Annotated in this window: 53 protein-coding genes, 1 other RNA gene and 1 pseudogene (2 of these 55 cut by a window edge); 22 read left to right on the plus strand and 33 right to left on the minus strand. The window is 37.8% G+C overall.

Annotated elements, in window-relative coordinates:
* The 3 genes in view from B2906_RS15870 to B2906_RS15880 are tightly spaced (at most 6 nt apart) and all read right to left on the minus strand, a layout consistent with a single transcriptional unit that may run on beyond the window.
* A protein-coding gene (locus tag B2906_RS15870) for a PP2C family protein-serine/threonine phosphatase (RefSeq protein ID WP_286941636.1) crosses the window boundary here: on the minus strand, window positions 1–150 show its 5' portion. Its footprint begins 1074 nt before the window's first position; only the first 150 of its 1224 coding nucleotides appear in the window; the start codon lies at window positions 148–150; its stop codon lies off the left edge, out of view.
* The gene (locus tag B2906_RS15875) at window positions 140–391 is read right to left on the minus strand and encodes a hypothetical protein (protein ID WP_286941638.1); all 252 of its coding nucleotides are present in this window, start codon (window positions 389–391) and stop codon (window positions 140–142) included. The genes B2906_RS15870 and B2906_RS15875 overlap by 11 nt, the downstream gene beginning before the upstream one ends.
* A 6-nt stretch (window positions 392–397) precedes the next feature.
* Window positions 398–1519, minus strand: coding sequence for a glycosyltransferase (locus B2906_RS15880; RefSeq protein ID WP_286941639.1), 1122 nt, complete (start codon window positions 1517–1519; stop codon window positions 398–400).
* A gap of 21 nt (window positions 1520–1540) precedes the next feature.
* Between B2906_RS15880 and ruvC the strand changes: the two genes are divergently transcribed.
* Window positions 1541–2116 (plus strand): crossover junction endodeoxyribonuclease RuvC, encoded by a 576-nt coding sequence (ruvC, locus tag B2906_RS15885; protein WP_091648771.1) that lies wholly within the window; start codon window positions 1541–1543, stop codon window positions 2114–2116.
* A gap of 16 nt (window positions 2117–2132) precedes the next feature.
* Here the strand turns inward: ruvC and B2906_RS15890 are convergent, their stop codons facing one another.
* Window positions 2133–2693, minus strand: coding sequence for a porin family protein (locus B2906_RS15890; RefSeq protein WP_219956776.1), 561 nt, complete (start codon window positions 2691–2693; stop codon window positions 2133–2135).
* A gap of 84 nt (window positions 2694–2777) precedes the next feature.
* Between B2906_RS15890 and B2906_RS15895 the strand changes: the two genes are divergently transcribed.
* The 3 genes from B2906_RS15895 (at window position 2778) to B2906_RS15905 (ending at window position 5800) form a co-directional block, all read left to right on the plus strand.
* Entirely contained in the window at window positions 2778–3341 is a 564-nt protein-coding gene (locus B2906_RS15895) for a Crp/Fnr family transcriptional regulator (RefSeq protein ID WP_091648766.1), read from the plus strand.
* A 72-nt stretch (window positions 3342–3413) separates the two neighbouring features.
* Complete coding sequence (locus B2906_RS15900) at window positions 3414–4709, plus strand: parallel beta-helix domain-containing protein (protein WP_286941642.1); 1296 nt, start codon at window positions 3414–3416, stop codon at window positions 4707–4709.
* Window positions 4710–4711: 2 nt separating this feature from the next.
* The gene (locus B2906_RS15905) at window positions 4712–5800 is read left to right on the plus strand and encodes an SO2930 family diheme c-type cytochrome (protein ID WP_286941643.1); all 1089 of its coding nucleotides are present in this window, start codon (window positions 4712–4714) and stop codon (window positions 5798–5800) included.
* Between the two features lie 48 nt (window positions 5801–5848).
* Here the strand turns inward: B2906_RS15905 and B2906_RS15910 are convergent, their stop codons facing one another.
* The 7 genes from B2906_RS15910 to B2906_RS15940 all read right to left on the minus strand — a co-directional run bounded on the left by B2906_RS15910 (window position 5849) and on the right by B2906_RS15940 (window position 13041).
* Window positions 5849–6427, minus strand: coding sequence for a porin family protein (locus B2906_RS15910; RefSeq protein WP_091648755.1), 579 nt, complete (start codon window positions 6425–6427; stop codon window positions 5849–5851).
* A 70-nt stretch (window positions 6428–6497) separates the two neighbouring features.
* Entirely contained in the window at window positions 6498–7568 is a 1071-nt protein-coding gene (locus tag B2906_RS15915) for an alanine racemase (RefSeq protein ID WP_219956779.1), read from the minus strand.
* A 1-nt stretch (window position 7569) separates the two neighbouring features.
* Window positions 7570–8010: a GNAT family N-acetyltransferase gene (locus B2906_RS15920; RefSeq protein ID WP_144603797.1), complete on the minus strand. Its 441-nt coding sequence runs from the start codon at window positions 8008–8010 to the stop codon at window positions 7570–7572.
* Between the two features lies 1 nt (window position 8011).
* The gene (locus B2906_RS15925) at window positions 8012–9442 is read right to left on the minus strand and encodes a sodium:solute symporter family protein (RefSeq protein WP_091648748.1); all 1431 of its coding nucleotides are present in this window, start codon (window positions 9440–9442) and stop codon (window positions 8012–8014) included.
* Between the two features lie 196 nt (window positions 9443–9638).
* Window positions 9639–10388, minus strand: coding sequence for a succinate dehydrogenase/fumarate reductase iron-sulfur subunit (locus B2906_RS15930; RefSeq protein ID WP_091648745.1), 750 nt, complete (start codon window positions 10386–10388; stop codon window positions 9639–9641).
* A 23-nt stretch (window positions 10389–10411) separates the two neighbouring features.
* Window positions 10412–12346: a fumarate reductase/succinate dehydrogenase flavoprotein subunit gene (locus tag B2906_RS15935; protein WP_091648743.1), complete on the minus strand. Its 1935-nt coding sequence runs from the start codon at window positions 12344–12346 to the stop codon at window positions 10412–10414.
* 14 nt (window positions 12347–12360) lie between these two features.
* On the minus strand, window positions 12361–13041 hold the full coding sequence (locus B2906_RS15940; RefSeq protein WP_219956781.1) for a succinate dehydrogenase cytochrome b subunit: 681 nt from the start codon (window positions 13039–13041) through the stop codon (window positions 12361–12363).
* Between the two features lie 320 nt (window positions 13042–13361).
* Between B2906_RS15940 and B2906_RS15945 the strand changes: the two genes are divergently transcribed.
* Window positions 13362–16136, plus strand: a complete 2775-nt coding sequence (locus tag B2906_RS15945; RefSeq protein WP_219956782.1) for a gliding motility-associated C-terminal domain-containing protein — start codon at window positions 13362–13364, stop codon at window positions 16134–16136.
* Window positions 16133–16555, plus strand: a complete 423-nt coding sequence (locus B2906_RS15950; RefSeq protein ID WP_219956783.1) for a thiol-disulfide oxidoreductase DCC family protein — start codon at window positions 16133–16135, stop codon at window positions 16553–16555. Before B2906_RS15945 ends, B2906_RS15950 begins: the two co-directional genes overlap by 4 nt.
* On the opposite strand, the gene B2906_RS15955 is transcribed toward B2906_RS15950, so the two are convergent.
* Window positions 16552–17511, minus strand: coding sequence for a sodium-dependent bicarbonate transport family permease (locus tag B2906_RS15955; protein ID WP_091648734.1), 960 nt, complete (start codon window positions 17509–17511; stop codon window positions 16552–16554). The genes B2906_RS15950 and B2906_RS15955 overlap by 4 nt on opposite strands.
* Window positions 17512–17597: 86 nt before the next feature.
* Between B2906_RS15955 and B2906_RS15960 the strand changes: the two genes are divergently transcribed.
* A complete protein-coding gene (locus B2906_RS15960) occupies window positions 17598–18527 on the plus strand; it encodes a LysR family transcriptional regulator (protein ID WP_286941661.1) in 930 nt (309 codons plus the stop codon).
* Window positions 18528–18580: 53 nt separating this feature from the next.
* Complete coding sequence (gene fabD, locus B2906_RS15965; protein ID WP_286941664.1) at window positions 18581–19456, plus strand: ACP S-malonyltransferase; 876 nt, start codon at window positions 18581–18583, stop codon at window positions 19454–19456.
* Window positions 19457–19492: 36 nt separating this feature from the next.
* Here the strand turns inward: fabD and folK are convergent, their stop codons facing one another.
* Window positions 19493–19978 carry a 2-amino-4-hydroxy-6-hydroxymethyldihydropteridine diphosphokinase gene (gene folK, locus B2906_RS15970; RefSeq protein WP_286941666.1) on the minus strand — a complete coding sequence of 162 codons (486 nt, stop codon included), beginning with the start codon at window positions 19976–19978 and terminating at the stop codon, window positions 19493–19495.
* 69 nt (window positions 19979–20047) lie between these two features.
* Between folK and sppA the strand changes: the two genes are divergently transcribed.
* Window positions 20048–21814: a signal peptide peptidase SppA gene (gene sppA, locus B2906_RS15975; RefSeq protein ID WP_286941668.1), complete on the plus strand. Its 1767-nt coding sequence runs from the start codon at window positions 20048–20050 to the stop codon at window positions 21812–21814.
* Window positions 21815–22316: 502 nt separating this feature from the next.
* Here sppA and B2906_RS15980 read toward each other — a convergent pair.
* On the minus strand, window positions 22317–23210 hold the full coding sequence (locus tag B2906_RS15980; RefSeq protein ID WP_286941671.1) for a flavin reductase family protein: 894 nt from the start codon (window positions 23208–23210) through the stop codon (window positions 22317–22319).
* A 62-nt stretch (window positions 23211–23272) separates the two neighbouring features.
* Here B2906_RS15980 and B2906_RS15985 point away from each other — a divergent pair, with 62 nt between their 5' ends.
* A complete protein-coding gene (locus tag B2906_RS15985; RefSeq protein ID WP_286941673.1) occupies window positions 23273–24121 on the plus strand; it encodes an endonuclease/exonuclease/phosphatase family protein in 849 nt (282 codons plus the stop codon).
* Window positions 24122–24185: 64 nt separating this feature from the next.
* On the opposite strand, the gene B2906_RS15990 is transcribed toward B2906_RS15985, so the two are convergent.
* Complete coding sequence (locus B2906_RS15990) at window positions 24186–25475, minus strand: aminopeptidase P family protein (protein ID WP_286941676.1); 1290 nt, start codon at window positions 25473–25475, stop codon at window positions 24186–24188.
* 151 nt (window positions 25476–25626) lie between these two features.
* Between B2906_RS15990 and B2906_RS15995 the strand changes: the two genes are divergently transcribed.
* Genes B2906_RS15995 through B2906_RS16010 form a run of 4 tightly spaced genes read left to right on the plus strand, consistent with a single transcriptional unit; the run spans window position 25627 to window position 30176 of the window.
* Window positions 25627–26853 carry a M16 family metallopeptidase gene (locus tag B2906_RS15995; RefSeq protein ID WP_286941678.1) on the plus strand — a complete coding sequence of 409 codons (1227 nt, stop codon included), beginning with the start codon at window positions 25627–25629 and terminating at the stop codon, window positions 26851–26853.
* A gap of 1 nt (window position 26854) precedes the next feature.
* Window positions 26855–27499, plus strand: a complete 645-nt coding sequence (locus B2906_RS16000) for an O-methyltransferase (RefSeq protein ID WP_286941680.1) — start codon at window positions 26855–26857, stop codon at window positions 27497–27499.
* Window positions 27500–27558: 59 nt separating this feature from the next.
* Window positions 27559–29169, plus strand: coding sequence for a LysM peptidoglycan-binding domain-containing protein (locus B2906_RS16005; protein WP_286941683.1), 1611 nt, complete (start codon window positions 27559–27561; stop codon window positions 29167–29169).
* A 14-nt stretch (window positions 29170–29183) separates the two neighbouring features.
* Window positions 29184–30176, plus strand: a complete 993-nt coding sequence (locus tag B2906_RS16010) for a DUF3078 domain-containing protein (protein ID WP_286941685.1) — start codon at window positions 29184–29186, stop codon at window positions 30174–30176.
* On the opposite strand, the gene B2906_RS16015 is transcribed toward B2906_RS16010, so the two are convergent.
* Both B2906_RS16015 and B2906_RS16020 read right to left on the minus strand, forming a co-directional pair.
* Complete coding sequence (locus B2906_RS16015) at window positions 30173–30574, minus strand: hypothetical protein (RefSeq protein ID WP_286941688.1); 402 nt, start codon at window positions 30572–30574, stop codon at window positions 30173–30175. The two genes, B2906_RS16010 and B2906_RS16015, sit on opposite strands and share 4 nt — an antisense overlap.
* A 179-nt stretch (window positions 30575–30753) precedes the next feature.
* A complete protein-coding gene (locus tag B2906_RS16020) occupies window positions 30754–31899 on the minus strand; it encodes a DNA polymerase III subunit gamma/tau (RefSeq protein WP_286941691.1) in 1146 nt (381 codons plus the stop codon).
* 314 nt (window positions 31900–32213) lie between these two features.
* Between B2906_RS16020 and ssrA the strand changes: the two genes are divergently transcribed.
* Window positions 32214–32616, plus strand: a transfer-messenger RNA (tmRNA) gene (ssrA, locus tag B2906_RS16025).
* 297 nt (window positions 32617–32913) lie between these two features.
* Here ssrA and B2906_RS16030 read toward each other — a convergent pair.
* The 5 genes from B2906_RS16030 to B2906_RS16050 all read right to left on the minus strand — a co-directional run bounded on the left by B2906_RS16030 (window position 32914) and on the right by B2906_RS16050 (window position 37097).
* On the minus strand, window positions 32914–33537 hold the full coding sequence (locus tag B2906_RS16030; protein WP_286941694.1) for a hypothetical protein: 624 nt from the start codon (window positions 33535–33537) through the stop codon (window positions 32914–32916).
* Between the two features lie 243 nt (window positions 33538–33780).
* The gene (locus tag B2906_RS16035) at window positions 33781–33933 is read right to left on the minus strand and encodes a hypothetical protein (RefSeq protein ID WP_286941696.1); all 153 of its coding nucleotides are present in this window, start codon (window positions 33931–33933) and stop codon (window positions 33781–33783) included.
* A 116-nt stretch (window positions 33934–34049) separates the two neighbouring features.
* Window positions 34050–34232: a hypothetical protein gene (locus B2906_RS16040; RefSeq protein ID WP_286941698.1), complete on the minus strand. Its 183-nt coding sequence runs from the start codon at window positions 34230–34232 to the stop codon at window positions 34050–34052.
* Between the two features lie 3 nt (window positions 34233–34235).
* Window positions 34236–35891, minus strand: a complete 1656-nt coding sequence (locus B2906_RS16045) for a hypothetical protein (protein ID WP_286941700.1) — start codon at window positions 35889–35891, stop codon at window positions 34236–34238.
* A 603-nt stretch (window positions 35892–36494) separates the two neighbouring features.
* Window positions 36495–37097 carry a recombinase family protein gene (locus B2906_RS16050; RefSeq protein WP_286941702.1) on the minus strand — a complete coding sequence of 201 codons (603 nt, stop codon included), beginning with the start codon at window positions 37095–37097 and terminating at the stop codon, window positions 36495–36497.
* 862 nt (window positions 37098–37959) lie between these two features.
* Here B2906_RS16050 and B2906_RS16055 point away from each other — a divergent pair.
* Window positions 37960–39333 (plus strand): hypothetical protein, encoded by a 1374-nt coding sequence (locus tag B2906_RS16055; RefSeq protein ID WP_286941703.1) that lies wholly within the window; start codon window positions 37960–37962, stop codon window positions 39331–39333.
* A gap of 42 nt (window positions 39334–39375) precedes the next feature.
* Here the strand turns inward: B2906_RS16055 and B2906_RS16060 are convergent, their stop codons facing one another.
* Both B2906_RS16060 and B2906_RS16065 read right to left on the minus strand, forming a co-directional pair.
* Window positions 39376–39729, minus strand: a complete 354-nt coding sequence (locus B2906_RS16060) for a hypothetical protein (protein WP_286941704.1) — start codon at window positions 39727–39729, stop codon at window positions 39376–39378.
* Window positions 39730–39885: 156 nt separating this feature from the next.
* A complete protein-coding gene (locus tag B2906_RS16065; protein ID WP_286941705.1) occupies window positions 39886–40164 on the minus strand; it encodes a DEAD/DEAH box helicase family protein in 279 nt (92 codons plus the stop codon).
* Between the two features lie 356 nt (window positions 40165–40520).
* On the opposite strand from B2906_RS16065, the gene B2906_RS16070 reads away from it, so the two are divergent.
* Genes B2906_RS16070 through B2906_RS16090 form a run of 5 tightly spaced genes read left to right on the plus strand, consistent with a single transcriptional unit; the run spans window position 40521 to window position 47962 of the window.
* The gene (locus B2906_RS16070) at window positions 40521–43487 is read left to right on the plus strand and encodes a type I restriction endonuclease subunit R (protein WP_286941706.1); all 2967 of its coding nucleotides are present in this window, start codon (window positions 40521–40523) and stop codon (window positions 43485–43487) included.
* On the plus strand, window positions 43480–44679 hold the full coding sequence (locus B2906_RS16075) for a restriction endonuclease subunit S (RefSeq protein ID WP_286941707.1): 1200 nt from the start codon (window positions 43480–43482) through the stop codon (window positions 44677–44679). The genes B2906_RS16070 and B2906_RS16075 overlap by 8 nt, the downstream gene beginning before the upstream one ends.
* Window positions 44680–44682: 3 nt before the next feature.
* Entirely contained in the window at window positions 44683–45306 is a 624-nt protein-coding gene (gene darT, locus B2906_RS16080) for a type II toxin-antitoxin system toxin DNA ADP-ribosyl transferase DarT (RefSeq protein ID WP_286941708.1), read from the plus strand.
* 3 nt (window positions 45307–45309) lie between these two features.
* The gene (gene darG / locus B2906_RS16085) at window positions 45310–46344 is read left to right on the plus strand and encodes a type II toxin-antitoxin system antitoxin DNA ADP-ribosyl glycohydrolase DarG (RefSeq protein WP_286941709.1); all 1035 of its coding nucleotides are present in this window, start codon (window positions 45310–45312) and stop codon (window positions 46342–46344) included.
* Window positions 46345–46348: 4 nt separating this feature from the next.
* Window positions 46349–47962 carry a type I restriction-modification system subunit M gene (locus tag B2906_RS16090; RefSeq protein ID WP_286941710.1) on the plus strand — a complete coding sequence of 538 codons (1614 nt, stop codon included), beginning with the start codon at window positions 46349–46351 and terminating at the stop codon, window positions 47960–47962.
* A 32-nt stretch (window positions 47963–47994) separates the two neighbouring features.
* Here B2906_RS16090 and B2906_RS18985 read toward each other — a convergent pair.
* The 8 genes and pseudogenes from B2906_RS18985 to B2906_RS16125 all read right to left on the minus strand — a co-directional run.
* A pseudogene (locus B2906_RS18985) lies at window positions 47995–48207 on the minus strand (phage integrase SAM-like domain-containing protein); the annotation flags it as partial.
* Between the two features lie 18 nt (window positions 48208–48225).
* Window positions 48226–48525 (minus strand): hypothetical protein, encoded by a 300-nt coding sequence (locus B2906_RS16095; protein WP_286941711.1) that lies wholly within the window; start codon window positions 48523–48525, stop codon window positions 48226–48228.
* A 640-nt stretch (window positions 48526–49165) separates the two neighbouring features.
* Window positions 49166–50551, minus strand: a complete 1386-nt coding sequence (locus tag B2906_RS16100; protein WP_286941712.1) for a hypothetical protein — start codon at window positions 50549–50551, stop codon at window positions 49166–49168.
* 5 nt (window positions 50552–50556) lie between these two features.
* The gene (locus B2906_RS16105) at window positions 50557–50880 is read right to left on the minus strand and encodes a hypothetical protein (RefSeq protein WP_286941713.1); all 324 of its coding nucleotides are present in this window, start codon (window positions 50878–50880) and stop codon (window positions 50557–50559) included.
* 223 nt (window positions 50881–51103) lie between these two features.
* The gene (locus B2906_RS16110; RefSeq protein WP_286941714.1) at window positions 51104–51697 is read right to left on the minus strand and encodes a hypothetical protein; all 594 of its coding nucleotides are present in this window, start codon (window positions 51695–51697) and stop codon (window positions 51104–51106) included.
* A 168-nt stretch (window positions 51698–51865) separates the two neighbouring features.
* Window positions 51866–53080 (minus strand): tyrosine-type recombinase/integrase, encoded by a 1215-nt coding sequence (locus B2906_RS16115; protein ID WP_286941715.1) that lies wholly within the window; start codon window positions 53078–53080, stop codon window positions 51866–51868.
* Window positions 53081–53444: 364 nt separating this feature from the next.
* Window positions 53445–55970: an ABC transporter permease gene (locus tag B2906_RS16120; protein WP_286941716.1), complete on the minus strand. Its 2526-nt coding sequence runs from the start codon at window positions 55968–55970 to the stop codon at window positions 53445–53447.
* The gene (locus B2906_RS16125; protein WP_286941717.1) at window positions 55963–56640 is read right to left on the minus strand and encodes an ABC transporter ATP-binding protein; all 678 of its coding nucleotides are present in this window, start codon (window positions 56638–56640) and stop codon (window positions 55963–55965) included. The genes B2906_RS16120 and B2906_RS16125 overlap by 8 nt, the downstream gene beginning before the upstream one ends.
* Window positions 56641–56894: 254 nt before the next feature.
* Here B2906_RS16125 and B2906_RS16130 point away from each other — a divergent pair, with 254 nt between their 5' ends.
* Window positions 56895–57581 (plus strand): arylesterase, encoded by a 687-nt coding sequence (locus B2906_RS16130; RefSeq protein ID WP_286941719.1) that lies wholly within the window; start codon window positions 56895–56897, stop codon window positions 57579–57581.
* Between the two features lie 27 nt (window positions 57582–57608).
* On the opposite strand, the gene B2906_RS16135 is transcribed toward B2906_RS16130, so the two are convergent.
* Window positions 57609–57671 carry the 3' end of a hypothetical protein gene (locus tag B2906_RS16135; RefSeq protein ID WP_286941721.1) on the minus strand. It continues 597 nt past the right edge of the window, so the window shows 63 of its 660 coding nt (coding positions 598–660); its start codon lies off the right edge, out of view; the stop codon is at window positions 57609–57611.

The raw sequence follows: 57671 nt of genomic DNA on the forward strand, positions 1-57671 counted from the left end.
CAAGTGAACCAAGCAGGTAAACTTAAATATATCCCCTAAAACCGCCTCAGGCTGATTTTCATTGATCGCTTGAGTGATTTCTAAGAGCGCTTTAAGCTCCAGTTCTTTACGCTGATATTTATGATTTTCTGATATCAATTTATAATGCATTATGAGCCATTAAGCCCTCTTTGGTAGCCAAGTACAGCAATTCCGATCCTTCTTTCATTACATCTACTTTATCAAATCTTTCCTCATCCGGAGCGGATAAGCACTTAATGTAGCCCTTTTGATATAAGGATTGAAGGGTTTTTAGGATCAATTCATCCTCCCAACTGGTAGATTCTTGTAAATAACTGAATGGCTGTACAAAGTACAGCTCATCCAATAAATCAAATTCCTCTTCGCTCATGATTATTCAAGACAAACTTTTCTTTATGATCTTTCTCCCTTTCCAGTATCCATTTCCCGATAAACTTTTCATTCCAACTAATAAGACATAAAAAGGATGTGCAAAAGTGGTGAAAAGTATTCCTCTATTTGAAATTGGGAATTTAAAACTACTCAGGACTTTTCCCAAAGTCATCCATTCCGTGAAAAATTTGATAGTCCAAATTCCAAGAAATAACAAAATCCCTGTCCAGCCCTCACCAAATAAAATCAAAGAGCTTAGCCATACCAACTGAATAATAAAAGGAATTAAACTGGCTACACTGTGAGAAAAAGACTGATGTTTATCCCATTTAGAGGCCCATCTGGCTCTTTGATTAAATAATTTTTCCCAGCTTTTCTCAGCTTTAGTCGAAACCAAGCTTTCAGGATTTTTCAAATAGATACAGGAGTCTGGCCCAAACTTACCATGTATCTTTTTCAACAAAAACTCATCATCGCCGGAAAGGTAATTTTCATTCCCCACATACCCATCCACTGCTAAAAAGGCGGATTTTCTAAAAGCTAAGTTTGCAGCACTGCACATCAAGGGGTTTTGAGTCTCAAAAGAATAATGAGTCAGCAAAGCGATACTTGCCCAATCCAACTTCTGAAATTCATTCAAAAAACTATTTCCACCAAGCACCTGAACGGGTCCTGCTACGAGTTGGGTTTGGAGACTTGAAAAAGCGGAAGTGATGATTTCCACCCAATTTTCAGGAAAAACACAATCCGCATCTGTAGTAAGAATCAATTCACCCTGGGCCAAGTGAATTCCGGTACTTAGTGCCGCTTTTTTACCTTCTCCTATTGAAGTTATCACTTGAACTCGATGATCTTCTCTGAAAGCCTCAAGCAGAATTTCAAAGGAATTATCCTCACTATGATCATTAATCATTAGAATTTCCAGATCGGGATAACTTAATTTTTTGAGTTGCGATATCAGAGAAGGCAGATTTTCTGCTTCATTTCGGAAGGGAATTAAGAGGCTTACTAAAAAGCTTTTTGTATGAAGTCCGGCATAGTTCTGAGCTTGTCGCTCCCAATAGAACTTTAATCCCAGCAGCGTCAGGAAATAGAAACAAGCAAAAAGCAGATAAAAACTTAGCATCTTTTGGGCTAACTTGCGGATGTGAGTAAAGCAAGCAAAAAAGAATCAAAGGAAAAAATCATTTTGGGGATTGACCCTGGTACCAATGTCATGGGGTATGGGTTGATACTCACAGAAGGAAAGCAATATAAACTCCTGCAGTATGGCGTGATCCATCTTAAAAAGTACGAAACGCATGAGTTGAAACTTAAAAAGATTTTTGAAAGAATCACAGGGATCATTGATGAGTTTTTACCCGACACTGTCGCCCTAGAGGCCCCCTTTTACGGAGCAAACGTTCAATCCATGCTCAAATTAGGCAGAGCGCAAGGAGTGGCGATGGCGGCAGCTTTGGCTAGAGAAATTCCCATTACAGAATATTCTCCGAAAAAAGTCAAGCAATCGGTTACAGGAAATGGTAATGCCTCCAAAGAACAAGTAGCAGCTATGCTACAGACCCTTTTTAAATTGGAAGAATTACCGAAAATGTTGGATGCCACAGATGCTTTGGCCGTGGCTTTATGCCATCATTTTCATGAAGGACGGGTTCAGACAAGAGGCAGAAGTGCCGGTTGGAAGTCCTTTATTGAAGAAAATCCTGACAGGATTAAAAAATAGACAGCAGGGAAATTAATCAGTAGGTACTGTAAAGGTCAAATGAAACAGAAAGCTTCAGAACCTGATTTTTAACGTTTCTCCCGTAATAATTCAAATTAGAAAACCCCATATCGTAACTGATTTGTAAATTCAACTTGGGCACTGGCGATGCGCTGATTCCTACTACTCCCGCAAAGTCATTTTGTTCCAAAACATTCATGTCAGTTTGCACATCTCCCGGCTCTTCTCTTTTTCTTGAGATTAATTTGCTGTACTGTGGCCCCGCAAAGACGTTCAAAACAGGGAATATGTAAAGCCTTACCAACAAAGGGAAATCTACATAATCCAAACTTTCAGTAACAACAGCTCCGGAGGGAATGGCATTAGTTTCAAAGCCTCTTTGGGAAAATTGCACTCCTGGCTCAATTGCTAAAGACTCGGTTCCTAAAGTGTAATACACCCCTCCATGAAAGCCTGGATTTGCTTTATAATTAGTATCTGAAAAATTGGAAGATGAAAAACCAGCTCTCAATCCAAATTGAGCATGGGAGGCTGAAATCAATCCAACCACAAAGAATAGCGTTAAAATCTTTCTCATATGTTCATTATGTTTTAAATTTCCATAAAACTAACTGAAGCACATTATTTAAAAGTATTTCGGTTGATTTTTTTAATTTGTGCTATGAAACAATCAACGGGCCTTTTTGAAAATATTACTACTGTCAGTGAAGCGACTAGAGTAGGTTTTATTTCAAAATTAGAAGAAATCAAAGCTGAAAAAGGTTTTAAGCTGGAACAAGAAGGTCATGTTAGTGGCTATTTATATTATATTTCTGAAGGCTCTGCAAGAAGCTATTATACCCGTGAAAACAGAGATATCACGGTTTCTTTCTCTTTGGAGGGAGAGTTTGTTACTGCTATGCACTCGTTTATCACGAGAAGTCCCAGCTACGAAACCATTGAAACTTTGGAAAAATCATTGCTGTACCGGATTTCACATCAAAATTTACAACAATGTTTTGTTGAATTTCCGGAAATGGAAAGGGCTTACAGGATCATATTAGAGAAATATTACATCGCGCTTGAGGAGCAATTAATCTTCTCCAAATTTAAATCTGCGAAGGATCGATATCTGGAATTGATGGATAAAAAGCCTAAGATTATACAGAAGGCTTCAGTGGGGCAAATCGCCTCTTTTCTGGATATGACTATTGAAACACTCAGTAGAATACGAGCCAGAATTTGAAATTTTGACTTTTATCAAGGTCTAAAAATCAGGGATAGGTTAATTTTGATATAACCCAGAATTAGCCTACACATGAGAAAAATTGCCTTTCCCCCAGCTCTATTAGTTTTTTTTCTATTACTGATTGGATGCTCGGATTCCAACCATGAGCAACTTTTTGATTCTTCCAAACTTCCCAAAAAAAGTATAGAAGAAGTAGAGCATATTATTGAAGCTTTTATTATGGCTGAGGATAGTTCTGTGATTGAGATCCCAGAAGGTTTTTATGAGTTGAATACCCAGCTAATCTTGGATAATAAATCCAATGTCACCATTAAGGGAGCCGGAATGATGAAAACAGTCCTTTCTTTTAGAGGCCTTAAAACCGGTGGAGAGGGTGTAAAAATTGTTGGGAATAATATCAAAATAGAGGATTTAACTATAGAAGATGCTCCCGGAGATGGGATTAAAGCACAGCACACGGATGGCATAGTATTTCGGAAAATCAACGTTACATGGACGAATGGGGATAAGTCAAAAAATGGAACTTATGGGATCTATCCAGTGCAGTGTAAAAATGTAGTCATTGATGATTGCGTCGCATCTCATTCCAAGGATGCAGGGATATATGTTGGTCAGTCAGAAAATATTATTGTCAAAAACTCCTTGGCCTTCGGAAATGTCGCTGGAATAGAAATTGAAAATTCTGATAATGCTGAGGTTTTTAATAATGTTGCCAGAAATAATTCTGGCGGCATTTTGGTCTTCAATCTTCCTGGCCTACCTAAATCGGACGGAAAAGGAACCAAAATTTACAACAACCAAATTCTGGAGAATAATCATAAGAACTTTGCTACACCTATAGGAGAAGGACCAAACGGAAATACCGTAACCATGATCCCTCCTGGTTCAGGCATTGTGTTGCTAGCCGCCAAGGATGTGGAAGTTTTTGGTAATAAAATCCTTAGGAACAAAACCGCCGGAATAGCCATAGCCAGCTATCAAATTACTGGTTTTCCTACAGATGCCCCCAACTGGTCTCCGTATACCAGCAATATTTACGTTCATGACAATGAATATGACAGAAGTAAGGGATTCCCCGATTTGACAAGGGAATTAGGTCAATTGGTCAGTTTGTATAATGCCCATGGGAAAGCAAAAACCCAGGATATTATCTACGATGGTTTTTGGGATCAAAACCTTTCCAAGACTATAGAAAACAACCCCATGAAGATTTGTATTGATGAAGCCAATATGTCTGAACTTTTCTTCACACTTTTTGACCTTTCAGGAGGGAAAGAGGAAATTAAATCCAGTAAAAACTACCAGCCATTTACTAATTGTACTGTTTCTGTTGCAACTGATATTTCAGTAATTCAAAGCTTATAACCATGATCTTGAACAAGTTCACTTCTTGGATCACCTTTGGAATTCTTCTATTTGCTATCTTTTCCTGCAAAAAAGAGACACCGGAGCAGGCAGTAGCTAAACTTCCCGTTGAAGAAGAAAATGCGGACGGAAATTTACCTTACAAGTGGTTATCTACCTATAGCTTTTTTGAAGGTGAGCTAAACAAATTACACCAAAATTCAGAGCTTTTAGAGTACTCTCCTGCATCTTCCCTATTTACTGATTATGCATTCAAGTCTCGTTTTGTATCCATTCCTAAGGATAGTATCGCTGAAATCATTGATGGAGAAATCAATTTTCCAGAGGGAACCATATTCATCAAAAACTTCTATTATCCGGAAGATTTCAGGAAACCAGAGGACAAAAAAAGAATTATTGAGACTAGACTTTTGATCTTGGGAAGTTCGGGCTGGGAAGCTTATCCTTATATCTGGAATGAAGCCCAAACAGATGCTCAGCTCAAGGTGGTTGGTGGACAAACAAAGGTAAAATTCACAAATCTGGATGGGAAAGAACAGGTAATTGACTATTTAATCCCCAATAAGAATCAGTGTAAATCCTGTCATAATAAGAATGAGCAGATGGCTCCTATTGGAGCGCAAATTAAACATCTCAATTGGGAAAAAACTGAGGGAGCAAGTCCTAAAAATCAATTAATTGTTTGGCAGGAAAAAGGAAAATTAAACGGATTTGAAAGTCCCTTAAGCCATCCTAGTCTGATTAATTACGAGGATAAAAATCAAACCCTTAACCTGAGGGCAAGAGCTTATTTGGATATTAACTGCGCTCATTGTCACAATGCAGAAGGACCAGCCAGTACTTCAGGGTTATTTTTAGATTATGAAGAAACAGACCCTTTAAAATTGGGGCTGAATAAAACTCCAGTAGCGGCAGGAAAAGGAGCGGGAAAATTCACTTATGATATTTTACCGGGGAAACCAGATGAATCCATTCTTTTACACAGGATGAAGAGTACTGAGGTGGGAGTTGCAATGCCTGAAATTGGAAGAACTACAGTCCATGAGGAAGGAATTCAGCTGATTAGGGAGTGGATTTTGTCTTTAAAGTAAAAGCCCTCAATCTTCCGTAAGACTGAGGGGTTTTGCCATCTATTGTTTTTAAAGAGATATTCCCAAGGAAATTTTAAATCCTCTATTGTAAACATCTGCATCACTGTCCTTAAAAACCGGAGTCATCCCAAAATCATAAGAACCTTGAAGGTTTAAGCCCGAGGCAGGGTTGAAACCAATTCCAAAAACCAATCCAGTATCTAAATCTCTAACATTGGAAGTCTGAAGGGAAACCGTAGAACTCCCGAAATCCCCTTCAAATTTGGAATCCAGTAAAAATGAGACTTGAGGTCCTGCAAATATATTGAAGCTATCTCCGGCCTTTAAACGTAATAGCACCGGTACATCTACATAATTCAAAATTGCTCTGCTGTTCAATGCATCATTATTTTGCGTACCCTTCACAGAGTAAAATACACCTGGCTCCAAGCTTACAGGGCTATCCGGTAAGAAATTGGCATAAATCCCTGCATGGAATCCTGCTCTATTGGTGTAATCATTTTCTGAAACATCACTTCCTCCGAAGTTGAAGAAGTTAACACCTCCTCTGAAACCGATGCCAGACTGAGCTTGGACATTGCTTATCATCAATAAGCCAAACCCTAAAATCAATAGGTATTTTTTCATGATAAATAAAATAGTTGGTAAGCGGACGAAAGTCCAAAATTGATGCCAAATGGCCTAACCAGCTTTCTATTTATATGACGGTTTTATCCACGTAATTAGAATTCAAAATACCCAAAGCCCCCATGTATTTGAGGTCAAATGTCAATTCATCGCCTACGTGATACTTATTCGGGTTTTCTCCCAAATTAATGATAATCATATCTGAACTAGCGCCTAATATTTCTATGCTGGAATCCTTTGGCAATAGATACTTAGGGTCAACGTCAAGAAGTCCTACATCTACAATTGCCCTATATGAGGTCTGTCCGTAGAGGCTTTCATCAATTTCTGCCACCTCTCCCTGAGGATTGGCTGCAAGATTTCCAACTGGAAGTAAAGGTTTTTCCTGCATTTCGATGATCTCTGCATGCAGCTCAAATACATCACCATGCATCCCGTCGATTATTTTTTCTTCAAACAGATCCACTCCAAAAAATAGGGTCTCCCCTACTCTAAAGTGATTAATTCCCATTGGCAGTTGATGAGTCAGCATCAGAGGAATAGTCACAGAAGTGCCTGCCGAAACCCAAGGAATCTTTTTATTGAATTTCAGTTCGATGATTTGCTTGTACAAAGAAAGCTGTATCAACTTATCAGTTGAAGGCATTACTCCGTTGAGGCAATTGAGATTCGTGCCCAAACCTATGATTTCAATATTTGGGAGCTTAAAAACTTCCGAATAGAAATCAACCAACTGTTCTCCCATCACTCCTTCCCGCAGATCACCGGTTTCAACCATTATAATGATCTTATGCTTTTTATTTTGGAGCACAGCTTCTTCACTGATCCAATGAATTGTCTCCAATTCACTGTTGAGTGAGACATCTGCAAATTCTACCATTTTGCCCACATTCCTTTTGGAAACAGGCTTGATATAAACAGTCTGAACTTCTGGATTCAGCTTCTTGACCATCGCAAGATTGCTGATTCGGCTGTCATGAACTTCATCAACGCCAAGGTTGATCAATTCCTGCAAAAAAAGTCTATTACCGCATAGTAGCTTGGAGACTACTCCCCATGCGACGCCGCTTTCGTTAAATTTCTTTTTAAGGAACTCAAAGTTGTCTTTGAGCTTGGATTTATTTAATGTGAGATAAGCCATCTTACTTATTCAATCTCATTTCGAGGTATTTGTTTGTAAATCCTAGTCTTTCATACAATTTTTTCGCCGGATTATCTGGTTCTACGTGCAATGCAATTGCTCCATTTGCCATTTTGATAGCCATATCCATGATTTTTCCGCCAATCCCTTTTCCTCTTTGAGAAGCATCTACAGCGATATAAACCAGGATATTTTCAGGTATATAACCAGACATACCAGTCTTATTCATTACCAACGTTCCTACAATTTTCCCATTTTCACGGGCAATGACAACAAAGCCACCTGCATGAAGTCCCTGATCAAGTGCATAATCCAAGCACTTCATAATATCATCTTTAGGGTCTCCATATTTCCCCAAATGCTCAAACAGAAAATCTGCTATTTCATTTTTCTGAAGGAAAGTTGCATTATCAATTGCGGAGAGAGTTTCTAATTTTATCATATTATTTATTACTAGGGATAAAGATTTGATCAATTTTATAAATACTAATATAAGTAAATAAAGAGGCAGTTAAGCCAAATAAGTTGGCATCCAAGCCAAATGGAAGCCCAACTTCCAAGAAGGTAAGGGTAGCTGTCAAGCCCCCTCCTATTATCATTGCAGACACCGCAGCTTTTGAATTATCCTTTTTAAAGAATAGCCCAGCCACAACTGGTACAAGTAAACCAGATACCATGAAGGCATAGGAATAAAGCATCAAGCTTAGAACTTCCGTCATTTGCCAAGCAATTACAATCGCTACTATTCCAATCAGCAGTGTCAATAATTGGGACACTCTCATCTCCAACTTGTGAGATTTCCCTTTTAAATATTTGCCTAACAAATCTGTAGTCAAATTCCCGGATGCAGCCATCAAGCAAGAATCAGCTGTAGAAAGAACCGCAGAAAAATAAGCAGACATCATCAGCCCCAAAATCCCAGCCGGCAAAATCTGGCTTAGCAAAACAGGTAATCCCATTTCCGGATCCATGGCCGTAGTAAAACCTTCTAAAGCCCCCTGCTCGACCGCGACTCTTGAAAGTAAACCCAGAGATACTCCCATCAGCGCCATGATTGGCCATTCAAACAGTCCGGCAATAAACCATGCTCTTTTGGCTGTTTTGACATCTCTGGCTGCGAAAATCCTTTGATAGAGCGTCATTCCTACAAACCAAATTGGGATAATAGTAATTCCCCAATTGAATAAATCCTGCCAGGTTAAATTGGAAAAGGAGAAGAATTCAGCTGGTAAGGTGGACTGAATACCCTGCCATCCACCTACATAATGAAAGGACATGGGTATACCGATAAACATCAAGCCCAGCATTAAAATAATCCATTGGATAGTATCTGTGTAGATAACGGCTTTAAGGCCTCCCATCACGGTGTAAACAACTGCTATCGCACCCATGATCAATAAAGCCGTTTGCAAATCCAAAGCCTCAAAAGTACCTGAAGCCAATTTTGCACCGGCTAATAATTGAGAAGAGGTAAATCCTAAATATCCCAAAAAACAGATCAAAGCTGCCACTCTTGCAGTGGTGGAATTATAGAGATATCCTACTATCTGAGGAAAGGTGAAAAATTTGGCAAATGCCGGGTCGGACTTTACTCTAGGAATTAAAATAACTGCTGCAAGCCAAGCTCCCAATAATCCTGTAAATAGCATCCAGGAACCTGAAAGTCCCATTGCGAAACCTAAGCCTCCTAGTCCAATTGAAAATCCTCCACCTACATCAGTTGCTACAACTGATAATCCAATATGAAGACTACCTATACTCCTGCCTCCAACATAATAGTCCTCCTGTCCTGTGTTTTTTCTCATGAAAAAATAGCCCACACCTAGCATGGCGATCATGTATATCAGGAAGATCAAGAGATCTATGGAATGCATTATGTTTTTGGATTTGTATCAATTGATTTTAAAATATAATTTTTCAAAGTTAGCAAAAAAGCCTCTAATTTGAAATTTTATTGGGTTTTTATGTTAAAAATAACTTTTCAGTCCTATTTCCACTTTAAAAAACACAAATTGAATGTATAGAAACAAAAAAGCCAGGCGAACCTGGCTCTTTTCGTTAATATGGATTTTAGACGTTTTCGCTACTCACCACTGCAGAGAAATACTCTCTATTCATTCTCGCAATATTAGTTAGGGAAATACCTTTAGGACACTCTGCAGCGCAGGCACCTGTATTGGTACAAGCTCCGAATCCCTCGGCATCCATTTGAGCAATCATCTTTTCTGCTCTTTCTTTTCTTTCTACCTGCCCCTGTGGCAACATGGACAATTGAGAGATCTTTGCCGAAGTGAAAAGCATTGCTGAGGCATTTTTACAAGCTGCTACGCAAGCACCACAACCGATACAGGTCGCCGCATCAAACGCTTCATCTGCAATTTTCTTAGGGATAGGAATTTCGTTTGCATCAGGAACACCACCGGTGTTTACGGATACATACCCCCCGGCTTGAATAATTCTGTCAAATGAAGATCGGTCTACCACTAAATCCTTTACCACTGGGAAAGCCTTCGCTCTCCAAGGTTCAATGGTGATGGTCTCACCGTCGTTAAAAGATCTCATGTGCAACTGACAGGTAGTAGTTTGCTGAGGACCATGTGGCTTACCATTAATGTACATGGAGCACATTCCACAGATACCTTCCCTACAGTCATGATCAAAATGTACAGGATCTTCTCCTTTTTCAGTCAATTGTTCGTTGAGCACGTCCATCATTTCCAAGAAGGACATGTCTTTGGATATTCCCTCTACAGGGTAGGAGACAAACTTGCCTTGATCGGCGTTGTTTTTCTGTCTCCAAACTTTTAATGTCAATTTCATACTACTATGAATTTTTGTCTTGATTATTTATATGAGCGCTGGGTCAACTTCACGTTTTCAAACTCCAAAGGCTCTTTGTAGAGTTCTTCCTCCTGATTGTCCCCTGTGTATTTCCAGGCAGCAACGTAAGCGAAGTTTTCATCATCTCTCAAAGCCTCTCCTTCCGGAGTTTGATATTCCTCTCTGAAGTGTCCTCCACAGGACTCATTTCTATTCAAAGCATCATCGATCATCAATTCTCCCAATTCAAGGAAGTCAGCTACTCTATGCGCTTTTTCCAAAGACTGATTAAGTTCCTCATTATCACCAAGGACTTTCACGTCTTTCCAGAATTCTGCTCTCAATGCTTTGATTTCAGCTTTAGCTTTTGACAAACCTTCAGCCGTTCTAGCCATTCCGCATTCATTCCACATGATTTTACCAAGTTTCTTATGGAAATAATCGACGGTTTTTGACCCTTTAATGCTCAAAAGCTTTTGGATTCTCTCCTTCACTTCTTTCGCAGTCTTTTCGAACTCCGGATGATTGGTATCCACTGGCTTTGGTCCGATTTGAGCTAGGTAGTCTCCCACAGTGTAAGGGATTACGAAATAACCATCTGCCAAACCTTGCATCAAAGCAGATGCTCCTAATCTATTCGCACCATGGTCAGAGAAGTTAGCCTCTCCCAATGCATACAAACCAGGCACAGTCGTCATCAAATTGTAATCTACCCAAAGCCCACCCATTGTGTAGTGAACAGCTGGATAAATCATCATAGGTACTTTGTATGGGTTTTCACCGGTGATTTGCTGATACATATCGAAAAGGTTACCATATTTAGCTCTGATCACCTCTTCAGTATCTCTTTTGATTGCATCTCTGAAATCCAAGAAAACTGCTTCACCAGTTTCATTCACCCCTCTTCCTTCGTCGCAAACATATTTTGCATTTCTTGAAGCCACATCTCTTGGCACAAGGTTACCGAAAGAAGGATATTTTCTCTCCAAATAATAATCCCTTTCATTCTCAGGAATATCATTTGCTTTAATCTCACCTTTTCTCAGCTTTTCAGCCATTTCTTTGGAGGCAGGCACCCATACTCTACCATCATTTCTCAAAGATTCTGACATCAAAGTCAATTTAGACTGATGATCTCCAGAAACTGGAATACAGGTAGGGTGAATCTGAGTATAGCAAGGGTTCGCAAAGTAAGCACCGCGCTTGTGAGCTCTCCAAGCCGCTGTTACATTGGAACCCATTGCATTGGTTGATAGGAAGAACACGTTTCCATATCCTCCTGTACAAAGCAATACTGCATGGGCAGCATGTGTTTCAATGGCGCCGGTAATCAGATTTCTGGTCACAATACCTTTGGCCTGACCATCGATCACCACCACGTCCATCATCTCGGTACGAGGATATAATTTTACTTTTCCGTTAGCAACTTGTCTACTCAAAGCTGAATAAGCTCCCAATAACAATTGCTGTCCGGTTTGACCACGGGCGTAGAAGGTTCTTGAAACCTGCGCTCCTCCGAAGGAACGGTTGGCCAAAAGACCTCCGTATTCACGTGCGAATGGTACACCTTGAGCTACGCATTGGTCAATAATATTAACTGATACCTCCGCTAGGCGGTACACATTTGCCTCTCTGGCACGGTAGTCACCACCTTTTACGGTATCATAAAATAATCTGAATACTGAGTCGCCGTCGTTTTGATAGTTTTTAGCAGCATTGATTCCGCCCTGAGCCGCAATAGAGTGCGCTCTTCTTGGACTATCCTGGAAACAAAAAGCCTTGACATTGTAACCCAACTCTGCCAGAGAAGCTGCCGCAGAAGCTCCTGCTAAACCTGTACCCACTACGATGACCTCGTACTTTCTCTTGTTTGCCGGATTGACCAGCTTGCTGTTAAACTTGTGCTTAGTCCATTTTTCTGCTAAAGGACCAGCAGGTATTTTGGAATCTAGTATCATACGGGACTATTAAATTAGCTAGTGAAATAGATATAAAGTGGCATGCTGGCAAATACCGCAGGAACCACCACACAATAAATCTTACCTACAGTTTCTATTGCAGGAGAATATTTTTTATGACTTAAGCCTAAAGTCTGGAATGCACTTGCAAATCCATGCGATAAGTGAAAGCCAAGGAAACCCATTGCTATAACGTATCCTGCAACCAATAATTCATTCTGAAATGCGAAGGTTACTATGCTGAAAAGGTCTTTGTACTCTTCTCCTTCATAGGTTACAGTTGGTACATTCCCCCAGTGCATTTCATACCAAAAGCCCTGTAAATGGACTACCAAGAAAATCAAAATGATAGTACCCAAAATCCCCATATTTCTGGAGGACCAGGTTGAATTAGTAGAAGCTTTGGACACGGCGTAACCTACTGGTCTGGCTGCTTTATTCTGTCTAGTTAGCCAGATAGACCAAACTACGTGTCCAATGATAGAAATGTAGGTTAAATAAGAGAGGATCTTTACTGCCGGATTGGTAGTCATAAATTTGGCATAAATATTAAATGCCTGACCATCATCGCCTTTGAAAAGCAATAAATTTCCTGATACGTGCCCTGTCAAAAACAGGATGAGGAATAAACCGGTCAATCCCATGATCAATTTTCTTCCCAGTGTGCTACTTAAGGTTTTGGTAACCCAGCTCATACAATTTTTTTGAATTAGTTTAAAACGAATGTCTTATAATAACTGCTCCAAATTTACATGTGGAACAGCTAGTAAACAATCCATTCATAATCTCCGATCTTATTTTAAAAGGTTCTAAATAAAATCCTTGTTTAATCGTTTTAAATAGCCAGTCTATGAGTTCATTCAACAGGCTGTTTGATTTTATTGTTTGATTTTACGGAGAATTTCTACTTACTTCCCTTTATTTCGTAAGTATATTTCGAAGAATTGAACACGAGGAGTCAACTTTTCGTCTCTTCTAGTGTTTTTAAAATAAAATTGGATCAATCGGGAATACCATGAAGCTTAAACTTTCTCTCGGATTTTTATTCGTCTACTTCATTTTAGGCCTTGCTACTGTTTGGGCTACTCATATTCGTGCAGGAGAAATCATCGCCGAAAGAACTTCCGTTCAGACTTTAACTTACAGGATTACGGTAGTCGGATATACTGATACCCGATCCAATGTGGTAATCGGTCCGGGAACAATCAACTTTGGTGATGGAAGAGTAGAACAGCTCAATACCCAAAGTGACTTTTTTTTAGTAGAAAGTTTGGGAAATCAGATCGAAAAATACACGTTTGTTATCTCGCATACTTTTCAGGGACCTGGAGTTTACACAATCAGATTTCAGGAGTTCAATAGAAACGATCTAACCCTCAATATGGATAATTCGGTTGACACTCCTTTTTATGTAGAAACTCAGATTACCATAGACCCATTTATTGGAGTTAATAATTCCCCGGTACTAACCATTCCTCCGGTAGATAATGGTGCTGTGAATGTTAGATACATTCATAACCCAGGAGCTTTTGATCCAGATGGTGATAGCTTATCATATGAATTAGACATACCAAAGCAAGCTTTTCAAAGACCGGTAAATAATTACAGAAGCCCTGCAAGCAGTGAATTTAGCTTCAGCCAAGAAAATGGTGCTACTCCTGCTTTCCTAAGATTGGATCCTATTTTTGGAGATCTTATCTGGGATGCTCCAGGTACTGCTGGTCAGTTCAATGTCGCCTTTAGGATAGTAGAATGGCGAAAACTGGACGGCAAATGGACCCGCATTGGATATGTAGTCCGGGACATGCAGATCATTATTGAAAACTCCAATAATCGAAGACCAGAATTAATTTTACCACCGGATCTTTGCGTAGTAGCAGGAACCAATATTCAAGAAATAATTCAAGGTCAAGACCCTGATGGAGATCCTATCAAAATAGAAGTATTCGGGGAGCCCCTAGAAATATCCAATCCAGCAAATTATGCCCCTGTCTCCACCTTCCAACCAAGCCCTGGAATAGTCAATTTCAATTGGCAAACGGTCTGTAATCACGTTCGGGCAAGAGAGTATGATGTGAGAGTTCGAATCACAGATCAGCCAAGGTCCGGACCGGCATTGGTAGATGTCAAGACTTGGAGAATTAAAGTGATTGGACCACCTCCTGTTTGGGATGAATTGGAACAACTTCAGGGAAGGTCTGTAGAATTGAATTGGAATCCTTATGCTTGTGCCAATTCTGCTTCAGAAATGCAGATATGGAGAAGAATTAATTCTGACCCCTATGAGCCTGATAGTTGCGAAACAGGTATTCGACCAGGGTATGAGTTGATTGGTACTACCGACATGCAGACATTCAGCTTTACCGATTTGAACGGTGGTGAAGGCTTAGCTCCAGGCAATACATATTGCTACAGATTGGTAGCCGGATTCCCTGCCCCTAGATCAGGGGAAAGCATAGTATCTGATGAAATTTGTATCACGATTGACGTGGACGTTCCTATTATTACCAATGTAAGCGTAGAGGCAACAGATACTCAAGATGGGGAAATATTTATCAAATGGACTCCCCCTTATGATATAGATCAGACTCAATTCCCCGGACCTTATTCCTACGAATTGCTGAGAAGTGAAGGCTTTACAGGAAATCAAAACCGAACCAGTTTGGGCATTACCTCTGATACTTTATTTACTGATACAGGACTGAATACCGAGGATCTGGTATATAATTATCGAGTAGTATTACTTGACAATAACACCAAAATTGATACATCCTCCTCTGCATCTTCAGTGAGGCTAGAACCTACCATAATCAACGAAGCTATTGAGCTGAATTGGAGCTTTACTGTTCCCTGGAATAATTCTGTCAGCGAATTTAAACATGAGGTGTACCGAAATAGAACTGATGCAGATGCACAGGATACAGATACCTTTGAACTGATTGCTGAAGTTGATGTCACTACTTCGGGCTTTACTTTCCTGGATGATGGAAGCTTCAATGGAGTCCCTTTGGAAAAAGAATTGGAATACTGCTACTATGTCATCACCAAGGGGGCATATAATGTTGAGGGACTGGAGTATCCCTTGGAGAACAAGTCTCAAATCATCTGTGCAGAACCGGATGACAATAGGTTGCCTTGTCCACCTGTTTTGACATTTGAAGGGCCGGAATGTAGTGCTTACGTGGCGGAGCAACCGTGCAATTCCAACACCTATTTCCATGACTTAAGTTGGGAGCCTGATTTCTCAGGAGAGTGCGATGACGAGTTGGCAGGATATAGACTTTACTTCACACCAGATGGTGAAGAAGGCCAGTTTGAATTAGTAGCCCAACTATCTGCTATCCAGCTTTCCACGAGAATTAACAATCTGCCAAATTACAGAGGTTGCTACTACATTACTGCGATTGATAGATCCGGCAATGAAAGTGAGCCAAGTAATATAGTTTGTGTGGATAATTGTCCTAATTATGTCTTACCAAATGCATTTACACCTAATGGTGATGGCTTGAACGATACCTTCTCTGCTTTTGACAATCCATTCTCTCAATGTCCACGATTTGTGACTGGGGTAGAGATTATGATTGTCAATCGTTGGGGAGCTGAAGTATTTACTTACAATAGTCTGGAGTCCAACGAGAATGACATTTTCATTCGCTGGAATGGAAGAGACAAGAACGGAAATGATTTACCGGCTGGTACTTACTTCTATTCCGGCAAAGTATTCTTCGATGTATTAGACCCGAGCTTAAGAGAGCGAACACTCAAAGGAACCATTCAAATCCTTCGATGAGCCAAAGTAAATCCATCATCTTTTTTGATGGAGTCTGCAATCTCTGCAATGCTTCCATTGATTTTATAATCAGAAATGATAAAAATGATCAGTTTCTAGTGGGAGCATTGCAGGATGATTTTAGTAAAAAAATTCTTTCAAAATTTGATGTTAAAGAAGATTACCTAGACTCTTTGGTGCTGATCCAGGACTCAAAAGTTTTCTACCGAAGTACAGCTGCCTTAAAAATCTCCAAACATCTCGCTGGACTTTGGCCAATTTTTTATCCCTTACTTATTTTACCCAAATGGTTAAGAGACCCAGTTTATGATTGGATTGGGAAAAACAGGTATAAATGGTTTGGGAAAAAGAACACTTGCCGATTACCCAAACCGGAAGAAAGGGCAAAGTTTCTATCTCCGGAAAATAGCCCGATTTAGAAATACTGTATAATCATCCAGTAAACTGGCATTCCAAAGGTGATATTGAATGGGAATGTGATTGCCAATGCCATTGGGATATAAAGTCCTTCATCGGCTTCGGGGTTTGCTAATTTCATCGCAGCAGGAACCGCAATGTAGGATGCCGAAGCAGCCAAAATTGAGAAGATGAATCTATCACCAGATTCAGGGGCAATCCAATGACTGATAAAGGCCACGATACAACCATTGATTAGAGGAACTACAATAGCAAATACAGTAGAGAAGTAACCGTATTTAAAAAAGGATTTCAGCTTCCTACCACTGCTTATCCCCATATCCAATAAAAAGACAGCCAAGAAGCCTTTGAAAATATCGGTCACAAAGGGCTTAATTCCTTCTGCCTGTTTTTCATCCGCTATAAACCCAATTACCAAACTTCCTAAAATCAGGAGTACTGAAGCATTGGTCAAAGCATGCTTCACAATTTGTCTCATCCCTCCTTCAGGCTTGGTATCAGAGTATTTCCTCAATAAAATTACACCTGAAATAATTGCAGGAGCCTCCATTAATGCCATTACGGCAACCATATGTCCTCCAAAAGAAGTGCCTTGAATATCCAGAAATGCTACTGCGGCGACAAATGTTACGGCTGAAATTGAGCCATAAGCTGCTGAGATCGCTGCGGCATTGGGTGTTCCCAATCTTTTTCTCAAAATAAAAAAGGTATAAAAAGGAACTCCTGCTGAAAGTGTCAGGCCAAATAAAAGAGCCCAAACAATTGATATATCAAATTCACTGTGGGATAATTCCTGACCACCTTTGAAGCCGATGGACAACATCAGGTAAAGTGCAATGAACTTGGCAGAGTTTGCGGGTATCTCCAGATCACTCTTGAATCGGACCGCTAAAATTCCCAACACGAAGAACAAAAGACTCGGGTTGGTGAGATTATTAATCAATATCTGGAAATCCATGCTACAAAGATTCCAAAGAGAAAGATTAAAAAAAACAAAAACATAATATTTTTTTATCGTTTATTAGTTTTGTATTAATCTTGATTATGAATATCTCTCTGAATCAGCTGAAAGCATTAAGTAGCATTGCTCACTTTCAAAGCATTACCAAAGCAGCAAAGGCTTTGAATATGACTCAGCCGGCTGTTTCGGTACAGTTGAAAAATCTACAGGAGAACTTTGATGTACCTCTCACTGAAATCATTGGCAAGAAAATCCACATCACAGAATTTGGTCAGGAATTAGTCGATATGTCAGAGCGGATTTTCGCTGAAATGGATCAGATCGAACAGCGAATGATGGAATTGAAAGGCTTATTGGCCGGAAAAATCAGAATCTCCGCTGTATCAACAGGGAAATACATTATCCCCTATTTGATGGCTGATTTCATGAAAATCCATCCTCATGTGGAAATCAACCTGGAGGTGTCAAATCGCTTTAAAGTGTTGGCTCATTTGGAAGAAAACAGCACTGATTTGGCACTGGTGTCGATTGCTCCGGATGAAATGAACCTTGAAAGCATCGTCATCGCGGAAAATAAATGGTATTTGGCCTGCTCGCCAAAAAAAGCCGAAGAATACCAAAAACTAATCAGTGAAAATAAATGGGATAAAATTCCCTTTATTTTGAGAGAAAGCGGATCCGGAACAAGAGTGATGATGGAGAAATTTTTTCATGACAGGGACATCAATACCAACAGTAAAATGGAATTGGCTACCAACGAGGCAGTGAAACAAGCCATCATGGCTGGGTTGGGTGCTTCCATTCTTTCCTCCTACTCCATGGTCAACGAAATCAAAGAAAAACGAATCCATATTCTGAAATTCGAGGGGCTTCCTATCATAGCTGACTGGAAATTGGTTTGGTTGAAGCAAAAAAAGCACGCCCCTGCAGTGAAGGCTTTTATCCGATGGGTAAGTGAAAATAAGCGGAAAATTTTCCAAGATCACTTTGAGCAGTTGAACGAATTGGACTGACCATCCACCAAAAGGAAAAATCTTATATTTGCCCTCTCAACAAATAAAAACGCATGAAGGCATTTGTTTTTCCAGGCCAAGGCGCCCAGTTTCCCGGAATGGGAAAAGCACTTTACGAAGAAAACCCAGAAGCAAAAGCGCTTTTTGAAAAAGCGAATGAAATCTTGGGATTCAGAATCACCGATATCATGTTTGACGGAACTGATGAGGAGCTGAAGCAAACCAGAGTGACACAACCGGCAATTTTTCTTCATTCTGTGATTTTGGCAAAAACTACCCCTGACTTCAATCCTGATATGGTTGCAGGTCATTCTTTAGGTGAATTTTCTGCTTTGGTTGCCAATGGCACTTTAGCCTTTGAAGATGGCTTGAAATTAGTTTATCAGCGAGCTATGGCTATGCAAGAAGCTTGCGAAATCAATCCTTCTACCATGGCTGCAATTTTGGGGTTGGCAGATGAAAAAGTAGAGGAAATCTGTGCTCAGATTACTGACGAAGTGGTCGTTCCTGCCAACTACAACTGTCCAGGCCAATTAGTCATCTCCGGATCTAACAAAGGAATTGAAATCGCCTGTGAAAAAATGAAAGAAGCAGGTGCAAAAAGAGCATTGCCCTTACCTGTTGGAGGAGCTTTTCATTCTCCATTAATGGAGCCTGCACGAGAAAAATTACAGAAAGCCATAGAAGAAACTACATTTAGCGAGCCAATCTGCCCAGTTTACCAAAATGTAAGTACTACGGCGGTCAGCAATGTGTCTGAAATTAAAGCAAATTTGATTGCTCAGCTCACTGCTCCTGTAAAATGGACTCAATCTGTACAAAACATGGTAAAAGATGGCGCTGTAGACTTTGTGGAATGTGGACCAGGAAAAGTATTGCAGGGCCTAGTTAAAAAAATCTATCCTGAAGCTCAAGTTTCAGGACTTTAAGAACCTAAAACTGCCTCCTAATAAGAGGCAGTTTTTTTATGGCTCCAAAATTTCAACGAGAGACTCATCTGGACAAACTTCCAAGATTTGGGAATTGGTTTGATTTAGTATTGGATGGATTTGATCCGGTAAAATTTCAACTAGAGGAATGAGCACAAACTTTCTTTTTTGTAAGAAAGGGTGTGGCACTTTTAAATTTTCATGGTCAATTACTTCTTGATTCCAATACAGGATATCAATATCCATGGTTCTATTCCCCCAAGTTTCCACCCTTTTTCTACCCAATACTTTTTCAATTGCTTGAATTTCCTTCAAAAAATCCAAAGGTTCCAAGGCTGAAGAAATCACTACTACCTGATTTAAAAAATCCTGATCAGCCACATTTCCCCAGGCCTCCGTTCGATAAATAGAGGACTTACCTTTTAATTCTCCAAGATTAAGAAGCTGCTTTTTCGCCTCTTCAATCAGGGTCAAGGTATCACCTAAATTACCTCCCAAAATCAATACAACCTCATTATTCATAATCTGAAGGAAATTATCTTTATTGACTCGCCAAATTAGCCTATTTTAGCTACTTCAAATGTATTCATCATGAAATTCTTAGGAAACGTATTAGCCGTCATCGTCGGGCTTTTTGTATTCAGTATTTTAAGCTTTTTGCTCCTATTGGGATTGATAGGAATAGTTGCCTCCACTGGTGAAAAGGAAGTAACAGTTAAAGAAAATACCATTTTACACCTGGATTTGAATGGCAGAACATTGGTGGAGCGTACCAGTGATGATAAACTTTCATTTGGCCAATTTGCCAATCCTTTTGGCAATCCTATGACTGCAGGTTTGGTCAATTTAAAAAAAGCCATTCGTGAAGCTAAAACCAATGAAAAAGTTAAAGGCATCTATTTGAATACAGGTTTGATTATAGCTGGTCAAGCCAATTTGCTAGAATTGCGCGAAGAGCTGGAAGCCTTCAAGGAGTCCGGAAAATTCATCATTGCCTATGATGAAGCTTATTCGGAAGGTGGCTATTATTTAGCTTCTGTTGCAGATGAGATTTACCTGAATCCGTTGGGAGGAATTGATTTCAACGGATTGGCATCGGAGGTAATTTTTCTAAAAGGCTTCTTCGAAAAAGTAGGTATTGAGCCGGAAGTATTCAGAGTAGGCGAGTTCAAAAGTGCTGTTGAGCCATTTATTTTAGACAAAATGAGTGAGGCAAACCGCCTGCAAACCCAATATTTCTTGGATGATATCAATGACCAGATGGTTCAAGCAGTAGCAAACTCCAGATCTGTGGCATTGGACAGCATGACCTTGATCAATGATTTGATGCTAGTCAGAAAGCCGGAAGATGCGGTGAAATATCAGTTGGTCAATGAACTACTCTACGAAGATCAGGTACATGCCAAACTTCGGGAAAAGCTAGGCTTAGAAGAGGATGAGGACATTCCAAGTATCAATGCTACGGATTTAGGTTCGGTAGCAAAATCCATGAATATTACTTCCAAAAATAGAATCGCCGTTATCATCGCCGAAGGGGAAATAGTCTCAGGTGAAGCTGATGGAGTGATCAGTTCGGAAAAATTTGCTAAAGAAATCCGAAAGGCAAGAAAAGATGATGACATCAAAGCCATTGTTTTGCGAGTTAACTCTCCCGGAGGATCAATTGTAGCTTCTGAGGTAATTTGGAGAGAAATGTCCGAAGCGAAAAAAGTGAAACCTGTGATCGTTTCCATGGGTGAAGTTGCTGCATCTGGCGGATATTATATTTCCGCACCTGCTGATACTATTGTTGCTCAACCTAACACCATCACAGGTTCTATCGGGATCTTTGGCTTATGGTTCAATGTGCAAGAGCTAATTAATGACAAGTTGGGTATCACCACGGATGTGGTAAATACCGGGCAACTATCTGATTTCATGAATCCTGGAAGAGATCTGACAGAAGTAGAAAGGTCAATCATACAAAGCTCCATTGAAGATGGTTACGACACTTTTATCAAGCGTGTAGCTGAGGGAAGAGGAATGAGTCCAAATGCGGTGAAAGAAGTTGCTTCAGGAAGAGTTTGGACTGGAAATCAAGCTCTGGAAAGAGGCTTAGTGGATGTATTGGGTGGACTGGATAAAGCAATTGAAATTGCTGTGGCCAAAATAGAGGCAGGAGATGATTACCGTGTTATATATTACCCAACGATCAAGCCTTGGTTTGAGCAGATTATGTCAGATCTCGGTGAAAGCGTAGAAACAAAAATCCTTCAAGCGCAATTAGGTGAACACTTTGGGCTTTATCAAAAAGTAAATAAGCTGAAACATTATCAGGGAATTCAAGTCAGAATGCCACAGGATATAGTAATTAAATAAGCATAATTGGCTGAATCATACGAACCTTTGTCACATTGAGCGTCCCAACAATTGTACGGGATCGAAATGTATTCCTAATTCCGGAAACAGCATTCGACTCAGCTACCAATGATAGATTAAATTCCGAAAAAATAGAATTTTCGGAATTTAATTCTTTCTTATTGAAAATTTATTTCAATTGAATTAAGCACTTGCTACATCAATTAATCATTTTTCCTTTTTTCTCTTCGTTCTTTTGCCTTGAAGCAAAAGAACCAAAAATTCAAGACGCAGCAAAGCTCCAAACGCACTTGGCCGGACGCTGGCCCGCTGCTGCGTCAGCCCACCGCGCCCTCACTAATTAATTCTTCAAAAAGGAAAGGATTTCAATTGTGAAATAACAACAGACAAATCCATTTTGGATGACCCTGTCATATCATTTTTTATATGTTCGAAGAATATTTAGGACTCAGGCTGAAAAATGATCTTCATACGAGTCAGCTTTTTTATACTTTATGAATTTTTAAAGCTTTTGAAGCAATGTTTTCCAGGCAGCTTCTACTTCTCCCTTTTCCAATAATTGCTTGGCTAATTCATGGATATGATAGATCCAGCTATCATAATCATTTTTAAATCTCAACCTCATTTCTTCCAGAATGGGACTCTCTCCAAAGACCTTGATTTCCTCAGCACTAGGAAGCTGCTCTACATTTCCTAATCTCCCTAAATTATTACCCGTCAAAACTGGGCTATTTCTGATTTCTTCTGGAATTTGATCAACACCAATCCCCATTGTCCTTAAGGGCTTGGGAATTTCAAAAAGTGCGGTTCCGTTCGTTCTGGAGTACCAATTTCCTCCAAGCCTCGCTACCAAATCAATTTTGTTTGGGTCAATTACACCATTTTGATCAAAAATCTCTTCATCTACATGAACTGCAATCACCTCACAAATTACCAAATTACCAGCACCACCTTGATCCCCTAAGGATTTCACCTCATTCACCTTGCACTCAAAAGCAACTTTCGCCTCTTTTATACGTGGCGGCTTAACTTCGGTAGAAGGAATTGCCGTAAATCCAGCCTTGACAAATTCATCCACCTCTCTGGGATATTCAGTACTTGCCAAAGACATTTGCTCTACCATCCCATAGTGAACTACGTGGATGACTACTTCCGGAACCTCTTTCACATTCTCCAAAGTGTGCTTGGTGGTATTGTCTCTCACTCTTCTGGAAGGAGAAAAAACCAAAATAGCCGGATTAGTACTGAATAGATTAAAAAAACTAAAGGGACTCAAATTTACATTTCCCGCATTATCTATAGTGGAAGCAAAAGCAATCGGACGTGGTGCAATACTACCCTGTAAAAGTGCGTGAAATTCCTGTGTGGCTAGGTCTTTGGGATAAATGGTTTTCATTTCTTCAATTTATGATTCAATTTTAATAGATAAACCTTTTCTGACCATATAGTTCCTCCAAAATGAAGTTAAAATCAATCATTCTTTGTCTTTTTCTCGCATTTGTAAGTGCTTCAGCCAGCATCGCCCAAAGCAACAAACATCAAATTGCCACTTTCAATATTCGCTGGGATAACCCAGGAGACGAGGGAAATTTATGGAAGGACAGGCAGCATCATGTAGCCTCTTTGATCCAATTTCATCAAATCGGGATTGTCGGCATTCAGGAAGGCTTGATTCATCAAGTTAAGCAGTTGGAGTCCAACTTGGACTTTAATTACATAGGAGTTGGAAGAGACGACGGAGAAGAAAAGGGAGAGTTTTCAGCAATTCTTTTTGACCCTCAACGCTATCAAATACTTGATCACGGTACTTTTTGGCTTTCCCCTACTCCTGAGCGTCCGAGCAAAGGTTGGGACGCAGCCCTCAATCGGGTTTGTACTTGGGGGAAATTTAAAGACCAATCCGGCAAGGCCTTTTATGTCTTCAATATTCACTATGATCATATCGGTCAGCAAGCAAGAGAGGAAAGCAGCAAATTGGTTTTAAAACAAATCAATTCTATCAACCAAGAAAAACTCCCGGTTATTTGGATGGGGGATTTTAATGTGACTCCTGACAACCCAGCCTATACCACCATCACTTCTGCTTCTGGCTGGAAAGATGCCCGATTAATCTCTGAGATTCCAGCGTACGGCCCGGCTGGCACATTTACCGGATTTGATTGGGATAAAATGCCGGAAGGAATTATTGACCACATCTTCGTCAATGGCCCGATTAAGGTTATACGTCATGGAATATTAACAGACAATTATGGAAAGAAATATCCTTCCGATCACTTTCCGGTGATGGCAGAGATTCAATGGAAGTAAGTTAGGAAATAAAAATGCCCCCAAGACTTGTCTCAAGTTTTGGGGGCATCATTCAGAAGATTTTTTAAGAATTCATTATCTCCTCAATTTCATCGGCTTCGATTGGAATATTCCGCATCAGGTCGAAATATCCATCTTTCTGTATCACAATATTATTTTCCAATCGAATACCAATTCCTTCTTCTCGAATATAAATTCCAGGCTCAACAGTAAATACCATCCCCGGAGTGATTGGTCCGTGCATAGTACCCACATCATGCACGTCAAGGCCTAAATGATGGGAAGTTCCGTGCATGAAGTACTTTTTATAAGCTGGCCAATTCGGATCCTGATTTTTTATATCCGTCATATCAATCAAACCCAAACCTATCAATTCGGATTGCATGATCAAGCCAACTTCCTTGTGGTAATCCTGGATAGTCACTCCAGGTCTAAGCATATTCATCGCCTCCTTTTGCACTCTTAATACTGCATTGTACACTGCCTTTTGCCTTTCTGTAAATCGGCCACTAACAGGTATAGTTCTCGTCATATCTGCATTGTAGTTTCCATACTCTGCCCCGACATCCATAAGCAACAAGTCTCTATCTTGGCAAGCTTTGTTGTTTTCGATGTAATGAAGTACACAAGCGGATGCACCAGATGCTATGATGGGTTCATAGGCAAAGCCCTTACTCCTATTTCTTACAAATTCATGTAGGTATTCGGCTTCAATTTCAAATTCTGTTACTCCTGGTTTAACGAAATTGAGGATTCTTCTAAAACCCTTCTCTGTGATATCACAAGCAATCTGCAATTGATCTATTTCCGCTGGTTCTTTAGCCCCTCTCAGCTCATGCATAATAGGCGCTAGTCTTTCGTATTCATGAAGTGGAAATCTTTCCTTGCAGGTTTTGATAAATCTGGCATCTCGTGTCTCAACCACTACTCCTGCTCTCAGATGTTCATTGGTATTCAAATAAATCCGCTCTGATAAAGCCATCACTGTATTGAATACCTGATCAAAATTTGCAAGCCACTGGATATTCTCAATGCCAGACGCTTCCTGAGCTTCTTCCTTCGTGTACTTATGTCCTTCCCAAATGGCTATATGCTCGTTTGTTTCTCGCAAAAACAACACCTCTCTCATGGAGGGATTAGGGCAGTCCGGGGCAATTAATAAGATACTTTCCTCCTGATCAATCCCTGATAAATAAAAAAGATCATTGTTTTGCCTAAATCTCATCGTACCATCCGCATTGGTAGGCATGATGTCATTGGAATTGAGAACTGCAACAGAATTTTTTGCCATTTTTGCTGCAAGCTTTGCCCTGTTTTTTACATACAAAGCCGATGGTAAAGGTGTATATTTCATAAAATCTCTAGATTTAATTTCTTAAGGATTACCCTTTTTAGAATTTCCTTGTTTAAAAGAACCAAAATTGAACTTCGACAGACAAACTTAACATTATTCGTAGGGAGTTTAAAAGGTAGAATTTTTACTACCTTCAATTCAAAGAGTTAAGATGTATCAAATTAAAGAACTAGCCAACGGTATCCGCATAGTCCATCAGGAAGTCACACATACACGACTTGTGCATTGCGGATTTGTTTTAAATATAGGCAGTAGGGATGAAACCAAAGAACAGGAAGGTTTAGCCCACTTTTGGGAGCATATGGCTTTCAAAGGAACCAAGAAAAGGAAAACCTTCCACATCATTAATCGCCTGGAGTCTTTGGGAGGAGAGCTGAATGCCTATACCACCAAAGAAAAAATCTGTTTTTACGCATCGGTACTCAAAGAGCATTACTCCAAGGCAGCTGACTTGTTGTTCGACATCACATTCAACAGCATTTTTCCTGCCAAAGAAATAGAGAAAGAACGCCAAGTAATCTTGGAAGAAATGTCCATGTATAGAGACTCTCCCGATGACTCAATTCAGGATGAGCTGGATGCTTTGGTATTTGAAAACCACTCCTTGGGAAGAAATATTCTTGGCACTGAGGAAACCGTATCTAAATTCAGCCAACAGGATTTTTTTGATTTTATATCCACAAGGCTTGACACTTCACAGGTAGTCTTTTCAATCGTAGGAAACATTTCCTTTTCTAAGGCATTAAAGGCAATTGAAGGTCCTTTGTCAGAAATCCAACCCAAAAGGACGCTTTATGCCAGAAGTGCATTTCATACATATGCACCTCAAGTCAAAACCATAAACAGGGACATAACTCAATCCCTTTGTGCCTTAGGCAGACCAGCTTATTCACAGCATGACCCCAATAGATATAAGCTTTTTCTTCTCAATAATATTTTGGGAGGGCCTAGCATGAACAGCAGGCTCAACCTGGCTTTAAGGGAAAAATACGGCTATGTGTATAGCATTGAATCCAGTTATCAGCCATTTTCAGATACTGGCTTCTTTGGGATATTTTTTGGCACAGAAGAAAAAACCTTAAAAAAATCCACTCAAATTGTCCACCGTGAATTGCATAAGCTCAGGACCAAAAAATTGGGAACTATGCAACTTCATATGGCTAAGGAGCAGGCTATTGGACAAATGGCAATGGCAGAGGAAAATTATGCTGCGTTGATGCTTGTATTTGGCAAAAGTCTGATCGATCATGGGAAAATAGACCCTTTGGAACGTATCTTTGAGCAGATAAGAAGCACAACAGCCGAAGAGGTATTAGCAATAGCCGAGGAAATTTTCAATCCAGAGCAACTCAGCTACCTCACCTATTTACCGAATTAACATGGAGTTTATAGATCCCGAATTATTAGCCTATTGTGAATCCCATACCTCAGAAGAGGACCCTCTTTTGAAAAAAATTGTCCGGGAAACTCAGGCCAAAGTCCTGATGCCTAGAATGATTTCGGGGCATTTGCAGGGAAAAATCCTGGAGCTATTTGTAAAAATGCTTCGTCCAAAAACGATTTTGGAAATAGGAACCTACACTGGGTATTCAGGAATTTGTATGGCAAGAGGACTGGCTGAAGGTGGAAAGCTAATTACACTCGACATCAATGACGAGCTGGAAACCATGGTTCGTGGATTTTTTGAAGAAAGTGGTCTTGCATCACAAATAGACTACAGGTTAGGTAACGCCTTGGATATTATCCCTAGTTTGGAAGGTCCATTTGACCTGGTTTTCATAGATGCTGATAAATTCAATTATTCCAACTATTACGACTTGGTGATCGATAAAATGCCTTCAGGGGGTATCATTTTGGCAGATAATGTACTTTGGTCTGGAAAAGTATTGCCAGAAGGAAGGAAAAAATTAGACAAAGACACCGAGGCAATATTGGAGTTCAATCGGAAGGTTCACCAAGATTCCCGAGTAGAAAACAGTATTTTACCCATCAGAGATGGAATCTTAATGGCAAGAAAACTGTGATTTCATAAAATGGGAATCATTTTTGCTCATGCAGGGCTGATATCAGAAGACGACCGAGCATGAATTTCAAAAGTTTACAATTTTTCATTTTTTCCTGCTTCCTTTTAGCCTCCACTCCTATTCTGGCACAGATTCCACAGGTGCCCGCGGAGATGGAATTTGCAGACATGATTATCCGCATCAATCCTCAGGCTAGAAGAGAAATTCAATTAGATGTTGATGCCTTGTACCGAAACCCGAGCTACTTCAAAGTAAAGCTTGAGCGGGTAAATCTTTACATGCCAATCGTAGAACGGGAGCTCAGAAGCGTTGGAGTACCTTTGGATCTAAAATACCTGGTGATTCAGGAAAGTGGTTTGATCCCTGATGCAGTCTCAACCTCCAATGCGGTAGGCTTTTGGCAGTTTAAGCAAGGCACCGCAGAGGAAGTCTTTTTGAGAGTGGATAGCCAAATTGATGACAGAAAAAATATAGTAAACTCCACTCGTGGAGCAGCCCTTTATTTAAAAAAGCATAACAACACCTTTGATAATTGGATGTGTGCTTTAGTCTCTTATCAAATGGGCTTAGGAGGTGCCAAAGCCTATTTTGGAAACAGATACAATAGTCAGCGAATCATTGATATTAATAGAAATTCTCACTGGTATTTCAAAAAATTCCTCGCTCACAAAGTCGCTTTCGAAAACCAAATCGGTGGAATTCTGGTCAGCAACTCACAGCGCTTGGTTGAAGTTCAGGTACAAGGTCCCACCTCGCTCAAGGAGCTTGCAAAAAAATACCAGGTCTCAGAAGAGCATCTAAAAGAGATGAATAAGTGGGCTGTCAACGGAAAAATTCCGGCCGGCAGAGGGTATTCTTTGGTTTATATCCAAGAAGGAAAATTGGACTACAAACCTGCTGTGATCGAATCACAACCTACGCAGAGCAAACCAAGTCAAAAAAGTAAAGCTGAGGAAAAATATTATCCGGCTTATAAGCAGGCAAACTCTTACCCTAGAATTTCAGGAAACACCACCAAGGCTACTCAGCCTGATCAGATCACTGTCAACGAGTTGGATGGTGTTTTAGCGGCAAATACGACTTCTTTGGAAAAATTTGCCGATAAAATCGGAATTAAAGAGAAGAAATTCAGAAAACTGAATGACTTGGATCCAGAGGAAAAAGTTGAAGCCGGAAAGTATTACTACACGGAAAAAAAGAAGTCAAAAGCCGAAATCGAGACGCATATTGTCCAGCCGGGAGAAACTCTTTGGAGTATTTCTCAAAAATATGGAATCAAGCTTTCAGCTTTGAAGGCAAAAAACAGAATCAGAAGGGATGAAGATTTGAAGGCAGGAATGGTCTTGAGTCTGCAGGAACACAGAAAAAGAGGGGAAGAAATTCCTTTCGTATCTGTGCCTGCATCCACTCCGGTAAGAGTGGCTCAATCTCAGCCGGAACCTCAGTCTCAAAATCAGACTGCACCTGTCAATTATTCTTCTACCCAAGATTCTGAGCCCAGCTATAGCAATACGCCAAGTAAAATGACTCATACCGTATCTCCAGGAGAAACGCTATATGCAATAAGTAAAAAATACGGCGTTACAGTAGATCAGCTGAAAACTTGGAACCAAATCGGAAGCCAGAACATTATCAGCGTTGGACAGAAATTAACTATCTTCAAGCCCTGATTTCGACCTTTTTCATGCCCAGATTACTTCTCCTAGCAGGACTTTTGGTTTTCCTCCTGAGCGGAAAGATTTTAGCTCAAGATATACAGATCATTCCCGATACTGTTCTGATCAACGGGGATACACTGTTGATGCTTGGTGATTCCTTATTGATTGATGAGCCTGTCAAGGAAGTTTTCTGGAAAACAGGAGGTAACTACAACCTAAATATTGTCCAATCTACTTTGAGTAACTGGGCAGCAGGTGGTACCAGTTCATTCGCCCTCAATACAGGAGTTTCCCTTTATGCCAACTACAAGAAAGACAAAAAGGTCTGGGACACGCAGTTGAATATCAACCTAGGTTTTAACAGGCAGAATGATAGAGCTTTTCAAACCAGAAAGACTAATGACAACTTCATATTTGTCAGCAATTACGGACGGGAGATTTCAGAAAAACTCTACTTATCCACTCAGATTGATGCCCGAACTCAATTGCTCGAAGGTTTCAAGTATAGTAGGCCGGCAGGAAGTGAAAACGATTTGAGAACCAAAATATCGGACCTGCTTTCTCCAGGTTATGTTCAGTCCTCCACAGGTTTGAATTATAGAAAAACTTATCCAAACAAAGGTAAGCTATCGGTCATCCTTTCACCTTTCACGGGTCGATTTACTATTGTCATGAATGACTCTCTCAGTAATGTAGGAGCTTTTGGTGTTACGCCCGGAGAAAATGTAAGAGCGGAAGCGGGGATGTCTTTGGCCACCTCTGTCGCCGATATTTCATTGATGGAGAATGTCAATTGGAAGGCAGATCTCAACCTCTTTTCCAATTATGAAAGATTCGGAAACATGGTGGTCAACTTTAATTCGACCATCCGAATGAAAGTCAATAAATACATTTCCACGAGGATTGAAACGGTCCTAATCTATGATGAGGAGGTATTTATCAAGCAGGATGATGGTACATCCAAACAGGCTATTCAGTTGCAAAACCTGATCAATTTTGGAATCTCTCTGGATTTTTAAAAATCAGTCTCCAGGCCAAACTTCTTTCTGAACTCATTTAAAGCTGGATGCTTTTCCAATAAATAATTGAATTTATCCGAACTCGTATAAAGCTTGTTTTTGGCAGTTTCGATTTCTTCCTTGACTTCTAAGGATAGCTGGAATTTTCCTGCACCAGTTAAGTTTCTTATCAGGGTCATTAACTCCTGACGCATGGAATGAGCTCTTTCTTCCTGCACATGACCCATCACTTCCAAGATCATTTCATTCTCCTTTACCTTGATTGGTTGATTGAGAATGGCCAATTCCAAACTTTTCCCTTGCTTTTTGAAATGCTCTAAAACCTGAGGTAAATGCTGATCTAGGAGTTCCTGAGTCAAAGGCTTAGTAGTCTCCACGGTAGAAACAAACTCTACCAAATCCTCTGCCTGTTTTGAAGCCTGGGTATTTTTTTGTTCAAACTCTTTGACCAGTTTTTTGGTCTGGGAGAGACTTGTTGGAATCGAAATTGTTTTCTGAACAGGAGTAGTTTTCCCCTTAATAGAATCAGCACCTAATGGGATTTCGGATGGTTTTTCCTCTACCGGTTTTCCGTTATTCAGGCTTTTTTTTTTGATTCCTCCACTGCCAATGCAGCTAGGTTCAATGCCTGAGGTAATTTGGCCATTTTCATCAAAGCCAACTCAACATGAAGGCGCTGATTTTTACTGGTTTTATAATGAATGTCACATTGGTTGGCAACATTCAAAGCAGAAAGTAAAAAAGACTGACTGGCTGCTTGGGTTTGTTGAAGGTATCGCTCCTTGACATTTTCGGAAACTTCAATCAAATCTATGGTCACAGGATCTTTCACTACCAACAAATCCCTGAAATGCTCGCAAAGACCAACGATGAAATTATGCCCATCGAAGCCTTTTTTAAGAATTTCATCAAAAATCAATAATGACTGGGAAATATCTCCTTCCAATAGAGCATCTACTACTTTGAAATAGTAGTCGTAATCCAGAATGTGAAGGTTAGAAATGGTCTCTTTATAAGTGACTTTTTGACCTGCAGAATAGGTTACGAGCAGGTCAAATATGGAAAGTGCATCTCTCAATGCCCCATCCGCCTTGGTGGCGATCAGGCGAAGCGCTTCATCCTCATAGCTTACACTTTCTTTATCTGCGATATGCTTCAAATGATCCGCAATATGCTTGATTTGAATTCTATTGAAATCAAAAATCTGACAGCGGGAGAGAATGGTAGGAATGATTTTATGCTTTTCTGTAGTTGCTAAAATGAAAATAGCATACTTAGGAGGTTCTTCCAAAGTCTTCAAAAATGCATTGAAGGCCTGATTGGAGAGCATGTGAACCTCATCAATTATATAGACTTTGTATTGACCTTTTTGAGGAGCATATCTAACTTGATCTACAAGATTTCGAATATCATCGACCGAGTTATTAGATGCCGCATCCAGCTCGTATATATTGAAGGAAGAGTTGTTTTGGAAGGAAACACAGGATTCGCAGGTTCCGCAGGCTTCTTGATCATCCTCTCTATTTTCGCAGTTGATTGTTTTTGCAAGTATTCGTGCACAGGTAGTTTTACCAACCCCTCTAGGTCCACAGAAAAGGAAAGCCTGAGCAAGGTGATTATTCTTGATCGCATTTTGTAGTGTAGTGGTGATATGCTGTTGCCCCACGACACTTTTAAAATTAGCCGGTCTATATTTTCTTGCCGAAACGACGAAATTTTCCATCACCGCAAGATATAAAAATCTCGGTATTCAGCCTTCTTCAAATTTGAGCAAAATTGAAGTTTTTATATAAAAGACTGAGATTGAAGAATATCTTATTAAATGATTTTAAAATTAAAATTGAAAGATAAAGTAGCTGGGCCTCTCGCATCTCGTTTCCCAACTCCATAGTCCCACGTCTAATCTCTCGCTTCTCGTCTCTCGCCTCTATCTTCTAATTTCTCATCTCTCGCTTCCATTCTCCCCTTCTTACATAATACCTAGTTCCCGTTGAACGGAACCAAATTTAGATTACTTTTGTCTTCTCAATAGCAAATGGGGCTGACCGGTTTTGACAGTAAGTGTAAAGATCGGGCTTGCATGCAGGCTGGAGTATGTACGGCCTTGAAAGATTCATACGAACCATAAATGGCGAAAATACTTACGCCATGGCTGCCTAATCTAACCTTTTAGGAAAGATCGCTTAAAGGGTTGAGTCACAAACAGTGATTCCCCGGCCACATCTCACCATCCGTTGTCTGGTCCGGGTGGAATTGAGGTGTCGACTTGACTGGACTGCGGCCTGCGATGCGATTAAGCAGGCTTAAGTTCTAATCGCTAAGCCAAACTTAGGTGTGTCACCCAGCATAGTTTGGTCGAAAACCCAATCGGTGACTAAGCATGTAGACGGTACGGTGTTTCCTTATCTGGACGCGAGTTCGAATCTCGCCAGCTCCACAATTTTGATTAAATAGGCCCTGTAAACACTTAATTTACAGGGCTTTATTTTTTGACAAGTTTTTTCTAGTGGATATTCAGTGGCATTACACCTTGTTAAACATTTATTTAATACTTTCAAATCAAGTTAGCCAGATATCTATCTTTCACAAAATAAGGAAATGTGTTTTTTTAAAACCCTGTTAAACTCCGTTTCAATCCAAGAAATTTGATGATTTTGATTAAAAAAAGTAAAGGTCTCTCAAAACTCATATGGATTTATTACCACAATCCTCCTGAGGAGACCTTCACCGACATTACTTAAGCCACTTCATCGAAGTTATAATGAGTAATGATGTATTTCTCCCCGTCAGAGATAAAATCATTAGATATGACCCAATTAAGGTAATAATGTACAAATTGCATATAGCTGAATTTTGGGAGTATATTTTCGAAATACCCATCATTTTTTAATAAAGAATTTTCAGACCCCAATAATTCAACTAAGGAACATCTAGAAACTACGAGAAACCCTTGTGCTAAAATTACTGCATTCTTGATAGAATCATCAAGAAGAGTCTTTTCAATAGTCTTCTCAGGGTAAGCCAAAAGACACCAATTATCCTCACCAAATTCATAGATCCCATTACCCATTGAAAATATTTCATCGGGCAAACAACCTATTCCGAAAACCATCCTTAAAATATCTTCGAAATTATCCTGTATGATATTGTGAAACTCAGGATATTCATAAGGCAAATTCTTCCATTCAGTTCTGTTCAAATAGAGGGAAGTTAGAATTGGAAATGAAATTGGAACTCCATTCAGATATATACGGTCAATATTTCCTGATTGAATTGCCTCACTCAATTCATCCAATTCTTGAAATGAGAATTGAGACAAGTCTTTAATTACTTTTGTGTTTTTCATTTTGATTTTCTTCATTTTTTTTATGTAGTTTGATTGTTTTTAAATTCTAATTGTTGCTAAATCCTGAATTATCAGAATATCCCCGAAAACCAACTTTTTTGCGGTACTCTATTGGATACCCTTGGAAAATCGTAGGATGGGAATTAATTATTTCCTTATGGTTTTCTTCTGGTGTGAATGTTAGATATATCAATTTGACTGTGAATTGATTATCTGTTTTCTTAGTGACCTTAAGAACACCCCTAACTCCTTTATTTTTTAATATATTCTGTATTTTTCTGCCTTATCTTCTACGTTTTGACTCGGGAAATAAATCGCATCGTGAATAAGTGAGGCAGGCTCTTCATCCATAGATTCCTCGAATGTTGCAACCATCACCTCTGCCTCGGCTCTCTGAAGTGCAATTGCCATTTTCTTATAATTCCCTTATTTAATAAATCTCAGAATCTGAGGTATTTGAGCTTGAATTAACCCAAATACTTGAGAATATTAAGCCATTCTTTCATTCATATATGATTACATTCATTTTATGCTACATTTTTAATATTTAAACAAACTTGATAATTACTATTTTTTACCTGATTATCAATATTTTGAGCCTCATTTTGAACCAAACCTGAAACCCAATCTCTAATTTCTTTCACTTCTAAATTTGTATACTTCCTAGTACCAGAATGAAGAATTTCTTTACTCCTTTCCAATGAAATCATTTACTACAAATCGTTAATACGTTCATAGGAATCATCAATAAAAAGGTCTTCTGGATAAGGTTCAACATCTACCGTGTCAAATTTCCAAAGATGATATTTTCCGAAAACTTTCGGATTACTTTCAATCACTCCAATGTGATCAAGTTCAAGTGGGAAGCTAATTTCAACACCATTATTAGCCCTTCCATTTCTAAAACCCAAATCCCATTTTATTGTACACCTAATCTGGAGTTTTCTCAAACATTGAATTACCTTTTCCATCACAAAATCTTTTTTACTTACCTGGAAATAAATACCATCATGCAATGTCGATGATGTAACCTCATTCATTATTTCCTTATAGCATGATTGAATCACTCTGGATTCTTCTTTCTGCAAGAGAAAGCTAACTTTCTTATGACCACCCTTTTTTATTTCCTCCACCTCACCTAATATTTGAGGAATCAATTCGTAAACTTGAGGATACAAATCATATGATTTTGAACCTTCAATTGAGTCCATAATCATGGCCCAAAAAGATTCCTTAAATGATTTTCTAGTTTGACCTCTTTTGAAGGACGATTTACCATTTAAAAATTCAAATGCTTTACCTAGCTCTGACCAAATAATGAAACCCCTAGTTGACTCAAGAATTTCTACATCTTTATTCTGCAGTCTTTCCAAAATGATCCTGTTGAGAAAAATTGCCTGAGCATTTGCCATATCAAGCTCACCAATAGGCTCCCCTTCAATCCTGAGGTATTTCCTTATTGTCTTAGGCAGATTAGAAAAACTGTTGTAAAATCTACCAGAGTCAGATGAAACTTGAAATTTAGATTCTTCGAATAAAAAAAAGATATTTTGGTGATTTTTAGATAATTTGTGAATCTTAACTTGAGAAAAATCTAGCTTCTCCATCCATTCAGAGAGTTTAATGGCAATTTCATTTCCCAAAAAGAAATTTTTACCTAAATAATTATTTGTTTTTTCTAGAAAATGTTTTTCTCTTTTTTTTAAGTCAAAATCATCAAGAAAGTACAGTACAAAATCATAACCTTTGACTTTGAGAACTTTATATTCATATGATTTCTTCTGAACCTTGGAATAAAAATTTGATCTTTTTAAAAGTTTTGATTCAATTAACACCTTCGTTAGCATCCGAGCCAAAGTCAAATTTTTCCCATTCTTTAATTGGATTGATTTGTGATTTGTGATATAATAAAGAGATTGATAATCTAAATAATGAAACCCTTCCATGCTATTTTTCCAATAGGCATTTGCTCTCAAAATCCTATCAATCACATACAGGTATTTTATGAAATGGAATTTTAAATGGTTTTTTACCTTCAGTTCATCACCCAGATAATCAAATAGTACGACAGAAATCTTTTTTCTAATAACATCAAAAGGAGCATTTAAATAATAATACCTCTTTGGATAAGAAATAAACTTATTGCCAGAATCATGTGAATAAATAGCAGAGGAATTTAATAGATTATTATAGGTACACACCTTTTCGAGTTCCTCTGTCCTTGAATCAGACCGATTAGGGTCATTTTCAGGGTTTATTTTTTGCAAAAACACACCGTTTGAACCTGTTGGAATTACTCCATTATCATTTCTTTCCATTTTTTTTGTTTTTAGATTTTTTGAATCGTTTGACTTTTTTGTTTTTTTCATTGTTAAATTTTTTGATTTACATGAGACCTAACGAATAGAATTAATTTTGGTTCATTTCTTTTTTGCAAAATTATATATTGTATTTATGTTATTTACCTTTTATTTATTTCATTTAATTTAATTAGAAAAAAATGTCCTATATGGTTCAAAAAGAACCTTTTTTCTTATTAGTTTATTACCTAAGCCATTATTTATATGATGAAAAAAAATTTATTTTTTTTTCATTTGATGAAGAGATACTTCCCTAATGCGTCTTACAGAAATCAAAAAATCATTACGCAATCAAAATCCAATTGAATTAGTTAATCATCATTTCAAAAGCTTAATTTTTTTTGGAAAAATTTTTTCATGCAAGCATAACTAGGACTGGGCGTGGTGGGGGAACCCTGGGGAGGGGGTAATCGTAGGATACCTACGTCTTATAGAAACATTGTGATACTGTTATTATTAGCACTTCCAAGATTTAAACTATATATGGAGTACTTCTAAAAATCTAAAAAAGTGGTCACAGATATATTTTTTCAAGATTTATCCCACTAATGAGAAGGATACTTTAAAATAAAATAGTACGCGATAAAGGATCAAAAGAATACATTTATTACACTAAACTAACCCACCTAGCTTCTTAATCTTGGTCACAGTATTCTCATGCACCCCTGCCAGCTTTGCAGCCTCCTTTGCCTTCAATCCTAATTTCAAGTATTCTTGCACCTGCCGATTCTGAGGCTTCGACAAAAAATCCAAAATTGATTCCTTTGTACCTTCTTTCCTGCCCTTGTATTTCCCTTTATGCTTGGCAATTTCAATGCCTTCCCTTTGGCGCTCCTTGGATTGATTTCGTTCCATTTCCGAAACTGTCCCTAAAATTGAAATCATCAATTTTGTTATGTGATTCTCTTTTCCATCTTCATCAATAGTTCGAAGACCTTGATTTATAAAAAAAATTGGGATTTTTTTCTCGGTAAACAAATGAATAGTGTTCAATATATCTCTAAGGTTCCTGCCTAGCCTGTCTATTTCCCAAACATGTAATTCTTTAAGAACTCCATGCTCAATGTATTTAAGTATTTCTAGTCCACCTTGCCTTTGAAAGAAGGGAATTGCACCACTGCATTTGTCCTCCACAATTTTGTCAAAAGAACCTTTAACCTTCTGCCTGGATGTATTTTGAATTAAGGACGAAACTCTGGTATAGAGAACTTTCATAAATCACATTTTTAGAATAGACATACTTATACTCTTGTTTTATGAAAAATGTTTCATTTTTACTTGGCTTTTCAGATAAAAGCCAGATAAGAAAAATCACAATTTAGGGTATACCCTAATTATTGAATATTTTAAATCACAGCCTTAAATAATAAGATCAAGACTAACGTGACTCTTTTAAATTAATATTACATAACCTTAGAGAAGAATAAATTTTGAAATTGAGTAAGATAAAGAATAAATTGGAATACAAATTTTAAAAATATTACCAGCTTCCAGCCTATTCATATTTATTTTTCAATTATACTTCTTAACTAAATTTCATCCTTAAAATTGAAAAATCTATAATATCAAGAAAACCCAAATCAGGTTAAATGATAAATGCCATTGAAAAAAATTGTAGCATCTCAAAAAAAAAACGTACCAGATGATAAAGTTCAGAAAAATAAAAACAATTTTGGTTAGAGAATTCTTAAAGAAATTGTAACTTAGGAAAAATTAAAGATTAAAATCAAAATTATTTTAATAAATTAGGAGACCGATAATCTTAATAAGAATAAAATTTAAATCCATTGATGATAATAAAGTTTTTAAAGATGATAAAAATTAAAGAATTAAAATGTAAATAAAGATTGAACATAAAAGAAGTTTACATAAAATAGACATAATCCATTTATGTAATCTTTATAAAAAAATTAATGCAAACTATAAAATGAAAATACATACATAAAAATAAAATTATAAAAGCTTATTTAGAGGAATTTTAAAATAAATATGAATATTAAAAAAAATAACAATAACATAAGTGAAAAATTAAAATTCATATATCAGGCATCACTACAAAGTAATGATTTTTTTTTAAATGGAAGAGAATAAAAAATATAGACAAGATGCTGAGAAAAAATTCTTAGCTATTTTTAGCTTTTGGAGAGAACGTTACTCAATTGATCGAAGTTCTAATGATGAATTTGAATTCCATAGTGGATTAAATGATGCAATTCAAGATATATTATTTTCTCAAATTCCAGAGTATAGAGAATTTGATAATTTTATTTATTTTTTATATAAAAATAACCCATTTAATAATAATTTATCATTTGAAGTACATGTTTTATTAACCTCAGCACAAATCTTTTGGGAATTAAATTCAATAAATAAAGAAAAGAATTCCGATCTTTTAAAACAAATACATCAAATATTTAATAATAATTCAGACTATTCTTATAAATTAATAAAATTTATAAGAAATAAATTAAATATTGCATTTGACGAGTTTCCAATATTCCCAATAAGAGGAAGAAATGAATCTATAATTCAAATAGAGTTAAGTTTCTTAGAATCAACCTCTCTTATGATCAACAAAGTAGATTTTGATTACAAAAAGTTGATTAATAATGCAGATATTGAAAAATCAATGAATAAAATTATTTCAAGGCAATTTTTTCAAGATATAGATTATATCGAATATACTTATCATGATGCCTTAGAAATAAATAGCATATCTGTGCTGGCACGTGTTCTTACTGGACACTTAACAATTAGATTGGTGGAAAGTATACCACTAGAGATAAAATATAATAATCATCTAGATATCAAGTGGTCTCCTTTAAAAAGATTCTATTTTTTAAATAATTCTAGATATAAGTTAAGAAAATCTATTAATTTCAAAAATCTAAAAAGAATACAAGTAACTGAATTTGATTCATATAATAGATCAAAAATAGTAAATCAATTAGTTAAAAAATATAATTACAATAAAAATGTTAAACCTAATAAAATTATTGATTATAAATATGAAAAAGAATACATAATTTCAGAAATAAAAAAAGATAAAAATTTAGATTTAACGAAACTTGAAATCCAATTTACAAAAAATAATTTATTACAATATTCAATTTTTGTGTTTGGCTCTTCTAGTTTAATTAATGAATTAAAAAAAATATTGGAAACAAATGAAGAGTACTTTTGTGGATTAAAAGTAAGTAAGTTCCAAATATTATATATTGAATTTACAAAAAAAAGCATAGATATAGATTTCATATCACCACTATTAAATGAGTTCGAGTACTTTGAAGTAAAACCAAATATTTCTGATTATATTGATGATAAAGGTAATAGGATTTACATTCATTATTATTTAGATTTTTTTGGTAACGGAGTTAATTTAACCCTTAAAAATAAAACTTATATGCCAAAAATTAATTTTTATAAAGATGGTTTCAGTGAATTCGGTTAAGTCACAATGAAACAATTAAACCATAGATCTCTTGCAGAAGAATTAATTTCTCAGTGAGAATATATGGATTTTATTTTCTGGGGCAGCCATGGTACCCTCCATTTGTTTGGAAGAAATTCTTACCATTTGTTCTTTTTTCTCTGTTGGTAAAGAGCTCAAATACGCATCTGTGGCAGTATTATAAGTTGCCGTGATTTTTGTAGAAGCGGAATTATTGGCACAAAAAGCAACTGCACGTTTCATAGGTTCAGGATCTGCTTCCTTCGTGCTACCATCATCCCCCAAAAACTGCTTTGAAAGTGCATTTATACAGCCAATAAGTTTAGAAACATCACCTGTTGTAATTTCCGTTTCCTTATCAGGAATCATCCTCTGCACAGCAGGTGGAACATCCATATCGTTCAAGTCAAAATCAAAACTTTGTAATCGGTAAGCAGGCCTCGTTCCACAGCTTCTCCGAAACCAATTCGGTAAATTTCCTCCCCATACAATGTTTTATCGTCCATGGAACAAAGAATAGCTTCTGCGTCTGCAGCTTTGCTTTTGGTATTATCACCATATAGCCTTGGGGTGGCAGTGATGTAAAGCCGTTTTTTTAGCTTTAATAAACTCTCCATCATGAACTTTAGTGAATGCTGATTCATCTTCACCTGCCAAGAAAACACCTGTCGTTCGATGGGCTTCATCATAAACAATTAAGTCAAATTCAGGAAAACCATTTTTGAGTAATACTTTTTGCGCTCTTGCAATAACATCGATGGATTGATAAGTCGAAAAAACAACTGTCATTCCTTGATACCCTTTTCTTTTAATTTGTTCAAACTGGTGCAAAATAAATGAGGAGTCTAAAGAGATTTTCTAGCGGGATGCAGGAAGTCCTTTTTCAATTGACATATATCTAGATTTTTTTTCTAAAATGAAATTGGGCTTAACGCTTAATATGGGTTTTTTCACTGATTAAAGCCTACTTTATCTTTAATAGCAGTAGTAAGAAAAAATTAACACAAAGATTTTCATCCTATTTTAAGTTATCTCTATAACCTTAGGCGGAAAAACTGGCTATTTTTTATATTTTCGACTTTAGGATTTTACCTCTTGATTGAATCAGATTTAGAATCTAGTGATTGCTTGCTCGATCTTTAATCCATATCCAATCTTCCACTTTTCCAGAAATCGAATACATCTAAATGACCAAAGAATATCAGATAGAAGCAAATCTAATCAAGCAGCTAATAGGTCTGAAATATACCCATCGTCCTGATATTGTCGATAGGAAGTCGCTTGAACAGAATTTCAAAACCAAGTTTGAGACGCTGAATCGGGTTCATTTGACCGATAGTGAATTTTTGCGATTACGTGAAGAAATCATTGAACCTGATGTATTCAAAGCTTCCAAAAAATTAAGAGAACAGCAATTCTTCCAACGTGAAGACGGCACTCCATTGCATTATACTTTAGTGAATAATAAAGATTGGTGCAAGAATGACTTTGAGGTGATCAGTCAGTTGCGGATGAATACTGAGAATAGCAACCAACGCTATGACATCCTTCTATTGATTAATGGCTTGCCACTGGTTCAGGTAGAATTGAAAAGACTGGATATATCACCACGAAAAGCCATGCAGCAAATCGTGGATTATAAAACCGAAGCTGGCAATGGGTATGGCAATTCGCTGATGTGCTACATGCAAATGTTTATTGTCAGCAACCGTTCCAATACCATTTATTTTGCCAACAACAAAAAGCAACATTTCCAATTCAATGCACACGAACAGTTCTTACCCATCTATCATTTGGCAGATGAGCAGAATAACAAAATCAAGCATCTGCAAGATTTCACCGATCGATTTCTAAAAAAATGTACGCTGGGTGAAATGATCAGCAAGTATATGGTGCTGGTAGAGACTGAACAGAAGCTTCTGGTGATGCGACCCTATCAAATCTATGCAGTACGAGCTATTAATGATTGCGTCAAGCAGAACCGTGGAAACGGCTTTATTTGGCATACTACAGGAAGCGGCAAAACCCTAACCTCCTTTAAAGCTTCTACCTTACTCAAGGATAATCGGGAGATTGAAAAATGTCTTTTTGTAGTAGATAGAAAAGACCTTGACCGACAAACAAGGGAAGAGTTTAATAAATTTCAGGAAGGTAGTGTGGAGGAAAATACCAATACCGAAACTTTGGTGAAAAGACTGCTTTCTTCTGATTACAAAGACAAGGTAATTGTCACTACCATTCAAAAATTGGGATTGGCATTAGATGGCACGTACAAACGAAACTATAAAGAACGATTAGAACCACTGCGAGAAAAACGAATCGTATTCATTTTTGATGAGTGCCACCGTTCGCAGTTTGGAGAAAATCACAAGGCGATTAAGGAATTTTTCCCTAAAGCTCAACTATTTGGATTTACAGGTACTCCCATTTTTGATGAGAATTCCACAAAAAAAATCCGTGAAGATCAATACGAAACCTACAAAACCACGGAGAGCATATTTGAGAAGCGATTGCATGCCTATACCATTACCCATGCGATAGATGATCGAAATGTACTGAAGTTTCACATAGACTATTTCAAAGGGGAAGGTTCAATTCAGGCAAAATCTGGTGAAGCCATTGCACAACAAGCGGTAGTAGATGCTATTATTACCAAACATGATAAAGCGACCAATCAGCGGAAGTTTAATGCAGTATTGGCTACTGCTTCGATCAATAATGCCATTGAACACTTTCGATTATTTAAGGAAATACAAAAACAAAAACTTGCTGAAAATCCTGATTTTATCCCACTGAATATTGCATGTGTATTTTCCCCACCTGCCGAAGGAAACAAGGATATTATGCAAATCCAAGAGGATTTAGAACAGGAAAAAGAAGATAACAAACAAAATCCAGAAGAGAAAAAAGCTGCATTGAAGGAAATTATATCTGATTATAATTCCCAATTCGACACCAATCACGACATCAATAATTTTGACCTGTACTATCAAGATGTTCAAAGTCGGATCAAAAATCAGAAGTACAGCAATAAAGACTATCCACACAAAAAAAAGATAGATATCACCATTGTAGTGGATATGCTATTGACTGGATTTGACTCGAAATATCTGAACACCTTGTACGTAGATAAGAACCTGAAATACCACGGCTTAATACAGGCGTTTTCCCGCACTAACAGGATCCTAAATGACACAAAACCTTATGGTAACATTCTCGACTTTAGATCCCAGCAGGAAGCAGTAAATCAAGCCATCACGCTCTTCTCTGGTGAAGAAGGAGGTAAGGCCAAAGAAATCTGGATGGTAGACCCTGCACCTGTGGTGATTGATAAATATCGGGAAGCAGTAGAAAAGCTTGCAGATTTCATGCAGGAACATAATTTGGTAAACGAGCCACAGGAAGTATATAATCTGAAAGGAGATGCTGCCCGCATTACTTTTGTAAAAAACTTCAAGGAGGTACAGCGACTGAAAACCCAACTCGACCAATACACCGACTTGGATGAAACGCGGCAAGAAGAAATTGAAAAAATCCTGCCCAAAGAAACCTTGCAGGAGTTCCGTAGCTCGTATTTAGAAACCGCCAAGCAACTACGAGAAATTCAGCAAAAAGGTGGTGAAGATGCACCAGACGATATTCAGCAATTAGATTTTGAGTTTGTGTTGTTTGCTTCAGCGGTAATTGATTATGACTATATCATGGGGTTAATTGCTGATAGCACGCAAAAGAAGCCATCTAAGCAGAAAATGACCAAGGCGCAGGTAATTAGTCTACTGAAATCCAATTCTAACCTGATGGAAGAAGAAGAAGACCTGACGGATTTTATTGAGCAGGTAGATTGGACTACAGGGCAAACAGCCGAAGAACTGAAGCAAAACTTCGAAACCTACAAAGTAGAGAAGTACGACAAAGAACTGGCGGATATTGCTAGTAAGCATGGCTTGCAAACGGCAGAACTCAAAACCTTTGTCGAAAAAATCATAAGCCGAATGATTTTTGACGGGGAAAAGCTCACCGATTTATTGGAGCCGTTGGAATTGAGTTGGAAAGAACGCAGAACCAAAGAACTGGCCTTGATGGAAGACTTGGTGCCACAATTAAAAAAATTAGCCCAAGGGCGTGAAATATCTGGATTAGCTCCTTATGAGTAAAGAAATGAAATTAATGCCTGAATTGCGGTTTCTTGAGTTTGACAGGGCTAGCGAGTGGCAATTACAGCCGTTACGAAAGGTCTTGATTAAGAACTCCAAGAAAAATAAGTCTTTGAAGCACAATTTGGTGCAAAGTGTAAGCAATAAGCATGGGTTTATAAATCAAGAAGATTACTTCGATAATAGAAGAGTTGCAAGCAAGGATACTTCAAATTACTATGTTATAAAAAAAGGTTACTTTGCTTATAATCCATCAAGAATTGATGTTGGCTCCTTAGCCTATCAACATGAGAACATAACTTCAATAATCAGCCCTTTGTATGTCAGCTTTCAAGCGAATTATGAAGAAGTTGATGATATTTTCTTATTGAATTGGTTTTTTTCAAACCAATTTTCGAGTCAACTAATTTTTGAAGGCGGTGTGAGAAATTCATTAAGTTATGAAAACTTAGTTCAGATAAATATTACCCTCCCATCTATACCTGAACAACAAAAAATCGCATCCTGCCTGTCTTCCTTAGATGAGCTGATAGCTGCCCACAAGGACAAGCTGGACGCCCTCAAAGACCACAAAAAAGGCTTGCTGCAAAACCTTTTTCCGCAAGAAGGCGAAACCGCTCCTAAGGTTCGTTTTCCTGAATTTGAAGGTGATGGGGAGTGGGTGGAGAAGAAGTTGGGAAAGATTGCAGAAAACTTAGATTCAAAACGCATTCCGATTACTAGCACAAAAAGAGAGAAAGGTGTTATCCCATACTATGGCGCTTCAGGAATAATCGACTATGTCAAAGATTATATTTTCGATGAAGACTTACTTCTCATATCCGAAGATGGGGCAAACCTAGTAGCCAGAGTTTATCCAATAGCATTTTCAATAACAGGCAAAACATGGGTCAATAATCATGCTCACGTATTGAAATTTGAAAATTGGTTTACCCAAGTATTGGTTGAAATGTATTTGAACTCAAAAAACATTGAAAACTTTTTGACTGGAATGGCTCAGCCAAAATTGAATAGGAAAAAGCTTGATATCATACCAATACCAATTCCGAAAAATCCGAAAGAACAACAGAAAATCGCTACCTGTCTTTCGGCTGTGGATGAACTCATCACCGCCCAGCAGGAGAAAATTGAGCAATTGCAGCTGCATAAAAAGGGATTGATGAAGGGGTTGTTTCCGAAAATTGAAAGTTAAGTGATGGCAGATTTGAACAAAATATACCTGTACCGAATGACGCACATTGCTAATGTGCCACATATTCTGTTGCATGGTATTACGCATAGAAGTTCTGCTAATGCCAATCCAAACTTTACACCCATTGGTGATCCCACATTAATTTCAACGCGCGATGCATTTTTGTTGGATAATGGCAGGACACTTGGTGAGTATATTCCCTTTTACTTTGGCCCAAGAATGCCAATGCTGTATGTTATTCAGAAAGGCTTCAACGGAGTCGCTGTTACCAATGCACAAGACATTGTTTATTGTGTAACTTCAGTACAGAAAGTTATGGATACCAATCAGGAGTTTGTTTACACGAATGGTCACGCTGTTGATTCATTTTCTTCACAATTTGAACCGCCTGATGTATCAGATATTGATAATCAAGTAGATTTTCAAGCAGTGAACGTAAGAGATTGGAAAAGCCCAACCGATCTGGATTTGAAGAGACGAATGCAAGCGGAGTTTCTGCTTTTGGGAGATTTACCCATTGCTTCTGTTTTAGGTTTTGTGGTAAGAAATGAAGCAGCAAAAAACCAGCTGATGGGACTCGGAGTGACAGAGCAACAAATACGAATTAGATCAAACGCATATTTTTAAATCATGATAAAATATTTAACAGGAAACATTCTAGATAGCACGGCACAGGCCCTTGTTAACACTGTAAACACGGTTGGTGTGATGGGAAAAGGTATTGCCTTGCAGTTCAAAAACCAGTTTCCGAACAATTACAAGATTTACAAGGAAGCTTGTGAGAATAAGGAACTCAAGATTGGTCACTTATTGGTCACCGAAGAAGAATCCCTTCTATCAGGAAAAAAATTCATCATCAACTTCCCCACAAAAACGCATTGGCGTTATCCTTCAGAATATGAGTATATCGAAAAGGGCTTAAAAGCTTTAGTAGATGTTATTCAAGAAAAGAAAATTAAATCCATTGCAATTCCTCCATTAGGTTCAGGTAACGGTGGTTTAGATTGGACTAAAGTGAGAACCATGATAGAAACCAAATTGCAAGGACTTGGTTGCGAGATTTTCTTGTATCAACCCACATATGCTATTAAAGAAACATTAAAGAAGGAGCGCGTAAAACTCACACCTGCTCGAGCTATGATGCTTTCCGTATTATATGACTTGGTGCGTAATGGAGAGTTCGTTTCTGAGTTTGCTTCGGAAAAAGTTGCTTACTTTCTTCAGCGATTCGGTGCAAAAGATGCCTTCAAACTTGAGTTCAAACCTAATTTCTATGGCCCGTACTCTGGTAAGGTAAGGCATGTTCTCTATCATCTTAATGGTAGCTATGTGATGGGGTATAGCTCAAAAGACAAAAAGCCATTTGAAGAATTGAGCTTAATCATGGATGCAGAAGAAGATGTGCGAGCTTTTCTTGAGTTGCCCGAAAATCGGTCATACAACGAAATTGTAACTAAGACAAAAAAGTTTCTTTCTGGTTACTATTCGCCCTTCGGTTTGGAGTTATTGTCAACCATTGATTTCATTAAATCAGAGAAAGGAAAGGAAAAAGAATCTGAAATTTTGAATGAATTAGAAACGTGGAGTGATCGCAAGCGATCCTTGTTCGCCAATCCTTTATTTGTTTCAAAAGCATTGAATAACATCAATCAGCAATTAGCTTAGTTCAATGACACAAAAAGACCAAGATAGATTGGGTAAAACCCTTTGGAACATAGCAGATGATTTGCGTGGTTCCATGAATGCGGATCAGTTTCGTGATTACATGCTTTCCTTTTTGTTTTTGCGCTACCTCTCAGCCAACTACGAAGAATCAGCTAAAAAGGAATTGGGTTCAGATTATCCCATGCTGGCAGAAGATGATGGACGTACTGCCTTAGCCATCTGGTATGCCGACAATGAAGAAGATATTTCTGAATTTGAAAAGCAGATGCGTAGAAAGGTGCATTACGTCATCAAGCCAGATCATCTGTGGAGTAATATCACCGAATTGGCAAGAACGCAAAGCTCTGATTTGCTCATCACTTTGGAAGAAGGTTTCCGCTACATTGAAAACGAATCCTTTGATAATTCTTTTCAAGGTTTGTTCTCTGAAATCAACCTGAATTCAGAAAAGTTAGGCAGAACTCCATCTGATAGAAATAAAAAGCTTTGCACGATTATTCAGAAGATATCAGAAGGTATATCGGAGTTTTCTACTGACACAGATACTTTAGGTGATGCATATGAATATTTGATTGGTCAGTTTGCCGCAGGGTCAGGGAAAAAAGCAGGTGAGTTTTATACGCCTCAACAAATATCTACTATTCTATCAGAAATTGTCACCTTGGATAGTCAAGACCCTTCCACAGGTAAAAAAGGTAAATTGGATAATGTATTGGACTTTGCTTGTGGTTCAGGTTCCCTACTGCTAAATGTACGGAAACGCATCAAAGACAATGGAGGCACGGTAGGGAAAATATACGGGCAGGAGAACAACATCACTACATATAACTTAGCTCGAATGAACATGCTACTGCATGGTATGAAAGATACCGAGTTTGAAATATATCATGGTGATACCTTAAAAAATCAGTGGGATATCCTGAATGAGATGAACCCAGCTAGGAAAACAGAATTTGATGCGATAGTCGCTAATCCACCATTTAGTTTGCGTTGGGAACCTAATGAAGCCATGGGCGAAGATTTTCGATTTAAAAGCTATGGATTAGCCCCTAAATCAGCAGCGGATTTTGCTTTCCTATTACATGGCTTCCATTTCCTGAGCAATGAGGGCACAATGGCTATCATCCTTCCTCATGGGGTTCTTTTCCGTGGAGGACAAGAAGAAAAGATCAGAACCAAGCTATTAAAGGATAATAACATTGATGCAGTTATTGGTCTTCCATCTAACCTATTCTACTCTACAGGGATACCTGTTTGTGTTCTGGTATTGAAAAAATGTAAGAAAGAAGATGATGTGCTCTTCATCAATGGCAGTGAGCATTATGTGAAAGGGAAACGACAGAATTCTCTGAATGATGAGAACATCAATACCATTGTAGAAACCTATAAAAATCGCCCTGATGAGGTCGAACGCTATGCCAGAAGAGTTTCTATGGAAGAGATAGAAAAGAACGGCTATAACCTCAATATTTCACGTTATGTGAGTACAGCAGAAGATGAAGTGCAGATTGATTTAAAGCAGGTGAATGAGCGATTGGTTTCTATCAATAAACGGATAGAATTAAAGACCAAAGAACATAATGAATATCTGAAGGAATTGGGATTGGATTTGATTTGATGTATAGAAATTTCAAAAACAATAAATCTGAAATTTTTATGGATAGTATTAGGTTGTAAACCAATATTTTGCTCCCAGAAATCAGTCAGTTTATTGATGAAGGTTTGATTATAGTCTATGAGAAACATTTTCCTCTTACCTATAAATACCTTTAGATGGTTACGAATAGTATTCAGCTTAATAAACATTTTATGCTTGGCTGTTAACTTTTTCACCTCCATGAATTCTTCAAAAAAAGTAAGGATGTCTTTATCCTGTACAGGTTACTCAGCTAGTTTAGTCTTTATTAAATCTACAGTAAGGAATCCAAGTTCCTTTTCCCACTGATATAGCTTTTGTTTCAATTCAAAGAGCTTCTCTTCTAACCTTCTGAAAAGTGACCCTTTTTGAGGATAGGATTTAGAGATTACTCCATTTAACCAGAATTTTTCAGGAATTTCCTCCCCTGTTGGAAGGTACATTCGCTCTCTTTTTCCATCTCTGGAAAAATAGATTTCTATGGCAATCTTTCCAATCCCTGTTTTCTTACTTGGATTTTTTAGGACATATTTTGTTCGGTACATTTTCAGTGGCAATTCAGTGGCAGAACTCACACCTACCCTCTAAATCTACTCATCTTGTAATTTTATTAACCAAAATTGCAATTGAAAAAATTGACCTTACCAATACTCTACTTAGATCATCTAATTTGAGGTGTCAACTTGACTGGACTGCGATTGGCGATGCTATTAAGCCAGTCTAAGATCAATAGCTAAGCCAAGCTGAGGTGTGTCACCCAGCATAGTTTGGTCGAAAACGCAATCGGTGACTAAGCATGTAGACGGTACGGTGTTTCCTTATCTGGACGCGAGTTCGAATCTCACCAGCTCCACCAAAAAAGCCTCTCAAATTTCTTTTGAGAGGATAAGTTCACTATAAGGAAAAGATGGAAATAATTTATCCAAAATACCCAACAGGAAAAGCCCATATTCTTAACCAAATTGGTCTTCCGCTATGCGGAGTTAAAACTAATCCTAAAAGATTTGCCAATACAAAAATAAATTCAAGAGAAATAATGTATCAGAGAATTTACTCTTCTTATAATTTTTGTAAAACATGTATTAAAATATTCCAAAAAATCTAACAATATTAGGATATCCAAAGGATTATTTGCTCACTATTCTCTTAGTAAAAATAAAACCAAAATTATAATTTTTTAAAATATTATCCCCTACCCTCCATTTCATCAAGATCATCTAAATCTCCACCAAAATCCTCATAATCACCATACATCCCATCACTTAAAGAATTAAACAAATCTCTTTTAGACAATGAAAGGTAATATGAATTGTTTCTTTCCGCTTCCTCAATATTATAAAAACTATAATCCAAAGAACTGGAAATAAAATTTTCTAGAAAGTATCTAAAATTACTTTCATCATCAACATATAAAAAAGAAATTGATAAAAAAAGAGAAAATGTCGAATTATATTCTTTTAAACGAAATCTATACTTTAAGAGAAATTTATATAATTTCTCCTTATCATCCAGATTATCTAATATAAATAAATATTTTAAATAATTACGACTATCAACTTCTATCAATACTTTAATATTTGATATAACTCTAAATAATTTTGAAGACACTCTTCGATCCAACCAAGATAAATTAAACGTAATGCCTCTTTTAATTATTTCAAGTTCCCTCCTATAATTTCCCATAATTCTCAAAAAGGCCATTTTTAGTTTAGTGTAATGATCATCCCTTCTATCTTCAAATAGTCTAGGATAATAGAGGTATCTCATTGCTTTTTTGGCATCACCTTTAAACTCTAAATAATAGCATCCAAAAAAATAGTAAAAAGAATAAGCAAATAAGCGTTGTCTTATTCCAATTTGACTGAGAGAAATCATTTTATCATAATCCTTCAAAGCCAAACATAATTCACAAGCTTTCAACAAAGAAAATATATTTCCATTTGTAAAATAAGATTTCTGGTAGTATAATAAAGAAACTTCACGCTCCCTTTGCTTTTCTAAATCATAAGCTAAGGAAAAATAAAAATCCAATTCTTTATTTTCCTTCGCTAAAACTTCTATATCTATAATAGGACCTACTTTATATAAGTCAATTAAATCTAAGCCCCTTCTAATCAAACTATTATTTAGCTCGTATTCATAATATTTAAGAGGGAATCTAGACAATGAACGAACTTTTCCTAAATCTTTATACTTCAGTTTGTTGACAGAAGATGGAAGATCAGATAGTAAAAGGTAAAGTAAATCACTTTCGTTTAATATCTTCCATTCAACATCTCTTAATTCATTTAAAATTGCAAATGCACTTACATATTTTCTCTCTTGAATTAAAAAAAACGAATAAATTAAGTCGATTTCTTTACATTTAAACAAAATATCAACAGCTCCTAACTTCAACTTAAAATTCTCAATCTCACTTACATTAAACGGGTAATACCTAAAACTTATAATCGTATATAAATTCATGATTTTATTACAAGCTCTAAGGTATTTATTGTAATGGTGATTTAAAGATTCTAAAAGATCCTTTTTGGCATTAATAATAAATAACGGTTCTTTCTGATTCTCCATATTTTTTATTTTAAAAACCTCCTAGGTACGCAGCTTTCCTTACAAAAACCACTTTGGTAAAAAGCCCCCTTAGCTTCCTCTTGTTTGCGATAGTGGTAATTACTCGTGCTAAACCAAATACATTTTCGAATATAACACTCTTCTGCTTCAAATTCATCAATCAGAATTAGCAGCGCCTTATGCTCTTTTTCCTCATTCCAATATATCAACTCAGTGATTCGCTCATCAATTACTTGAGGCACTTCAAACTGATTCCACTCTTCAGCCATAGTGATTTTGGCTTCAAGCTCACTATCTTCTATCTTGGGTTTCACCAGTAAATCCTTCATCAAAAAACTCTTTTAAACTGATATCTAATCCTTTCAATATTTTAAGCAAACTGCTGAATTTCAGGTCTTCTCTATTTTTAAATCCGCTATAATCACTCTGTAAGGAAACCGAAAATTACGTGTTCTCCAGTGAAGAATTGCATAAGTCGTATTACTTGCGAAATATTGTGAGTTGGTATTGAATAATATACCAACTCACAATAAAAATTAATTATATCAAAACTCAATAAGCAGCATACGTAGCCACAATTAATCCTAACCAAATTCCAGATGCAATTCCATAAGATTTCCAAACTTTCTTTTTCTTTGTTTTTGCAGCTTGGTCAGTGTAACCTTTTCGATAATTTGGATCTTTCATTAGTTCAAAATTTGGGGTATTAAGATTTCCTTCATCAGGTTCTGAAGAAGAAATAATTGCAGCTGGAATCAACCCAATTACTGGCCCAAAAAGAATAGCAGTAGCAGCAACTCCACCTCTACCAGAGTTTTGTCCTTTATAGTTCATCATTGCATCTTGCCGCCCTTTTTCGACTAACTCATATAAATTATCTGAACCTGATGCATTAGATTTTTTTTGATCAAACACATCTCGAGTCCCGTTTTCATATTGTACCATCAAGACATCAGATATAAGAATGGTAAAAGTAGGCCCTGATTGATTATCAAATTTTTTATACTTTATTTCATTTGGAGTCACCTCAAGTATTTTGGTTTGAATATCAGTACCATCCCTTTTGGTAATTACATCTTGAGAAAAACTTTCAAAATAAAATAAGCATGTAGCGATTAAAATGAAAGATTTAAATACTGTTTTCATAGTTAATTTGGTTAAAAAGGTTGAATTAGAATTATTTAGAATTTAAAGTTAGGAAGCAGATTAATAAAAAAAATACCCTATACAGGGTATTTTCAAAATTTAAATATGCTTTTAATCATATTTTTAATTTAAAAAAGAATATTACCAAAGATTTTTATCCCGTATATTTTAGTTTAAAATATAGAATTTCTCTAGCTTATTAAATTCTTTGGTTTTGAATTCATCAGCTATCTCCACATACTTCTGAAGAGTAGACAGCTTCCTATGCCCAGTAATCTTTTGGATTACGGGTAAAGGAATCCCAGCTAATATGGCATTGGTAATAAAGGTTCTCCTTCCTGTATGACTTGCAATCAGCTGATGTTTGGGAAAGGTCAGGTACTTCTTCACACCCTTTTCATACCGAACTATCTCTATCTGGTCTGTAATTCCAGCTTGCTTGCAGAGACCCTTGACATAGTCATTGAATTTCTGATTGGAAATTTTGAGTGGGGTTAGATCATACTCATACTTCACCAATACCTCTTTTAAATGGGTGTGGATGGGAATAGATACTTTTTCACCTGTCTTCTGGGTATTGATAAATAGAAACTCACCTCTCACCCAGCTTTTTCTTATCCTGACTGCATCTCCAAACCTGAGACCTGTAAAGATGAGTACAAGGAATAAATCCTTCACTTTGGATTCTGAAATAGTCTTTGGGACATATTGAATCAGCTTTACCGCTTCATCCTTGGTTAGTACTATTGTATTGGTTTCAACCATTCTAGGATATTGGAATTCCTTGTAGAATTCATTTTCTAGAAGGCATTCTTTTCTGAGGTAATTCATAAACAACAGAATAAACCTGAAATTCTTGTGGATAGTATTTGGCTGTAAGCCTACCTTCTGCTCCCAATAATGTGTTAACTTATTAATGAAGATCTGATTGTATTCAACAAGGTACATTCTCCTTCTTCCTAGAAAGACTTTTAGATGATTCCTGATGGTATTGAGCTTAATAACCATTTTATGCTTGGCTGTCAGCTTCTTTACCTCCATAAATTCATCAAACAACGTAAGAATATCTCTTTCTTGGACAGGTTTCTCAGCTAGTTTGTTTTTTATTAAATCTACCGTGAGATAGCCAAGCTCTTGTTCCCATTGATAGAGCTGTTGTTTTACTTCAAAGAGTTTCTGTTCCAGCCTTTGAATAAGTTGTTTTTTGTGAGGATAGGACTTAGAGACTACTCCATTTAACCAGAATTTTTCAGGAATTTCCTCCCCTGTTGGAAGGTACATTCGCTCTCTTTTTCCATCTCTTGAGAAATAGACTTCTATTGAGATCTTACCTACTCCAGTTTTCTTACTCGGATTTTTTAGGATAAATTTTGTTCGGTACATTTTCAGTGGCAATTCAGTGGCAGAACTCACTGATACCCTCTAAATCAACTCATCTTGTAATTTTATTAACCAAAAATGCAATTGATAAAATCTACCTTACCTATACTCTACTTAGCAACTCTAATTTGAGGTGTCGACTTGACTGGACTGCGGCCTGCGATGCGATTAAGCAGGCTTAAGTTCTAATCGCTAAGCCAAACTTAGGTGTGTCACCCAGCATAGTTTGGTCGAAAACCCAATCGGTGACTAAGCATGTAGACGGTACGGTGTTTCCTTATCTGGACGCGAGTTCGAATCTCGCCAGCTCCACCAAAAAAAGCCTCTCAGATTTTGTCTGAGAGGCTTTTCTTTTGATCAAAAACTATTACCCATTCCCCCTCAATATTTCCATTGGAGGCTGATTAATGATTCTTCGACCATTCAACCAACCAAGAATGATGGTCAATCCTGTAATTGCCAAATAAAGCACCAGACCAGCTCCCCAAGCAGGACGGAAACTCATTTCAAAAACAAAGGAACTTAAAAGCCAAGTAGCGACAAAGGATAAAATAATCCCTGATAGAGAGGCTAAGGAACCTAGAAAGAAATATTCCATCGTATTGATTTTTCGGACAGTGGAAGAACTTGCTCCCAAAGTCCTTAAAAGAATACTCTCCCTCATCCGCTGATACTTACTGATGATTAGTGAACTAATCAAGACCAAAATGCCCGTAGCAATACTAAAGAAAGCCATGAACTGAATCACAAAACTGATTTTATTGAGAATATCTTCCAAGGTCTCTACAATAGCTCCCAAATTAACCACCGAAATATTCGGAAACTCTCTCACAATCTCAGCTTGTACATCCGCTGACTCCCTGTCATTTTTGGTTTTGGTGATAATGACATGGAATTTTGGTGCTTGCTCCAGGACTCCTGTTGGGAATAAAACCAGAAAATTGGTGGAAACCTGATTGAATTTCACATCCCTGAAACTCCCAATATAGGTTTTGATGGGTCTCCCCTGCACGTTGAACTCTATCTCATCCCCGATTTTCAGATTATTTCCTTCGGCAAAATCTCTGGCGAAACTCACAAATATAGAATCTCCCCTAGTTCCGGTTGGGATTAACTCCCCCTGCGCCAATGTCTCAGAAGATATTAAGGTATCCCTGTAGGTAACTCTAAACTCCCGATTGTATAACCATCTGGAATAATCTTCTTCCTCCGACAATTCCTCGTTTTCCTGCTTATCAATCCCATTAATTTCATTGAGCTGCATGGTCACAATTGGTACATCCTGCAGAATCCTCAAACCCCTGTCGGTCAGTTTGCTTTTCACATTCTCCAATTGAGGGGTTTGAATGTCAAACATCAGCATATTGGGCTGATCTTCTTTATCGGCAAACTTGGCTTCCTCCAATAGTTGGTTTTGTAGGAAAAACAAGGTACTAATCATAGCAGTCCCCAAGCCTATAGTAGCAATCAGAGATATAGTCTGATTATTGGGTCTATATAGGTTGGCTAAAGCTTGCCTTAAAGTATATCTCAATGATATCGGAAGAAATTTCCGTACTGCCCACATGATCAATTGTCCCACAGCCCAGAGAATCCCGAAAGCAAAGACCACAAAACCCGAGAAACCAAAGGCTAATTGCACCGACTTCAGCAGGTAAAAACTGAATCCCCAGATGAAAAGTAAAATTCCTATGATCACTAACCATCTCAAAGGATCTTTCAACAGCCTAGAATCTGCAATTTCAGGTCTTAATGTTGCCATTGGGGAAACATTTCGAACTTTCAGTAAAGGGAGCATGGCAAATAGCACAGAAACAAAAAGCCCCGTGATTATCCCGAATCCTACTGAAAGCCAAGAGACTCCGACCGTGACCTCTACAGGAAGAAAATCAGCAAAAACCGCGGGAAGTACAAATTGAAGCAGTGTACCTAAAAAGGCACCTAAAACTGCTCCTACTAGCCCCATGATTTTGATTTCAAAGAGATAGATATATAGTGCATCCCTAGAGGAAACTCCCAAACATCTCAAAACTGCCACTGAAGCTAGTTTCTCTTTAACAAACACATTGACAGCAGAGGCTACACCAACACAGCCCAGCAAAAGAGCAATAAATGCGACTAAAGAAAGGAAGTTGGAAAGATTACCAAAAGACCTTCCCGTGGATCTTTTTCGGTCCTCCACAGTATCCGCATCTACACGATCTATTTCCCATTGTTCATTGTAAGGTTCAATCAGCGCCTCTACATCCGTCCCTTCAGTAAACTGAAAATATCTATTATACTCGACCCGGCTTCCATATTGAACCAATCCAGTTTCTTCCAAATACTCCAAAGGAATATAGACAGCAGGAGCAACGGTAGCCGTGATTCCAGTTTGGCCGGGTACTTTTTGAAGTTCGCCGGCAATCTCAAATTCTACTTCTCCTATTTTAATCAAGTCACCAACTTCAGCGTTGAACTGCGCCATGAGCGTTTTTTCAACCAAGGCTTTCTTCCCTCCAGAGCGAAAATCGGCATCTCCTTCTGCGGGAACGGTTTCTAGAAATCCATAAAAGGGGAAAGCTCCTTCCAAGGCTCTAACCTGAGTGAGCCTACTGGCACCAGTCTGAGGGAAGGCAACCATGGAGGCAAAATTAACTTCAGATGCTGTTTGGGTTGCAATGGAATCAATTGGCTGGTCACCTATCGGTTTGCTATTTTCCAAAACCAAATCGGCTCCCAAAAGCTCTTTGGCCTGATTGTCAATATCCTGGGTAAGATTTTCTCCAAAAGAACTAATAGCCACAAGCGCCGCTATTCCAACTACAATGGAGGAAACGAACAAGAGTAATCGGGAGATGTTTTTCCGGAAATCCCGGAAAGCCATCTTTATTATCCATCCAAAATCAGGCATTTGCATCCTCCTGTATCTTTCCGCCCTTGATATGAATGATTCGCTGCGTTTTTCCGGCAAGTTCCAAATCGTGGGTCACAAGCACTAAAGTGGTGCCTTTTTCTGTATTGAGATCAAAAATCAACTTTTCTATCATCTCCCCGGTTTCTGTGTCCAAGTTTCCAGTAGGCTCATCTGCGAAAAGTATTTTAGGTTCATTTGCAAAAGCCCTAGCGATTGAGACCCGCTGCTGCTCACCACCTGATAGCTGGGTAGGATAATGAGTTGCTCGATCTTTCAAGCCTACTTTTTCTAACAGCTCCATTGCCTTTCCCCGGGCGTCCTTTCGCTTTTTGAGCTCCAGAGGAACCATTACATTTTCCAAGGCAGTCAGGGTTGGCAACAATTGAAAATTTTGAAATATAAAACCCACATCTTGACTTCTTACAGCAGCTCTTTGATCTTCCGAGAGACTTTCCAGAGCTTTTCCATTGAGAACAACAGATCCAGTTGATGAGGAATCCAAACCAGCACAAAGCCCCAATAATGTTGTTTTTCCACTACCGGATGGCCCAACAATAGCGATGGTTTCTCCGGAATTGATATCAAAATTTACTTGGTCCAAAACAGTCAGCTTTCGACTTCCGCTTTGGTAGGTTTTACACAAATTCTTAATTGAAAGTATGGTCATAGAGTTGGATGATGAAACGGGTATAAACTAGTAAAACGATCCTAAAAGATCCTTTGTTAAAATAAAATGGATTTCAACAGAGTGATTTCTAAGTTAAAATAAAAGCAGGGATATACTTGAGATAAACTGCTGATTGGTAATATTTGGTTCCGAACTGTTAAAATCTGCTTAATTATCAGCCTTGGGTAGTTTTTCCTTTGCTGGCGCGAACTTTTTTCTTTGAAATGCCTTAATTAGAACAAGTAAACTGATCTATGAAAAAATTAAACTTCTTATTCCTGAGTATTATAATCTTTGGAAGCTTTGCCTTTTTCTCCTGTTCGGAATCGAAACAAACCCAAAAGGTGGACGATATCGAGTCAGCCCAAAATGAATTACAACAAGAGGATAAAAAAACCATTCTATTCTTTGGAAACAGCCTGACAGCTGGATATGGGATAGACCAAGAAGATGCATTCGCCGGATTGGTACAAAAACGGATAGATAGTCTCAATCTAAATTATAAAGTAATCAATGGAGGACTGAGTGGAGAAACTACCGCAGGAGGCTTGAGCAGATTAGATTGGTTTTTGGAAGATCAGCCTGAAATCTTCATCCTGGAACTTGGAGGTAATGACGGTTTGAGAGGGATTCAACTGAGTGAGACCAAGAGTAACTTAAATGCAATTATAGATAAGGTCAGGGAAAAATACCCTCAAACCAAAATCATCCTCGCTGGCATGCAGATTCCACCTAATATGGGTCAGGAATACACCAAAGAATTTCAGGAAATCTATCCTGCGGTTGCCAAAGAAAAAAATGTAACCCTTATTCCATTCCTATTGGAAGGAGTAGCCGGAAATCCAGACTTGAATCTTCCAGATGGAATTCACCCTACCGAAGAAGGACATCAAATAGTATTTGAAACAGTATGGCCTTTTATTCAATCAATTATTGATTAATTGCTTTAACTGGAAATAAAACGAATTTCAGTTTTGGTTTTCGCGAACTACTTTACAAGGATTTCCAAAGGCGATTACTCCATCCGGAAT

It is taken from the genome of Algoriphagus sp. UBA3586 (assembly GCF_002376385.1).
Lineage (GTDB): Bacteria > Bacteroidota > Bacteroidia > Cytophagales > Cyclobacteriaceae > Algoriphagus > Algoriphagus ornithinivorans.

Bases quoted from the DNA above. Each gene is read 5' to 3' on its own strand.
- B2906_RS15875 (WP_286941638.1), bottom strand. From the start codon at position 391: ATGAGCGAAGAGGAATTTGATTTATTGGATGAGCTGTACTTTGTACAG.
- B2906_RS15880 (WP_286941639.1), bottom strand. From the start codon at position 1,519: ATGCTAAGTTTTTATCTGCTTTTTGCTTGTTTCTATTTCCTGACGCTG.
- B2906_RS15890 (WP_219956776.1), bottom strand. From the start codon at position 2,693: ATGAGAAAGATTTTAACGCTATTCTTTGTGGTTGGATTGATTTCAGCC.
- B2906_RS15895 (WP_091648766.1), top strand. From the start codon at position 2,778: ATGAAACAATCAACGGGCCTTTTTGAAAATATTACTACTGTCAGTGAA.
- B2906_RS15900 (WP_286941642.1), top strand. From the start codon at position 3,414: ATGAGAAAAATTGCCTTTCCCCCAGCTCTATTAGTTTTTTTTCTATTA.
- B2906_RS15905 (WP_286941643.1), top strand. From the start codon at position 4,712: ATGATCTTGAACAAGTTCACTTCTTGGATCACCTTTGGAATTCTTCTA.
- B2906_RS15910 (WP_091648755.1), bottom strand. From the start codon at position 6,427: ATGAAAAAATACCTATTGATTTTAGGGTTTGGCTTATTGATGATAAGC.
- B2906_RS15915 (WP_219956779.1), bottom strand. From the start codon at position 7,568: ATGGCTTATCTCACATTAAATAAATCCAAGCTCAAAGACAACTTTGAG.
- B2906_RS15920 (WP_144603797.1), bottom strand. From the start codon at position 8,010: ATGATAAAATTAGAAACTCTCTCCGCAATTGATAATGCAACTTTCCTT.
- B2906_RS15925 (WP_091648748.1), bottom strand. From the start codon at position 9,442: ATGCATTCCATAGATCTCTTGATCTTCCTGATATACATGATCGCCATG.
- B2906_RS15930 (WP_091648745.1), bottom strand. From the start codon at position 10,388: ATGAAATTGACATTAAAAGTTTGGAGACAGAAAAACAACGCCGATCAA.
- B2906_RS15935 (WP_091648743.1), bottom strand. From the start codon at position 12,346: ATGATACTAGATTCCAAAATACCTGCTGGTCCTTTAGCAGAAAAATGG.
- B2906_RS15940 (WP_219956781.1), bottom strand. From the start codon at position 13,041: ATGAGCTGGGTTACCAAAACCTTAAGTAGCACACTGGGAAGAAAATTG.
- B2906_RS15945 (WP_219956782.1), top strand. From the start codon at position 13,362: ATGAAGCTTAAACTTTCTCTCGGATTTTTATTCGTCTACTTCATTTTA.
- B2906_RS15950 (WP_219956783.1), top strand. From the start codon at position 16,133: ATGAGCCAAAGTAAATCCATCATCTTTTTTGATGGAGTCTGCAATCTC.
- B2906_RS15955 (WP_091648734.1), bottom strand. From the start codon at position 17,511: ATGGATTTCCAGATATTGATTAATAATCTCACCAACCCGAGTCTTTTG.
- B2906_RS15960 (WP_286941661.1), top strand. From the start codon at position 17,598: ATGAATATCTCTCTGAATCAGCTGAAAGCATTAAGTAGCATTGCTCAC.
- fabD (WP_286941664.1), top strand. From the start codon at position 18,581: ATGAAGGCATTTGTTTTTCCAGGCCAAGGCGCCCAGTTTCCCGGAATG.
- folK (WP_286941666.1), bottom strand. From the start codon at position 19,978: ATGAATAATGAGGTTGTATTGATTTTGGGAGGTAATTTAGGTGATACC.
- sppA (WP_286941668.1), top strand. From the start codon at position 20,048: ATGAAATTCTTAGGAAACGTATTAGCCGTCATCGTCGGGCTTTTTGTA.
- B2906_RS15980 (WP_286941671.1), bottom strand. From the start codon at position 23,210: ATGAAAACCATTTATCCCAAAGACCTAGCCACACAGGAATTTCACGCA.
- B2906_RS15985 (WP_286941673.1), top strand. From the start codon at position 23,273: ATGAAGTTAAAATCAATCATTCTTTGTCTTTTTCTCGCATTTGTAAGT.
- B2906_RS15990 (WP_286941676.1), bottom strand. From the start codon at position 25,475: ATGAAATATACACCTTTACCATCGGCTTTGTATGTAAAAAACAGGGCA.
- B2906_RS15995 (WP_286941678.1), top strand. From the start codon at position 25,627: ATGTATCAAATTAAAGAACTAGCCAACGGTATCCGCATAGTCCATCAG.
- B2906_RS16000 (WP_286941680.1), top strand. From the start codon at position 26,855: ATGGAGTTTATAGATCCCGAATTATTAGCCTATTGTGAATCCCATACC.
- B2906_RS16005 (WP_286941683.1), top strand. From the start codon at position 27,559: ATGAATTTCAAAAGTTTACAATTTTTCATTTTTTCCTGCTTCCTTTTA.
- B2906_RS16010 (WP_286941685.1), top strand. From the start codon at position 29,184: ATGCCCAGATTACTTCTCCTAGCAGGACTTTTGGTTTTCCTCCTGAGC.
- B2906_RS16020 (WP_286941691.1), bottom strand. From the start codon at position 31,899: ATGGAAAATTTCGTCGTTTCGGCAAGAAAATATAGACCGGCTAATTTT.
- B2906_RS16030 (WP_286941694.1), bottom strand. From the start codon at position 33,537: ATGAAGAAAATCAAAATGAAAAACACAAAAGTAATTAAAGACTTGTCT.
- B2906_RS16035 (WP_286941696.1), bottom strand. From the start codon at position 33,933: ATGGCAATTGCACTTCAGAGAGCCGAGGCAGAGGTGATGGTTGCAACA.
- B2906_RS16040 (WP_286941698.1), bottom strand. From the start codon at position 34,232: ATGATTTCATTGGAAAGGAGTAAAGAAATTCTTCATTCTGGTACTAGG.
- B2906_RS16045 (WP_286941700.1), bottom strand. From the start codon at position 35,891: ATGAAAAAAACAAAAAAGTCAAACGATTCAAAAAATCTAAAAACAAAA.
- B2906_RS16050 (WP_286941702.1), bottom strand. From the start codon at position 37,097: ATGAAAGTTCTCTATACCAGAGTTTCGTCCTTAATTCAAAATACATCC.
- B2906_RS16055 (WP_286941703.1), top strand. From the start codon at position 37,960: ATGGAAGAGAATAAAAAATATAGACAAGATGCTGAGAAAAAATTCTTA.
- B2906_RS16060 (WP_286941704.1), bottom strand. From the start codon at position 39,729: ATGGATGTTCCACCTGCTGTGCAGAGGATGATTCCTGATAAGGAAACG.
- B2906_RS16070 (WP_286941706.1), top strand. From the start codon at position 40,521: ATGACCAAAGAATATCAGATAGAAGCAAATCTAATCAAGCAGCTAATA.
- B2906_RS16075 (WP_286941707.1), top strand. From the start codon at position 43,480: ATGAGTAAAGAAATGAAATTAATGCCTGAATTGCGGTTTCTTGAGTTT.
- darT (WP_286941708.1), top strand. From the start codon at position 44,683: ATGGCAGATTTGAACAAAATATACCTGTACCGAATGACGCACATTGCT.
- darG (WP_286941709.1), top strand. From the start codon at position 45,310: ATGATAAAATATTTAACAGGAAACATTCTAGATAGCACGGCACAGGCC.
- B2906_RS16090 (WP_286941710.1), top strand. From the start codon at position 46,349: ATGACACAAAAAGACCAAGATAGATTGGGTAAAACCCTTTGGAACATA.
- B2906_RS16095 (WP_286941711.1), bottom strand. From the start codon at position 48,525: ATGTACCGAACAAAATATGTCCTAAAAAATCCAAGTAAGAAAACAGGG.
- B2906_RS16100 (WP_286941712.1), bottom strand. From the start codon at position 50,551: ATGGAGAATCAGAAAGAACCGTTATTTATTATTAATGCCAAAAAGGAT.
- B2906_RS16105 (WP_286941713.1), bottom strand. From the start codon at position 50,880: ATGAAGGATTTACTGGTGAAACCCAAGATAGAAGATAGTGAGCTTGAA.
- B2906_RS16110 (WP_286941714.1), bottom strand. From the start codon at position 51,697: ATGAAAACAGTATTTAAATCTTTCATTTTAATCGCTACATGCTTATTT.
- B2906_RS16115 (WP_286941715.1), bottom strand. From the start codon at position 53,080: ATGTACCGAACAAAATTTATCCTAAAAAATCCGAGTAAGAAAACTGGA.
- B2906_RS16120 (WP_286941716.1), bottom strand. From the start codon at position 55,970: ATGCCTGATTTTGGATGGATAATAAAGATGGCTTTCCGGGATTTCCGG.
- B2906_RS16125 (WP_286941717.1), bottom strand. From the start codon at position 56,640: ATGACCATACTTTCAATTAAGAATTTGTGTAAAACCTACCAAAGCGGA.
- B2906_RS16130 (WP_286941719.1), top strand. From the start codon at position 56,895: ATGAAAAAATTAAACTTCTTATTCCTGAGTATTATAATCTTTGGAAGC.